Below are 57,671 nucleotides of genomic sequence, written 5' to 3'. Positions count from 1 at the left end.
ACTTACTTTCGTCTGCCGGAGCAGTTCCGTAGCCTTGAACCTGTCGTTCGTGAGCGTATTCGCTCTCGTCTGACGCGCGGTAAAGTGGAATGTACCCTGCGCTATGAACCAGATGTTAGCGCACAAGGTGAGCTGATTCTCAACGAAAAACTGGCTAAACAGCTGGTAACTGCCGCGAACTGGGTGAAAATGCAGAGTGACGAAGGGGAAATTAACCCGGTTGATATTCTGCGCTGGCCAGGTGTAATGGCAGCCCAGGAGCAGGATCTCGACGCCATTGCTGCTGAAATTCTCGCTGCTCTCGATGGTACGCTGGACGACTTTATCGTCGCGCGCGAAACCGAAGGCCAGGCGCTGAAAGCGTTGATTGAACAACGTCTGGAAGGCGTCACCGCCGAAGTGGTCAAAGTGCGCGCCCATATGCCGGAAATCCTGCAATGGCAGCGTGAGCGTCTGGTAGCGAAGCTGGAAGACGCCCAGGTGCAACTGGAAAACAACCGTTTGGAGCAGGAGTTGGTTCTGCTGGCACAACGAATTGACGTTGCCGAAGAGCTGGACCGCCTCGAAGCGCATGTTAAAGAAACGTACAACATTCTGAAGAAAAAAGAAGCGGTTGGCCGTCGTCTGGACTTTATGATGCAGGAATTTAACCGCGAGTCGAACACACTTGCGTCGAAATCTATCAATGCCGAAGTGACAAACTCCGCCATCGAGCTGAAAGTGTTGATCGAGCAGATGCGCGAGCAGATCCAGAACATCGAGTAAGCGACATAGCATTGTAGGCCGTTGTTAATTTCAGCGGCTCTACGTACACCTACCCAAAAAATGTCAAAAATCCCATACTTTTTCTAATGCATTTTTCTTAACACAACATCAGAAAAATGCATTGGATTTACAGAAAATACCCATTTCACATAACTATAAGTTATCAATTACAACTCTCCTTAAAAAATCTCAATCGTGACAATGCGTACAAATCGCTACCCTGCCAGGCAGATTTTTAGGGAGAAAACCATGCTGTTACACATTTTGTATTTGGTTGGCATTACTGCCGAAGCCATGACAGGGGCGCTGGCGGCCGGACGGCGGCGCATGGATACATTTGGCGTAATTATCATTGCTACCGCCACCGCAATTGGTGGAGGCTCAGTACGTGATATTCTGCTGGGCCACTATCCGCTCGGTTGGGTCAAACACCCGGAGTATGTGATTATCGTAGCCACTGCCGCCGTATTCACCACCATCGTTGCTCCCGTGATGCCTTACCTGCGTAAAGTCTTTCTGGTGCTCGATGCACTCGGACTGGTGGTTTTTTCAATCATTGGCGCACAGGTCGCGCTGGATATGGGACATGGCCCGATCATTGCCGTTGTCGCGGCTGTGACGACTGGCGTGTTTGGCGGCGTTTTGCGCGATATGTTCTGTAAACGTATCCCGCTGGTATTCCAGAAAGAGTTGTACGCCGGGGTTTCTTTTGCTTCCGCCGTGCTGTACATCGCACTGCAACACTATGTTTCCAACCATGATGTGGTGATTATCTCCACCCTGGTATTCGGCTTTTTCGCTCGCTTGCTGGCGCTGCGTCTTAAACTGGGATTACCGGTTTTTTATTACAGCCACGAAGGCCACTAAGGCACAAAACCTGTGATCTGCTGGGCAGCCAGCCAGTTGCCCAGCGTCTTGATTTGTGCATTATTCTTCCATTCCAAAACCTGACTTGCGCGACGCAACCCTGTCCCCGGTAGTTGCTGCCAATACTGTTCGCTTCTCTGCAAAAGTTGCTCCCAGGAGCTTAAGTCGTTGGCATTAAGCGCCACTCTGGTTAACGGTATTCCCATTGCCATCACCCAGCGGGTAAAAGGTTGCTTACGTGCCAGGTTAAACTGATGCCATAACTGCTCACTTTTACTTTTCGCGATCCCCGGCGTGTGCTGCAGTTGAGCTGGCGTTAATGAAAGCCAGGAAAAGATATGTTCAAAGCGATGCGTCTGATGTAGCGAGCGCCAGCCAGCTTCACCGATGCCCTCCAGCCCCAAAACCTGTTTTGAGCCCAGCCAGACTAACCGTGAAATGAATTGCTCCTGACAAACATCAGAAGCAAAGTAGCAGGTCAACGCGTTAAAACGGTTTTCTGGCGGCGTCGGTTTTGTGCGTTCAGCACCGCGCCAGACCACTTCATCAATGCGTGGAATCCCCTGACCGGCAAGAGTCACGAGGATTTGATCGCCAGGTGCGATGTCCCACTCCTGCCAACGTCTGACGGAACCAATGTTCACCCGCTGGACTTTTTTATCATCCAGCATGACAGGCGCGAGTGACGCCACCACCGAGATTTTTCCGCTCTTACCGACAGCAAACTGTATCGCGTTCACTTCAGTAACCTGGGCCACAGGCTGATATTTCCACGCTATCAGCCAATCCGCCTGGCCCGGTAGCCAATGACGGGATTCGGGTTCCTTAGCCGCTCGCACAACCACGCCATCGGTGACGAAGGGCAATTTCGTTTTCCACCACTCATTACGTGCTCGCTCAACCTCGTCTGCGCTTTTCACCGCAAGGGTATACTTCTGCGTCAAAGCAAAGCCCGCAGTAGCAAGCTGCTGTAATCGCTCGGCCATTAACTGTGGTCCATCCGGCCACGCCCAGATAAACACGCCCAGTGAATGCAGTGTGTCGCTATTGTCCTGGCGCATCAAAATGCCGGCAACCTTTGAACGGGCATTCATTCCTCCCATTTGTTGTTGGATATGCCCCTCACGCTGGAGAAATATCTCGCCCTGCAGGGTGCTGTTGGCCAAAACTCCGCTAACAGATTGCGGTACAGAAGGAATCAAGCGTATTTTCTGCGTCCAGTCCTCACCTTTAAGCCCATTGCCACGACTGATCGCTTTAATCAGTTTTCCATCACGGTAGACCAGTGTTACCGCAACCCCATCAACTTTTGGCTGTACCCAAAGATCGCTGTGCTCATGCATCCACAGACGTAACGCATTTTTATCCGCTAACTTAGGTACTCCCGTATGCGCAACCGGATGGATCACCGTGCCACTCAACGGCGGCGGCATAGCGTCACCACTTGTCTCTTCACCAAAACAGCGTTGCCACTGTGCAAGGCGGGCGCTTAACTGATCGTAAATCCCATCTTCCACGTCACTTTTCCCTTTTTTCCAGTAATCATCGTCCCACTGTTTTACTTGCTGTTGTAGGCGGGAGATTTCTTCATGCGCTCTGGCTGGCGACCAGGCCGGGCAGACCGCCTTTGCTGATGATTGCCAGCACAAAATACTCATTAACACTGCAATCCATACTTTCATCGTCACCTCCACTGTAGTCAGGCGGGCAGATATACAACGTGATGAATGCAAAACCGAGGGGCAAAAATAAAGTGTGAGATGACGCTTCCAGAGAATCGTCTTTGTTGCAGTAAATGACCGGGAATTGCGGAAACAGGTACGCAAAACGCAACAACTTTGCGCAAAAAGTGTGAGCAAGGGCTACGTCACATGGCCGCGCCGTGTATAATAAGCACGTATGTAGGCTTTATTTCGCTTAATCACATACGAAAGATACTCATGGCTCAAGGCACGCTTTATATTGTTTCTGCCCCCAGTGGCGCGGGTAAATCCAGCCTGATTCAGGCTTTATTAAAAACCCAACCGTTGTACGACACTCAGGTTTCTGTTTCACACACCACGCGCGCACCGCGTCCAGGTGAAGTACATGGCGAACACTACTTCTTTGTTAATCATGATGAATTTAAAGAGATGATTAGCAGAGATGCATTCCTTGAGCACGCGGAAGTGTTCGGTAATTACTATGGCACTTCACGCGAGGCCATTGAGCAAGTACTGGCGAGCGGCGTGGATGTTTTTCTGGATATTGACTGGCAGGGCGCGCAGCAAATTCGCCAGAAAATGCCACATGCGCGGAGTATCTTTATTTTACCGCCGTCCAAAATTGAGTTAGACCGCCGTTTACGGGGTCGAGGTCAGGACAGCGAAGAGGTCATTGCAAAGCGTATGGCGCAAGCAGTTGCAGAAATGAGCCATTACGCCGAATATGATTATTTAATAGTGAATGATGATTTCGACACCGCTCTGGGTGATCTAAAGACTATCATTCGCGCCGAACGCTTGCGCATGAGTCGCCAAAAGCAACGTCATGACGCTTTAATCAGCAAATTGTTGGCAGACTGAACCTTCTTTCAGTATCATGCCCAGTCATTTCTTCACCTGTGGAGCTTTTTAAGTATGGCACGCGTAACTGTTCAGGACGCTGTAGAGAAAATTGGTAACCGTTTTGACCTGGTACTGGTCGCCGCGCGTCGCGCTCGTCAGATGCAGGTAGGCGGAAAGGATCCGCTGGTACCGGAAGAAAACGATAAAACCACAGTAATCGCGCTGCGCGAAATCGAAGAAGGTCTGATCAACAACCAGATCCTCGACGTGCGCGAACGCCAGGAACAGCAAGAGCAGGAAGCCGCTGAATTACAAGCCGTTACCGCTATTGCTGAAGGTCGTCGTTAATCACAAAGCGGGTCGCCCTTGTATCTGTTTGAAAGCCTGAATCAACTGATTCAAAACTACCTGCCGGAAGACCAAATCAAACGTCTGCGGCAGGCGTATCTCGTTGCACGTGATGCTCACGAGGGGCAAACACGTTCAAGCGGTGAACCCTATATCACGCACCCGGTAGCGGTTGCCTGCATTCTGGCCGAGATGAAACTCGACTATGAAACGCTGATGGCAGCACTACTGCATGACGTGATTGAAGATACTCCCGCCACCTACCAGGATATGGAACAGCTTTTTGGTAAAAGCGTCGCCGAACTGGTAGAGGGGGTGTCGAAACTTGATAAACTCAAGTTCCGCGATAAGAAAGAGGCGCAGGCCGAAAACTTTCGCAAGATGATTATGGCGATGGTGCAGGATATCCGCGTCATTCTCATCAAACTTGCCGACCGTACCCACAACATGCGCACGCTGGGCTCACTTCGCCCGGACAAGCGTCGCCGCATCGCTCGTGAAACTCTCGAAATCTACAGCCCGCTGGCACACCGTTTAGGTATCCACCACATTAAAACCGAACTCGAAGAGCTGGGTTTTGAGGCGCTGTATCCCAACCGTTACCGCGTGATTAAAGAAGTGGTGAAAGCCGCGCGCGGCAACCGTAAAGAGATGATCCAAAAAATCCTCTCAGAAATCGAAGGGCGTTTGCAGGAAGCGGGAATACCGTGCCGCGTCAGTGGTCGCGAAAAGCATCTTTATTCGATTTACTGCAAAATGGTGCTCAAAGAGCAGCGTTTTCACTCGATTATGGATATCTACGCCTTCCGTGTGATCGTCCATGATTCCGATACCTGTTATCGCGTGCTCGGCCAGATGCACAGCCTGTACAAGCCGCGTCCGGGGCGTGTGAAAGACTACATCGCCATACCCAAAGCGAACGGCTATCAATCTTTGCACACCTCGATGATTGGTCCGCACGGCGTGCCGGTTGAAGTCCAGATCCGTACTGAAGATATGGATCAAATGGCGGAGATGGGGGTTGCCGCGCACTGGGCTTATAAAGAGCACGGCGAAACCAGTACTACCGCGCAAATCCGCGCCCAGCGCTGGATGCAAAGCCTGCTGGAGCTGCAACAGAGCGCCGGTAGCTCGTTCGAATTTATCGAGAGCGTTAAATCCGATCTCTTCCCGGATGAGATTTACGTTTTCACACCGGAAGGGCGCATTGTCGAACTACCCGCCGGTGCAACGCCTGTCGACTTCGCTTATGCGGTACACACCGATATCGGTCATGCCTGCGTAGGCGCACGCGTCGACCGTCAGCCTTACCCGCTATCGCAGCCGCTCTCCAGCGGCCAGACCGTTGAAATCATTACCGCGCCGGGCGCTCGCCCGAATGCTGCATGGCTGAACTTTGTTGTCAGCTCGAAAGCTCGCGCCAAGATTCGTCAGTTACTGAAAAACCTTAAGCGTGATGATTCTGTAAGCCTGGGCCGTCGCCTGCTCAACCATGCATTAGGTGGCAGCCGTAAGCTCAATGAAATCCCACAGGAAAGTATTCAGCGTGAACTGGATCGTATGAAGCTGGCGACGCTTGACGATCTGCTGGCGGAAATCGGCCTTGGTAACGCAATGAGCGTGGTGGTCGCGAAAAATCTGCAGCATGGTGACGCCTCCATTCCACCAGCGACCCAAAGTCACGGACATCTGCCGATTAAAGGTGCCGATGGCGTGCTGATCACCTTTGCAAAATGCTGCCGTCCCATTCCTGGCGATCCGATTATCGCCCACGTCAGCCCCGGCAAAGGCCTGGTGATCCACCATGAATCCTGCCGTAACATCCGTGGCTACCAGAAAGAGCCAGAGAAATTTATGGCTGTGGAATGGGATAAAGAGACGGCGCAGGAGTTCATCACCGAAATTAAGGTGGAGATGTTTAACCACCAGGGCGCACTGGCAAACCTGACGGCGGCAATTAACACCGCGACATCCAATATCCAAAGTTTGAATACAGAAGAGAAAGATGGTCGCGTCTACAGCGCCTTTATTCGTCTGACTGCCCGTGACCGCGTGCATCTGGCGAATATCATGCGCAAAATCCGCGTGATGCCAGACGTGATTAAAGTCACCCGAAACCGAAATTAATGTTTTATGAATCCAACACGTTATGCACGCATCTGCGAAATGCTCGCCAGGCGGCAGCCTGATCTGACCGTCTGCATGGAGCAGGTCCACAAACCCCATAACGTTTCTGCGATCATTCGTACTGCAGATGCCGTTGGCGTACATGAAGTTCATGCTGTCTGGCCTGGCAGCCGGATGCGTACTATGGCTTCGGCAGCTGCAGGTAGCAACAGCTGGGTACAGGTGAAGACACACCGTACCATTGGCGATGCCGTCGCCCATCTGAAAGGCCAGGGCATGCAGATTCTGGCGACCCATCTTTCTGATAACGCTGTCGATTTCCGCGAAATTGATTACACCCGCCCGACCTGTATTTTGATGGGTCAGGAGAAAACGGGTATCACTCAGGAAGCGCTAGCCCTGGCGGATCGGGACATCATCATTCCGATGATCGGCATGGTACAGTCACTGAACGTCTCTGTTGCTTCCGCTCTCATTCTCTACGAAGCCCAGCGTCAGCGGCAAAACGCAGGCATGTACCTGCGTGAAAACAGCATGTTACCGGAAGCAGAGCAACAACGTCTGCTGTTTGAAGGCGGCTATCCAGTACTGGCGAAAGTCGCGAAGCGCAAAGGTCTGCCCTACCCCCAAGTCAATCAGCAAGGTGAGATTGAAGCTGATGCCGACTGGTGGGCCACTATGCAGGCCGCAGGGTAAGCGCCATGAAAGGTCGCCTGTTAGATGCTGTCCCGCTCAGTTCCCTAACGGGCGTGGGCGCAGCGCAAAGTAACAAACTGGCGAAAATTAACCTGCATACCGTGCAGGACTTGTTATTACACCTTCCCCTGCGCTACGAAGATCGTACCCATCTTTACCCCATCGGTGAGTTGCTGCCAGGCGTTTATGCCACGGTAGAAGGCGAAGTGCTGAACTGCAATATCTCCTTCGGCGGTCGGCGAATGATGACCTGCCAGATTAGCGACGGTTCCGGCATTCTCACTATGCGCTTTTTCAACTTCAGCGCGGCGATGAAAAATAGCCTGGCGACGGGACGACGTGTACTGGCCTACGGCGAAGCAAAGCGCGGTAAATATGGTGCGGAGATGATCCACCCGGAATACCGCGTGCAGGGCGATCTCAGTACGCCAGAGTTGCAGGAAACGCTCACGCCGGTTTACCCAACGACAGAAGGCGTTAAACAGGCAACGCTGCGTAAATTAACCGACCAGGCACTGGATCTGCTCGACACCTGCGCCATTGAAGAGTTATTACCGCCAGAGTTATCAAAAGGAATGATGACGTTACCGGAAGCTTTGCGCACTCTGCATCGCCCGCCGCCGACGCTGCAACTTAGCGATCTGGAAACCGGGCAGCATCCGGCGCAACGTCGTCTGATTCTGGAAGAACTGCTGGCGCACAACCTCAGCATGTTAGCGTTACGCGCCGGAGCGCAACGTTTTCATGCCCAGCCACTGAGCGCTAATGACGCGCTGAAAAATAAACTCCTCGCCGCCTTACCGTTCAAGCCAACGGGCGCACAGGCACGCGTAGTGGCGGAGATCGAGCGCGATATGGCGCTGGATGTGCCGATGATGCGTCTGGTGCAAGGTGATGTAGGTTCCGGTAAAACGCTGGTTGCTGCCCTCGCCGCGCTGCGTGCGATTGCTCATGGGAAACAGGTGGCGCTGATGGCACCAACCGAGTTGCTCGCCGAACAGCATGCCAATAACTTTCGCAACTGGTTTGAGCCGCTGGGTATTGAAGTGGGCTGGCTGGCTGGCAAGCAGAAAGGTAAAGCGCGACTGGCACAGCAAGAAGCCATCGCCAGCGGTCAGGTGCAGATGATTGTCGGCACTCATGCCATCTTCCAGGAACAGGTACAGTTTAACGGTCTGGCGCTGGTGATCATCGACGAACAGCACCGTTTCGGTGTGCATCAGCGTCTGGCATTGTGGGAAAAAGGTCAGCAGCAAGGTTTCCATCCTCATCAGTTGATCATGACCGCCACGCCAATCCCCCGCACTCTGGCGATGACCGCGTATGCCGATCTCGATACCTCGGTGATTGATGAGCTACCGCCTGGCCGTACACCAGTGACTACCGTTGCTATCCCGGATACACGCCGCAACGACATTATTGATCGCGTGCGCCACGCCTGCATGACTGAAGGTCGTCAGGCGTACTGGGTTTGTACGTTGATTGAAGAATCAGAGTTACTGGAAGCGCAGGCAGCTGAAGCCACGTGGGAAGAGTTGAAGCTGGCGTTGCCGGAACTGAACGTCGGCCTGGTACACGGGCGGATGAAACCTGCCGAGAAACAGGCGGTGATGGCGTCGTTTAAACAAGGCGAGCTGCACCTGCTGGTTGCCACTACCGTCATTGAAGTCGGCGTCGATGTACCCAACGCCAGTCTGATGATTATCGAAAACCCGGAGCGTCTGGGTCTGGCGCAGTTGCACCAGTTGCGCGGACGCGTAGGTCGTGGCGCGGTGGCTTCTCACTGTGTTCTGCTCTACAAAACGCCTCTCTCTAAAACGGCACAAATTCGCCTGCAAGTGCTGCGCGACAGCAGCGACGGATTTGTAATTGCACAGAAAGATTTGGAGATTCGCGGTCCTGGTGAACTGTTAGGTACGCGTCAGACGGGTAATGCCGAATTTAAAGTGGCGGATTTACTGCGTGATCAGGCCATGATCCCGGAAGTTCAGCGCCTGGCGCGGCATATTCACGAACGTTATCCACAGCAGGCAAAAGCCCTGATAGAACGCTGGATGCCGGAGACGGAACGCTACTCCAACGCATAAAAGGCGGTAGTGAGAAGGCCGCCGTTTCAGGTTGCTGGCGAAGTGCCGGATGCGGCGCAAACGCCTTATCCGGCCTACGAGATCAATGCAAATTCAATAAATTGCGGCTCATCCGGTAGGCCTGATAAGCGAAGCGCATCAGGCATTTGTCTTTGTTGCGGCGGCACTTACACCGCCGCTTCATCGGTTACCCCGCGAAAATCGGCAACATCAAATACAGCTTGATCACCAGGGCGTTAACGATATCGATAAAGAATGCACCGACCATCGGCACCACCAGGAAGGCCATGTGCGACGGGCCAAAGCGTTCGGTGATCGCCTGCATGTTGGCGATTGCCGTGGGCGTTGCACCAAGGCCAAAACCACAGTGACCCGCAGCAAGCACCGCCGCATCGTAGTTTTTGCCCATCATGCGCCAGGTGACGAAGATGGCGTACAACGCCATGAAGATGGTCTGTACAACAAGAATCGCCAGCATCGGCAGCGCCAGCGAAGCCAGTTCCCACAGCTTCAGGCCCATCAGCGCCATCGCCAGGAACAACGACAGACTCACGTTACCCAGCACCGATACCGCACGCTCAAAGACGCGGTAAAAGCCCATCATGGACAAACCGTTGCTCAGAATCACGCCCACAAACAGCACGCAAACGAAGGTTGGCAATTCAAAAGCTGTGCCAGCCAAAAGTTGCGCAACAATTTTCCCCACCGTCAGACAGATAGCAATCAGCGCGATGGTTTCAATCAGTACCAGTGAGGTGATCATGCGACCCACATCTGGCTTTTCGAATGCCGTCGGGACTTCCTGGTCATCCGGAATACCGTTCGGCGTGGTGGAGTGTTTCACCAGATAGCGCGCCACCGGGCCGCCAATCAAGCCGCCCAGCACCAGGCCAAACGTCGCACAGGCCATCGCCACTTCCGTCGCGTTGGTGAAGCCATAACGTTCAATGAACAATTTGCTCCACGCAGCTCCCGTACCGTGTCCGCCAGAAAGCGTAATAGAACCGGCCAGCAGCCCCATCAGCGGATCAAGCCCTAACAGGCTAGCCATCCCAATGCCGATGGCATTTTGCATCACCAACAGGCCAACAACCACAATGAGGAAAATCCCCACCACACGCCCACCGGCACGCAGGCTGGCAATATTGGCATTCAGACCAATGGTTGCGAAGAATGCCAGCATCAACGGATCGCGCAGGGACATATCAAAGTTGACTTCCCAGCCCATGGTTTTTTTCAGCACCAGCAGCGCCAGCGCCACCAGCAACCCTCCGGCAACCGGTTCAGGTATGGTGTATTTCTTCAGAAAGGAGACGGAATGGACCAACTTGCGCCCAAGCAGCAACGTCAGCGTTGCTGCAACAAGCGTTGCTAAAGTATCGAGATGAAACATAGTTACTCCTTTGTGTCCGCACCACTCTTTCACACTCGTCATACTTCATCGCACATGTGCAGTAGGGCGAAATATGACGAGTATCGAGTCATGCTATCCCGGTTCGAATTCTCAGCTGAAAATAAAAAAATGGCATGGATTTTAAGCAGAAAACAACCAAAAGTTATATAAAAAAGTGCATTTATCGCATTTAAATATTTAGAAGAATGCATGGCAAACGTTTGCTTTTACCTTTCGGTCAGCTAAAATGCCCGCTTTGTCACCACGGGATTGTTTTCGATGTCTGTTTCCACCTTCGAGTCAGAAAATGCGCAACCGGTTGCGCAGACTCAAAACAGCGAACTGATTTATCGTCTTGAAGATCGTCCGCCGCTTGCTCAAACGCTGTTTGCCGCCTGTCAGCATCTGCTGGCGATGTTTGTCGCGGTTATCACCCCTGCGCTTCTCATCTGCCAGGCGCTGGGGTTACCGGCACAGGACACGCAACACATTATTAGTATGTCGCTGTTTGCCTCCGGTGTGGCATCGATTATTCAAATTAAAGCCTGGGGGCCGGTAGGTTCCGGGTTGTTGTCGATTCAGGGTACCAGTTTCAACTTCGTTGCCCCGCTGATTATGGGCGGCACGGCGCTGAAGACCGGCGGTGCTGATGTTCCCACCATGATGGCGGCGCTGTTCGGTACGCTGATGTTGGCAAGTTGCACGGAGATGGTGATCTCCCGTGTTCTGCATCTGGCGCGCCGCATTATTACGCCGCTGGTTTCTGGCGTTGTGGTGATGATTATCGGCCTGTCGCTGATTCAGGTTGGGTTAACATCCATTGGCGGCGGCTATGCGGCCATGAGCGACAACACATTTGGCGCCCCGAAAAACCTGCTACTGGCGGGCGTGGTCTTAGCCTTAATCATCCTGCTTAACCGTCAACGTAACCCTTACTTACGCGTGGCCTCGCTGGTAATTGCGATGGCGGCCGGATACGCGCTGGCGTGGTTTATGGGCATGTTGCCAGAAAGCAACGAGCCGATGACGCAAGAACTGATTATGGTACCAACGCCGCTCTATTACGGTCTTGGTATTGAATGGAGCCTGCTGCTGCCGCTGATGCTGGTCTTTATGATCACCTCGCTGGAAACCATTGGCGATATCACCGCGACCTCTGACGTTTCCGAACAGCCAGTTTCCGGCCCGCTGTACATGAAACGTCTGAAAGGCGGCGTGCTGGCAAACGGCCTGAACTCGTTTGTCTCGGCAGTATTTAACACCTTCCCGAACTCCTGTTTCGGACAAAACAATGGTGTGATCCAGTTAACCGGTGTTGCCAGCCGTTATGTCGGTTTTGTGGTGGCACTGATGTTGATCGTGCTGGGTCTGTTCCCGGCAGTGAGTGGTTTTGTGCAACACATCCCTGAGCCCGTTCTGGGCGGCGCTACGCTGGTGATGTTTGGCACCATCGCCGCATCCGGTGTGCGCATCGTTTCCCGCGAGCCGCTGAACCGTCGGGCAATTCTGATTATTGCGCTGTCGCTGGCCGTCGGTCTGGGCGTTTCTCAGCAGCCGCTGATTTTGCAATTTGCCCCTGACTGGCTGAAAAACCTGCTCTCTTCAGGCATTGCCGCTGGCGGTATTACTGCCATTGTGCTGAACCTGATTTTCCCGCCGGAAAAACCGTAATTCACTTAGCGGCGGTAAGTTTCTTTACCGCCGCAGCGACCCTCTTTCACCATTCCCGCCTTGAGGAATGCGCGTAAATCGTGCATAACTCCCTTATGTGTATTTCGCGGGATGGAAGACTATGAAATTTATTGGGAAGCTGCTTCTCTACATTTTCGTCGCGCTACTCGTAGTGATAACTGGCCTCTATTTTCTTCTGCAAACCCGTTGGGGTGCGGAGCATATCAGCGCATGGATTTCCGAAAATAGCGACTACCATTTGGCCTTCAGGGCAATAGATCACCGCTTTTCCGCGCCATCTCATATCATACTGGAGGACGTCACGTTTGGTCGTGATGGACAGCCTGCAACCCTGGTGGCAAAAAGTGTTGATATCGCCTTGAGTAGTCGGCAACTGACCGAACCGCGCCATGTCGATTCCATTTTGCTGGAAAACGGGACGCTGAATCTCACTGACCAGACCGCGCCGCTACCGTTCAAAGCCGATCGCCTGCAACTGCGCGATATGGCATTTAATAGCCCAAATAGCGAGTGGAAGTTGAGTGCACAGAGGATAAATGGCGGCGTCATTCCGTGGTCGCCAGAAGCCGGTAAAGTGTTGGGAACGAAAGCGCAGATTAAATTCAGTGCTGGCTCCCTGTCGCTCAATGATGTTCCTGCCACCAATGTGTTGGTTGAAGGCAGTATTGATAACGATCGCGTTACGCTGACCAATCTGGGCGCCGATATTGCGCGCGGTACATTAACCGGAAATGCGCAGCGTAACGCCGACGGTAGCTGGCAGGTGGAAAACCTGCGCATGGCGGATATCCGTCTGCAAAGCGAAAAATCGCTGACTGATTTCTTTGCGCCATTGCGCTCTGTGCCTTCGTTACAGATTGGTCGCCTGGAAGTGATAGATGCTCGCCTGCAAGGCCCGGACTGGGCGGTGACCGATCTCGATCTCAGCTTGCGCAACATGACCTTCAGTAAAGATGACTGGCAGACACAGGAAGGCAAGCTGTCGATGAACGCCAGCGAGTTTATTTATGGTTCGCTGCATTTGTTTGACCCGATTATGAACGCAGAATTTTCCCCGCAGGGCGTGGCGCTGCGCCAGTTTACCAGCCGTTGGGAAGGTGGCATGGTGAGAACGTCAGGAAACTGGCAACGCGACGGGAAAACGCTAATCCTCGATGATGCGGCAATTGTCGGGCTGGAATATACCCTACCCAAAAACTGGCAACAGTTATGGATGGAAACGACACCAGGCTGGTTAAACAGTCTGCAACTGAAGAGATTTAGCGCCAGCCGCAACCTGATCATTGATATCGATCCGAACTTCCCGTGGCAGCTCACCGCGCTCGATGGCTATGGCACGAATCTGACGCTGGTAGCCGATCATAAGTGGGGCGTCTGGAGCGGCACGGCGAATCTGAATGCCGCCGCCGCGACGTTCAATCGTGTTGATGTTCGCCGTCCGTCGCTGGCGCTGGCCGCTAACAGCAGCACGGTGAATATCAGCGAACTTAGCGCGTTTACTGAGAAAGGTATTCTGGAAGCCACTGCCAGCGTTTCACAAACGCCGCAGCGCCAGACTCATATCAGCCTGAACGGACGCGGTGTGCCGGTAAATATTCTGCAACAGTGGGGATGGCCAGAACTACCGATTACTGGCGATGGCAATATTCAGCTCACCGCCAACGGCAATATTCAGGCCGATGCACCGCTAAAACCCACGGTTAACGGGCAACTCCATGCCGTGAACGCCGAAAAACAGCAAGTGACCCAGACCATGAATGCTGGCGTCGTTTCCAGCGGTGAAGTCACATCAACAGAACCTGAGCAGTAAAAATCAATCTCTCCGGGTACGACATAGCCGTACCCGGCATTTCTTCAATAGATTACAACGTAATTGTCAGCAAGTTAGCCGCTGGCGTCACCACTACACCTGACTCACTTTCAGCCTGCGAACCGCCTTGCAGCCCGTTTACTTTCGCAATATTGCGCAAGCACAGCGTCCAGTTATTCGCTTCTCCCGCGCCTGTCACGGTAATCATGTTGCCAGTACGCGCCGCTTTCAGGGTGAAAAGAACAGAGCCATCAGCGGCCGGCACTTCACAGACGGCTTCACGCCCGTCTTGCAGATTAAAGAGCTGGAAAGCCGTGCCGTCATGCCATGCGTAGTCGGGACGTTGAACGTTGTTGCCCAGCGCCAGTAAGGTATTATCACGCACGTAAACCGGCAAACTCATAAAATTGTGCTGCTGTTTATGCCAGCGATTACCGTCGATTTCATCGTTGTGCCACAGGTGCGTCCAGCGACCTTCCGGCAGATAAAACTGTACCTCGCCCGCTTCAGAGAACACCGGCGCGACCATCACGCTGTCGCCCAACATATACTGACGGTCAAGGTAATCACAAGCCGGATCGTCCGGGAACTCCATCACCATTGCGCGCATCATCGGCGTACCCAGCGCGTTAGCGCGAGCGGCTTCGCGATACAGATACGGCATCATACGGCATTTCAGCTGCGTAAAGTGGCGCACAACATCGCAGGATTCATCATCATAGGCCCAAGGCACTCGGTAGGATTTGCTGCCATGCAGACGACTATGGCTGGAGAGCAAGCCAAATGCGCACCAGCGTTTGTAAACGTGTGCCGGTGCAGTATTTTCAAAGCCGCCTATATCATGACTCCAGAAGCCAAAACCGGAAAGGCCAATAGATAAACCACCGCGCAGACTTTCCGCCATCGATTCATAATTGGCGTAGCAGTCGCCGCCCCAGTGCACCGGAAATTGCTGCCCGCCGACAGAAGCGGAACGGGCAAACAGTACGGCCTCTTCCTCGCCGACGGTGTCTTTCAACACGTTCCATACCAGTTCGTTGTAGATGTAAGCATAATGGTTATGCATTTTCTGCGGATCGGAACCATCGAACCACTGAACATCAGTCGGAATACGTTCGCCAAAGTCAGTCTTGAAGCAATCAACGCCCATCGCGACCAGACCTTTCAGTTTATCGGCGTACCATTTACAGGCATCCGGATTGGTAAAGTCATAAATCGCCAGACCTGGCTGCCATTTATCCCACTGCCATAGCGAACCGTCCGGGCGTTTGAGTAAATAGCCTTTCTCTTGTAACTCTTTAAAGACGGGTGATTTTTGCCCGATATAGGGGTTAATCCAGACGCAGATTTTCAGCCCTTTCGCTTTCAGGCGGCGGATCATCCCTTCCGGGTCCGGGAAGGTCATCGGATCCCACTCAAAATCGCACCACTGGAAGGCTTTCATCCAGAAACAGTCGAAGTGGAAAACATGCAGCGGCAAATTGCGCTCTGCCATACCGTCGATAAAGCTATTTACCGTGGCTTCGTCGTAGTTGGTGGTAAATGAGGTCGTCAACCACAGACCGAAGGACCATGCGGGCGGCAGCGCCGGACGCCCTGTAAAATGGGTATAGCGATCAAGTACCGCTTTCGGCGTCGGACCGTCGATAACAAAATATTCGAGATATTCACTCTCAACGCTGAACTGCACTTTGGAGACTTTCTCCGATCCCACTTCAAAAGAGACGCATTGGGGATGATTGACCAGCACGCCGTAACCACGATTAGTGATATAGAACGGGATGTTTTTGTATGCCTGTTCGGTGCTGGTGCCGCCGTCGCGGTTCCAGGTTTCTACCGTCTGCCCGTTACGCACCAGCGCGGTGAAACGTTCCCCCAGACCGTAAACAGTTTCACCGACACCGAGATCCAGTCGCTCAAACATGTAGTTACGATGGGTGTTGGTATCCTGCACATAGCCGCTGTTTTTCAACTGGCTACCCGTGATACGCACGCCGTTGCGCAAAAAATCGAGCGACCAGAATTCCCCTTTGGTCACACGAACGCTCAAATTTCCGCTCTTCAGCTCGGCATATTCACTGGTGTTTTGCATCTCCACCGGAACGTCATGCAACACATTAAGCGGGTAATGCGGGCCGTTATCCAGCGCTCCCTGAAAATGCTCAATTCTTACACCAACTATGCCTTCCTGCGGCGAGAAAAAGCGCAGCGTAAACAGTGGAGTATCCAGCTGCCAGGTACGTTCGCGCACATCACGCGGCGCGGCGTAAACCACCATCTCATTTTCCAGTTGCTCAACATCAAAAACCTGGATGGGGTGAATCAAATTAAGACCAGGTTGAATGAGCCAGTTTCCATCGCTGATTTTCATAATTCGTTCCTTTCGCTCTGAAAGTTTTGTTACTTCAGGCATGACAAGAGAAGAAAACACCAGTCAGGCAGCCCGATACCCAGATTTGCTTTGTAAACCATCCGAAAGAGTGGGGATATTGCTATTTTTTGTTATCAACTTACGTTTCTTGTTTTCTGTGATCGTGGTAACACCAAAATGTAACTTATGGATTTGCTGAAGGTTTCTGTGAAGGGGATCATGGCAAGACGAAACGAAGCGGAAAAAAGTGTGATGGGGGATGTGATAAGGCGAGGAACTAGCTATAATGCGCCCCGCCTCCATGTAGCAATCGAGGCGCGGAAGATCGTCGTCTCCGGTGAGGCGGCTGGACTTCAAATCCAGTTGGGGCCGCCAGCGGTCCCGGGCAGGTTCGACTCCTGTGATCTTCCGCCAAAATGCCTCTTCTGATGTTCACCAATCCCTTGTTATACGATTAAAGCCAGACATTTTCTTCTGTTCATGATTCAATCTGCTTTACCGGAGTTGTTCTTAATATTTATTACAACGGAAGCGACATGTCAGACAAACGCTTAACCCAGTCCCCCACAGGCGAATTTAACAAATTAACAGCAGGCAGGAGAGATCGTCCCCGGCATTGATCATATCAATCGCTTTATCCATACGCTGATTGATAACTGGCGAATGCAAGGTTTTCTCGGCAAGGCTCGCCACTATCTTCAGCACCATTGCCTCATCTGGAGTGACTTCCAGCGATATCACACTCAACAAATGCTTTGTGTAGAAATAGTCGAGGATTAAACGGTAAACCTGGCGCATGGCCGTTGAGAAATCAGCCTCCGGAAAATGGCTGTGGTAAATTTTGTAGGTCAGTAAATTGCGCAATACATGCGGGGCGCTGAGGATAGAATCCTGGCAAAGCTGCTGCCATTGCTTGTCCAGAACTGCAAACTTGTCGACCAGAGCTTGCTTATCTGTGCTGGCTGTAATGTTTAAATATGCCGCCATCTTCCGATGCGCCCCTGCGATAATGTTATCCCTGCTGCTTTCATTCGCGATAAGTGCCCCCAATGCCGACAGCGCGCGCACCTTCAATCCAACCGACTCCGTTGACGTTGAGCAATGAATCAAACTTATACCTGCTGCCAGCTCGCCTAATAGCTCCTGATGGTACTGTTCAGCCTGCGCAAAATGGCGATGCAGATCGAACTCAATGCGCTGCAGGTAAACCATAAACTGAGCCAGCGCCATCAAGTTCTCTTCTACGTTCAACGATGGCGCCTGCAGGAGGTGCCAGGCAAAGAGATGCACTATCTGGTGGTTCTGATTAACCGGCTGCTGCCGGGCGATGAGATTATTTTTCGCCTTCGCCAACAGCTCATCTTGTTCATGCACTAACATGCTGTCGGCATCGAACAATACCAGCCGGGCTACTTCTGGACATGAAAGCGTCATCGAATAACGAGTCGTATCCGCGTAGTGTTTTTTACAACGTGGATAAGTAGAACAGGTAGCTGAAAGCGCTTTGTCTCCCAGCTCGCGATGGACCAGGCAGAGTTTATTTTCATCGAGAAACGGACACTGCCCTTGCGCGTCCAGCTTAATTCTCGAATATCTTTGTTTACCTTTTCGCACCAGCATCAAATTCTCTTTCGCCAGCCTGGAGATTTCCGGATGGAGTGCGTTGAGGTAATCATGATGAGTTTTCTTGTCGATGTCTATTTTCCATCCCTGACAGCAGGAAATCAGGCAGTTAGGGCCGACGCAGGCAAACTTCTTCACAAACTCGGGGGTTATTACTTTATGGATTCGCATAACATTCTTCGCGTTTAAAAAGCGAACAGTAGCACGCTGTCAGAACAAAATGATAACGTCATAACCTGACGATTTAACAAGTATTTCACGCGTTTCATAAATGCTCGCCCCATCAAATGACTGGTTAACCGGAAGGGGTCATTCTCACCATTTTTGCTATCATGCCTGCATACATAAACGACAAAACAGTATGCAGAGGGAAAAATGGGGTCCACCAGAAAGGGGATGATGAACGTTCTGATTGCCGCCGTATTATGGGGAAGTTCGGGCGTTTGCGCGCAATACATCATGGAACAAAGTCAGATGTCATCGCAGTTTCTGACTATGACGCGACTGATATTTGCCGGATTTATTCTGCTGACGCTCTCTTTTGTCCACGGCGATAAAGTCTTCTCGATTATTAAGAATCATAAAGATGCCATCAGCCTGCTTATTTTTTCCATTGTTGGCGCTCTGACCGTCCAGCTGACTTTCTTACTGACGATTGAAAAATCTAATGCAGCTACAGCAACGGTGCTGCAATTTTTATCTCCAACGATTATCGTGGCCTGGTTCTCACTGGTACGAAAATCGCGCCCCGGTATTCTGGTATTTACCGCGATTTTGACCTCCCTTATAGGCACCTTTTTGCTGGTCACCCACGGTAATCCAACATCGTTGTCAATCTCTCCTGCTGCGCTGTTCTGGGGAGTTGCTTCAGCCTTTGCTGCCGCATTCTATACGACATACCCGTCAACGCTCATTGCCCGTTACGGCACGCTGCCAGTCGTCGGCTGGAGTATGCTCATTGGTGGGCTAGTTCTGCTGCCCTTTTATGCCGGGCAAGGAACAAATTTCGTGGTTAATGGCAGCCTGATTCTGGCGTTTTTCTATCTGGTGGTAATTGGAACTTCGCTAACCTTTAGTCTGTATCTGAAAGGTGCACAGTTAATTGGCGGGCCGAAAGCCAGTATTTTGAGTTGTGCAGAACCATTAAGTAGCGCGCTGCTCTCTTTGCTGCTGCTGGGGATCACCTTCACATTACCTGACTGGCTGGGAACGCTGCTGATTCTGTCATCGGTGATTTTGATTTCAATGGATTCACGCCGCCGCGCCAGAAAAATGTAATCGTCCGGCGCGGCACGGTTGATCATTACCAGCCTGGCACCGCGCCACCGTTAAAGAGGGTTTCTGCCGCTTTAGCAACTTCTGGTGACTGATAAGATTGCAGAAACTCCTTCACGTTTTCTGCATCCTTATTATCTTCCCGCGCCACCAGAATGTTCACATACGGTGAATTTTTATCTTCAATAAATACGCTATCGTGCACCGGAGAAAGTCCTGTTTGCTGGATGTAAGTGGTGCTGATAATCGCTACATCCACTTTCGGGTCGTCCAGTACACGTGGCAACTGAGCCCCTTCCAGCTCCATTATCTGCAAATGGCGTGGATTCTCAGTAATATCCAACGCCGTTGGCAGTAAACCTTTCCCCTCTTTTAAGGTAATAAGTTTCTCTTTTTGTAGCAGTAACAGCGCACGACCCAGATTGGTCGGATCATTCGGGATCGCGACTGTCGCTCCTTCTTTTAGCTGATCGACTGTTTTAATTTTTTTCGAATAGCCAGCCATGGGAAAGACAAAGGTATTTCCCACTGCCACCAGTTTGTAACCGTGCGCCTGATTATCCTGTTCAAGGAAAGGACGATGCTGGAAGACATTGGCATCCAGTTCACCCTGATTGGTTGCATCGTTTGGCAACAACGAACCACTAAATCCAACCAATTCAACTTCAAGGCCATACTTCTCTTTGGCCACTTTTTTAGCGACTTCTGCCACATCCTGTTCGGCACCGTTAATGACGCCAACTTTAATGTGTTTTGCATCGCTGTTTTGCTGGTCGCAGCCTGCCAGCAGGATCCCCGCCAGAAATAATGCTGCCCCTGTCCGTATATGATGTGTTGTCAGTTTCATTTTTTATCCTTTTATTAATGATTACCTGACTATAGCGGTAAGGTCGCTGCGGTTTAAAAAACGAAACGCTATCGATAAGAATAAAAAGGAATAAAAGTGGAATATAAGGTCTGGCACTTCTTACTGACCGCGCAAGCGCGTTTCGTACAGCATGATGAGAGCGATGAAAGCAAACTACACTTATGCTTCATTCGATACACATTTGTAAAAGGTTGAATCCATGAAACCAACGACACTACTGCTTATTTTCACTTTTTTCGCTATGCCTGGCATCGTATACGCCGAGTCGCCTTTTAGCTCACTGCAGTCCGCAAAAGAGAAAAATACGGTATTAGAGGATTTGCGAAAGATTTGTACCCCGAAGGCATCGTTGTCAGATGAAGCGTGGGAAAAACTAATGTTGTCGGATGAAAACAATAAACAACACATCCGCGAAGCCATCGTGGCGATGGAGCGTAATAATCAGAGCAATTATTGGGAAGCGTTGGGTAAGGTAGAATGCCCGGATATGTAAGAGCGGCAACGACCACTGACCAACGCTTCTTTGCCTGATATCAGGATTTCTTCATTTTCACCTTTGCAGTAACCAACAATGCAGTCAGCAACATCAATGTGCCGGACAATATCAGCGGCGAAGTCAGGCCAATGTTATCCAATGCATAACCGCCGATTGCCGCGCCGCAAGTATTGGCAAGCTGAATAACGGCCACCTGAATAGACCCAGCCTTTTCTGCCTGATCAGCTAATGAGCGAGTGATCCACGTTGACCAGCCAACGGGAATTAAAGCAAAGGTCAGCCCCCAGATAATCGCCACACCGGTAGCAACAATTTTATCGCTTCCCCACAGCGTCAGTACCAGCGCGCTCAGGGCGAGCACAAACGGTGCGCCCGCTAAGGCCAGTTTCACCGAACGTTTGAGAATGAACGACGAAAGCGACGTACCGACAAAGCTGGCGATACCAAAACTCAACAGCACCAGCGTTAAGCCATCAACGCCGAATCCCGCCAGATTCATATACACCGGGCGAATATAAGTGAAAAAAGCAAACTGCCCGGCGAAGGACATAAAGATGGCGATCATCCCGGCTATCACCCCCGGACGCTGCAACAAGCGAAAGGTATTTTGTTTCTGATGTGACGGTTCGCCAGGCAGCGAAGGCAATGATTTGATAATCCAGATAATACACAGTACGCCCATCACCGCCGCCGCATTAAAGACATTGCGCCAACCGATAAGCTCGCCTAAAAAACTGCCCAGTGGTGCGGCAATTACCAGCGCAATGGACACCGCGCCGAAGATCACCGACAGCGCCTTCGGCACCGTACGAGGCGGTACCAGGCGCATGGTGAGCGATGCCGACATCGCCCAGAACCCGCCCAGCGCCAGCCCCAGACAGGCGCGACCAATTAACAACAGACTGAATGAGTTGGCAAAGGAAACCAGCAAGCAGGAGAGCGTCAGCAAAACGGCGAACAGAATGACAACGTAGCGGCGGTCGGTGGCCTGAATGGTCTGGGTAATAAACAAACTGGCAAACATCGCCACAAAAGCGGTAACGGTCACCGATTGCCCGGCAACTCCTTCCGAAATGCCTAAATCCTGCGCCATCGGCGTTAACAAACTGACGGGCAAAAACTCAACGATAATCAGGCAGGCGACGCAAAACGCCACCGAGAAAACGGCTGACCAGTTCGGTCGGGTAATGGCGTCCGCGCCGCGGTTTTCTTCGATATATTCACTCATGGTGTTACCCGTGGCATGTTTCAGGGGAAAAGCCGACCAGTTTAACATTGAAATGTGTGATGCATTTAACGTTTTTGCAACTTTTACGATGTTGCATGGCATGGGGGTAAGATCGAAGCAAAGATTGCCGGATATGGCGTGAACGCCTTATTTGCCCTACAGGTTAGACGTGGGTATGTAGGCATGATAAGACGCGCCAGCGTTGCATCAAGCAAAGCGGTTTTAATGCAACCAGTAAACGCCCTCAGCAGGCTGAAAGAACGCGTTGTAGCGCATCTGGAATGCATTAATCTCCTGCATTTCAGGCTCTATTTCTCGCAGAAAACCCAGCGCCAGCCTGACCTGTGCGTCAGTAATGGGGGCGGCGAGGCGGGCTTTTTGCAAGATCCGATGCCACTGTTGCAGGTTCTGTTCGCTGCCATCGACAATGACAACCTGCCAGATAAGCAACACCTGCGCGGCGTTTTGCAGGTGCGACTCATCAGGGCGATGCAGGTAACGTAAAAATTCGTCACCGGCTGACTTTCCCATTTGATCGACCATCGACTCAACGGGTACAACATCAATATTCAGCCGATCGCTGAGGCGGCGAATCGCTTTTCTGGCCCCGGATGTCAGCACCCGAAAACCAATAACAAATACCACCGCCAGCGTAGCGAGCATTATCCAGATCATGAGTTCTCCTGCGTAACCGGCACTCATGATATCTGGAAACGCTTATCAGATACTAATCCACCAGGATGATTTTCAGCGCAAACAATGCCGCTACAACCACCACGCACAGATTCAGATCGCGCCAGCGACCAGTACACACTTTCATGATGCAGTACGACATAAAGCCGAGTGCAATCCCTTCGGTGATCGAGAAAGTAAAGGGCATCATCACCGTAGTGATAAATGCGGGTACCGATTCGGTAAAATCATCCCAGTTAACGCGCGCCAGGCTTGATGTCATCAATACACCAACGAAGATTAAGGCCCCGGCGGTAGCGTAAGGCGGAACCATCGCCACCAGCGGTGAGAAGAACATAACCAGCAGGAACATAACGCCAACAACAACCGCAGTCAGCCCCGTGCGACCACCGACCGCCACGCCAGAAGTACTTTCAATATAGGCGGTAACAGAGGAAGTTCCGATAAACGCGCCAGCTACCGAACTCACGCTATCAACATATAGCGCCTTATTCATGTTAGGGAATTTACCGTTACTATCTATTAAGCCAGCTTTATCAGTTACACCAATTAATGTCCCTGATGAATCAAATAGGTTGATCAGCATAAAGGAGAAAATGATACCGGCAAGATCAAGCGATAACGCCCCGCTCAAATCAACTTCGCCAATAACACCGCTAATATCAGGTGGAATAGAATAGATTCCGCTGAAATGAACATCTCCGAAAAATAATCCACAGCAGGAAGTGACGATGATGGAAACCAATACCGCTGCATGAAAATTACGTGATGACAACACGGTTATAATAAAAAAACCTAAAATACCTAACAACACGCCGTGAGAACTTAAATCACCAATCATCACCAGCGTGTCTTTATTGGCGACAATAACACCGGTATTTTTTAATCCCATTAAGGCAATAAATAGCCCGATACCACTGGTGATACCAATACGTAAACTTAACGGAATGTTGGAGATCATCCAGTAACGAATACGAAAAAGTGTCAGCAAAAATAGTCCAATTGCGCCCCAGAAAATAGCGCCCATTCCCGTCTGCCAGGAGATACCCATCGCCCCCACCACCACGAAGGCGAAAAACGCATTAAGCCCCATCGCAGGCGCCAGCGCGACGGGAAGATTAGCAAAAACGCCCATCGCTATACTGCCAATGCCCGCAATCAAACAGGTAGTAACAAACACCACCTTCGGGTCCATTTGCGCTGCACCAAGAATTTGTGGGTTAACAAAAACGATGTACACCATGGTTAAAAAAGTGGTCATCCCCGCAATCAATTCTGTGCGAACGGTTGTCCCGTGTTGCGGTAGTTTAAATAATCGCGAAAGCGTCCCTGATTCATTACTCACGTAATCGGTATTGTCATTATTCATTTTTTTGTCCATTGGAGGAGATTTAATCCCTTGCTTTTGTAAAACAAATGACAACAACGGTTCAGTGATAATTATCACATTTCAATTGCACATTAATGGATATTCTTTAATAATCTCGCGACGTTTCTTTATGATAAATAATAATCAAATTGATAAAATCAAAATGAGAAAGAATATGAACGATTCTATTAGCCATAAATTTCATCACATTAGTCGGGTAGAATACCAGGAATTGTTAGCCGTTTCCCGTGGCGAAGCCACGGCCGATTATATTATTGATAATGTCTCTATTCTGGATCTGATCAATGGCGGAGAAATTCCCGGCCCAATCGTGATTAAAGGACGTTACATTGCTGGTGTCGGCGCAGAATACGCCGACGCTCCGGCTTCGCACCGAATTGATGCCCACGGTGCAACAGCAGTACCGGGATTTATTGATGCACACCTGCATATTGAATCCAGCATGATGACCCCAGTCACCTTTGAAACCGCCACCCTGCCGCGCGGCCTGACGACTGTTATTTGCGACCCTCATGAAATCGTCAACGTGATGGGCGAAGCCGGGTTGGCCTGGTTTGCCCGCTGTGCCGAACAGGCAAGGCAAAACCAATATTTGCAGGTCAGCTCTTGCGTACCCGCCCTGGAAGGCTGCGATGTTAACGGTGCCAGTTTTACCCTCGAACAGATGCTCGCCTGGCGCGACCATCCGCAGGTTACCGGCCTTGCCGAAATGATGGACTACCCTGGCGTAATTAGCGGACAAAATGCGCTACTCGATAAACTGGACGCCTTTCGCCATCTGACACTGGATGGTCACTGCCCCGGTTTGGGCGGTAAAGAACTTAACGCCTATATTGCCGCGGGCATTGAAAACTGCCACGAAAGTTATCAGCTGGAAGAAGGACGCCGGAAATTACAACTCGGCATGTCGTTGATGATCCGCGAAGGGTCCGCTGCCCGCAATCTCAACGCGCTGGCACCGTTGATAACCGAATTTAACAGCCCGCAATGCATGCTTTGTACTGATGACCGTAATCCGTGGGAAATCGCTCACGAAGGGCATATCGACGCCTTAATCCGCCGCCTGATTGAACAACATCATGTGCCGCTACATGTGGCATATCGCGTAGCCAGCTGGTCGACGGCGCGCCATTTTGGTCTGAATCATCTCGGTTTACTGGCTCCTGGCAAGCAGGCCGACATTGTCCTGTTAAGTGACGCGCGTAAGGTCACTGTGCAACAGGTACTAGTGAAAGGCGAACCGATTGACGCACAAACCTTGCAAGCAGAAGAGTCGGCGAGACTGGCGCAATCCGCCCCGCCATATGGCAATACCATTGATCGCCAGCCAGTTTCCGCCAGCGACTTTGCCCTGCAACTTACCCCCGGCAAACGCTATCGCGTCATTGACGTCATCCATAACGAATTGATTACGCACTCCCGCTCCAGCGTCTACAGCGAAAACGGTTTTGATCGCGATGATGTGTGTTTTATTGCCGTACTTGAGCGTTACGGACAACGACTGGCTCCGGCCTGTGGTTTGCTCGGCGGCTTTGGCCTGAATGAAGGCGCGCTGGCGGCTACAGTCAGCCATGACAGCCATAATATTGTGGTGATCGGTCGTAGCGCAGAAGAGATGGCTCTGGCGGTGAATCAGGTGATTCAGGACGGTGGTGGACTGTGCGTAGTACGTAATGGTCAGGTTCAAAGTCATCTGCCGTTGCCCATTGCCGGGTTAATGAGCACCGACACGGCGCAGTCGCTGGCAGAGCAAATTGACGCGTTGAAAGTCGCCGCCCGCGAATGTGGTCCGTTACCGGATGAACCATTTATTCAGATGGCATTTCTTTCCCTGCCGGTGATCCCCGCGTTGAAACTGACCAGCCAGGGGCTGTTTGATGGCGATAAGTTTGCCTTCACCACGCTGGAACTTGCTGAATAATAAAAAAAAGCCCGGCGTCATGCCGGGCAAAAGTCACCAGTTACGTTTATGCCACTGTCAACTGCTGAATTTTTTTCTCACGGCGGATTTTTCGTTCTTCCATCACCGCGACTATCGCCATCAGGCAGATACAGCCAATAGCGGCAATATCCAGCGCGGCGAAGGTTCCTGCCCAGCCGGTGAGGCCAAACACTGGCGTACCATCGGCAATCATTCCCAGACCTAATTTGGCAAAGCTGTCACCAATCAGGTAAGCGAAAGTGCCTTTAATCCCATCGGCAGCGCCGATCGCTTTTTTTGGTACGAAGCCAACAGCCGCCACGCCAATCAACAGTTGCGGACCAAATACCAGGAAACCTAATGCAAAGAGAGAAGCCAAATAGATATATTGGTTGCTGGCGTGTTGATACACACCAAGCGTGGCGATAATCAGCGCCAGTGCAATACACGCCACCAGGCCACGGCGCCCATTCGCCAGGTCAGAGAGCCAGCCCCACAGCAGGGTACCGACCAGAGCACCTGCTTCAAACAGCGTAAAGCCCTGAATCGCCACCGCTTTAGAGAGTTTCAACTCCTGAAAAGCGTACACGGTTGACCACTGGTCGATACCAATACGCACCACGTACAGGAAGATGTTGGCGAAGCACAGCAGCCAGATCACTTTGTTTTTCAAAACATATTCGACAAAGATCTGCCACTTGCTCATATCGGTGGATTCCGTCTCTTTGTCCTCTTCGCTGATCTCTTCGCCGAACAGTTCTTCAGCTTTACCAAGACCATACGCTTCAGGGGAGTCGCTGCCGTAACGCAGACCGATAAAACCGACAATCAGCGCGATAATCGACGGGAAGATAAACATGCCGATCACGTGACCGTCGAACAGGTAATTTGCGCCGAACAGCGCCACACCCGCCGCACCCGCGCCGCCGAGGTTGTGGGAAATGTTCCAGAAACCGAGGAACGTCCCGCGCTTACGACGCGGCGTCCATTTGGTAATAGTGGAGTAACTGCATGAACCGCCGGTACTCTGGAAAAAGCCGCTTAAGGCGTAGAAGGCAATCATCAGGAACAGGCTAACCGATCCGCTACCCATACTGGCGCTGAAGCCCAGCATACAAATGGCGGAGAGGATCAGCATGAACGGCAGGAACTGTTTGGTGTTTTTGCCGTCGGCGTAGTAGGAAACCAGCGTTTTACCCACGCCGTAAGTAATGGAGAAGCCCAGGCCAATCATCCCCAGCTGCGTCATGCTCAACCCGTAGGTGGAGATCATGTCGTTCTGCGCAATATTAAAGTTCTTGCGAATCAGATACATCGTCAGGTAGCCAATAAAAACCACCAGGTACGATTGCATGAACGGTTTGAACCACATTTTGCGCCGCACTTCGAGCGGAAGGTCCAGGGTCGGCTTGCGGACCTGGTTTAAGAAAGCCAGCATGGGTTACTCCTGATTTCCCTTCATACTTCAGGCCGCAGGTGCCTTAACTGCACGCATTCCTGCAACTTGAATTATTTTGGGAAAGAATTAACGAATGATGGCATTGTAAAAACCAGCAGCAAATCAGGCTTGAGATAGCGTCCAGGCAAAACCAGGAAAATTTCTTAGTTTTGCCGGATATGAGGTAGAAAAGTGAGATGCATCACGCTTCGCGCGGTGCCTGGGCGTTCAAAAAGGGCAGTAACAACAGTGCCGAAACCCCGGCAGCAATGGCGATAACCACGAAAAAACCACTCCAGTGCCAGGTATCCAGCACTTTCGCCAGCGGCCAACCGGCAAGCGACGCTCCCAGATAAGCAAACAAGCCAACAAACCCCGTCGCCGCACCTGCCGCTTCTTTGTGAGAACACTCTGCTGCTGCCATACCAATTAACATCTGCGGACCAAAAACAAAAAAACCAATAGTGAAAAAGCAGGTCGCCTGCATTACGTAGCTGGCAAATGGCATCAACCACAGCGAGCCGACGGAAAGCAAAATCCCCGCAGCAAAAATCAAATTCATCGGCCCACGGTTGCCGTTAAACAGTTTGTCCGAGCCCCAACCTGCAACCAGCGCACCGATAAATCCGCCCAATTCAAACATCGTCACCGCCGTATTCGCCGTGACCAGATCGACACCCAGCGTCTCGGACATATACAGGTTGCCCCAGTCATTGATCGCCGCGCGAACCACATAGACCAGCACATAACAAAACGAAAGCAGCCAGATATACGGATTCAACAACACATATTTGGTGAGGATCTCTTTACGCGTCAGCCCTGCCCCTTCCTGTTGCTGGGCGATTTCCAGCGCATCGTGCCGCCATTCTCCGACCGCCGGTAAACCTAACGCCTGTGGGCGATCGCGCAGCCGCCAGCAGAGAAAAACCCCCACCATAATGGCTAAACTTCCGGCAATCATCATCCCGATACGCCAGCTGTAATGCAGCGCGACTGCCGCCATCACAATGGGAATCAACGCGCCACCAACGTTGTGCGCCGTGTTCCATAACGCCCACCAACCGCCGCGCTCGGTACGTGAATACCAGGCGGTTAACAAACGCGCACAAACCGGCGAACCCCAGCCCTGGAAAAAGGCGTTCAGCACCCACAGCACGGCAAACGCCCATAGCGACGTCGAGAAACCAAACAGAATGTTGATAATGCCCGTGGCGATAAGCCCAATCCCCATAAAATAACGGGCATTCGAGCGGTCACTGACAATGCCGGAGACAAATTTCGATACGCCGTAGGTAATGTAAAACAGCGTTGCTAACAGGCCGATATCGCTACGGCTGAGTACGCCGTTGGCGAGGATTTCCGGCACGGCGGCATTAAAACTTTTACGGGTGAAGTAAAACAGCGCATAGCCCAGCCAGATGGTCAGCAAAATATGCCGACGCCAGTAGCGGTAGCGGGCATCAATTTCACTTTTATCGCTGATCAGCGGTGCGTCGGCAGGCGCTTTCAGAAAAGGCAACATCATCAAGCCTTAGACATAACGTTGAGGTAGAGAGACACTGACACGCGTACCGTGCAGGCAGGAGATGGTCAAGGTGCCGCCCAGCGCGGTTACGCGTTCGCGCATTCCGGTGAGGCCAAAACCTTGCTGCCCGGAACCTGGCGGCAGACCGCTACCATCGTCTTCAATCACTAGCATTAAACGCTCATCCTGCTGCCAGCCTTGCAGCGTGACCGCACTGGCATCGGCATGTTTCACAATGTTGTTCAGCCCCTCCTGACAGATACGAAACAGGGTTACGCGCTGGTTTTCACTTAATGCTGATTCATCGATCCGCCATTCGAGATGACTGACAATGCCGCGCCCTTCCAGCTCCATTTCCCGCATCAATGAACGGATGGCCTGCTCCAGGGTCAGATCATCCAACTGGCGTGGACGTAACCGCCCTAACAAGCGGCGCACCGCGTCGTAAACGCCAAGCGACAGTTGTTCGATTAGCTGTCCGCTCTGTTTCACACTGGCGTTATCCGCCGCCAGCCGCTGGACAATACCTGCCTGAGTACGAATGGCGGTGATGGTCTGGCCGATATCGTCGTGCAGTTCACGCGCTACGTCGCGACGCACACTCTCTTCGGTTTCAAGCAACCGCTCGGCAAGATGTTGATTACGCGCCAGTTCCTTCTGCAGCGACTGGTTAAGCTCACGCAACCGCTGGATGCCCGCGCCCAGTAACAGGCCTGTGAGGCTTTGCACCAGCAGCGAAAGCAATAAATCGACCGGATGATCGCGCCAGGTCTGACTGGCGATCAGCGCGATGGCGTTCATCAGCGTCGCAATCAGCGCCCCTTGCCAGCCATAGTGCCAGGCCAGGGCGATAATCGGCAGCGCCAGGCAAAACGGAGTAAAGCGCGAGAGTTCGTTCGGCAGCCCCAGTTGCAACCACAGGCTGATAACAAACAACAGCAAATACCAGACCAGATGCCGCCCACGCCAGTTGATCGGCTGGGAAACCAGCGATGGCCCCAGCGGCAGCCAGGTGTTATTCGCCAGATAGTGCCAGAACACCAGGCAAATGGGGGCCAGCGTCAGACCGCCGGTTAAGGTCATCAGCAGGGCGTTCCAGGGCTCGTTTCCGTACCCATGCCAAAGCCAGGGTGACGACTGTAATAATGCCGCCGCCGTCAGTGCCGCCCCCTGTAACAGCAACGTACGCCAGTCGCGCTGGTGGCGATAACGGGAAATCAACGCCACAGGCAGTAACGTCAGTAAACTACCGATCATCAATAACGGATAATGCGTTAACCCAACCGCCTGCGTCAGCCAGTAAATCAGCAGCCATTCTGCGCCCATCAGCACCAGCCAGTATCTGCGCGGGCATTGCAACATCAGCCCCAGTCGCAGACCAAACGGAAACAGCAATACCGCCAGATCCGGTCGTTCAACCAGGTGCAGGCTGATACTCCACAGGCAAAACCATGCGGCAGAGAAAATAAAAAAGCAGGAAATTACAGTATTTAAGCGGGAGAACAATCTCTTCATCACCAGCCATCAAACATGCAGCGCGCCAGTTCAACGTCGTTGCTGACGCCCAGTTTTTCCATCAGATTGGCACGATGTACATGCACCGTTTTCGGCGACAAACCCAGTTCGGCGGCAATCTCTTTCACCGCCATCCCTTGCGCCAGTTTTTCCGCCACCTGGCGTTCGCGTTTGGTTAGCGGGTCCTGACGACCCGATGCCAGTTTAATAGCGATATCCGGGGTCAGATAACAGCCGCCAGTTGCAACCGTATGCACGGCCGCGATCAGCTCGTCCGGACTACAGCGTTTAGAGAGAAAACCGCGCGCCCCCGCGTTAAGCGCCTGTTCAACCAGCGCCGGACTATCGTGAACGGAGAGCATAATTGTCGCCATACCTTTCGGTAGCTGGCTTAACAGCTCCAGCCCAGAAATATCCGGCATTGAGATATCGCAAATACACACCTGCACACCACGCCCAGGCAAGCCAGTCAGCGCCTCACGCCCGGAACCAAACTCGGCAACTACCTGCAAATCAGGTTCCAGCCCCAGCAGCTGCGCAAAGCCGGAGCGGACGATAAGGTGATCGTCTATAAGGGCAACGGTTATCATGGTCTTGTCCTGGCGGGTAAAAAAAACGCGCTTACCTTAACGATAAGCGCGCCGCTGTTCAAGCCTTGAGCGGTTACTGAAAGAACACAGCAATCTTGTTAAACATGGTCGGGTCGGACTGGTTACGCTGCACTTTCACCACATCCTCCAGTTTGTCTATCTGGCTTATCATTTGTTCCAGTCGCTGATCGTCATTGACCAGTAGCCAGATGTGGCTTTTATCACTGTCCTGAATCGGTAGACAAAGAATGCCTTCGACGTTAAAAGCACGGCGGGCAAAAAGCCCACAAACGTGGGTCATTACACCGGGATGGTTGCGAACGGTGAGTTCCAGAATCACGTTGTCATGAGTTGTGTTTTGCATGGCTTATTCCCCCACCATCTCAGTATTTGCCGCGCCTGGCGGCACCATTGGGTACACTTTTTCTTCGGCATCAATGCGTACGTGGATCAGCGCCGGACCAGGGCGGTTGATCATTTCCTGTAATGCCGCCTGCGGATCGGTTTCATTATTCAAATCACAGGTTTCGAGGCCGAATCCGGCGGCAATTTGCATAAAGTTGATTTTTCCTGGATAGGTGGCAGCAAAAACGCCCTGCTTGTAGAACAGGCTCTGTTGCTGATGCACCAGTCCCAGTGCTTCGTTATTCATCAGAATGATTTTGACATCCAGCTGGTTTTCGCTGGCGGTCGCCATCTCCTGAATATTCATCATCAGACTGCCGTCACCGGAAAAACACAACACTTTGCGATCAGGATTCGCCAGTGCCGCGCCAATCGCCGCAGGCAGACCAAAGCCCATCGTTCCCAGCCCGCCAGAGGTCAGCCACTGACGTGGACGATTGAGCGGATAGGCTTGCGCCGTCCACATCTGATGCTGACCCACGTCGGTGGTGATAATCGCGTTGTCATCGACACAGGCGGCAACGGCGTTAATCAGCCCGTAATGTGTTAATGGATCGCACGCTTTCGGGATAGGACACGGGAATTCGCGCTGTAAATCAGCCACCTGTTGGTGCCACTCTGTACGCGGATGGACTTCCACCCGCGGGATCAGTTGCGCCAGCACGTCATCGACATCCGCCTGAATCGCCACGTGCGGTTGCTTAACTTTACCCAGCTCCGCGCGGTCGATATCCACATGGATGATTTTGGCGTTCGGGCAGAACTCCTCAGTTTTGCCAATCGCCCGATCATCAAAACGTGCACCGAGCACAATCAACAGGTCCGCCTCCTGCAAGATAAAGTTGGTGCTGCGCACGCCGTGCATCCCCAGCATACCCAGCGACAACGGATGTGCTTTTGGCAACATGCCCAGCGCCATTAAGGTCATGGTGGTGGGCAGCTGCGCTTTCTCAGCCAGTTCACGCACCCGCGCGGGCGCGTTAATGACGCCGCCGCCCAGATAAAGCACCGGGCGTTTGGCGGCGTTAATCATTGCCGCAGCGTTACGAATGCTTTCTTCGCTAAAGGCAGGCGTTGCGGCTTTTTCTGCCATCACGGGCTGTTCTTCAATCTCAAAAACCGCCGTTTGCACATCCTTAGGAATGTCTATCCATACCGGGCCAGGGCGGCCTGATTGCGCAATGCGGAAGGCATCGCTCATGACCTGCGGGAGTTCTTCGATATGTCTGACCAGATAGTTGTGTTTAGTGATGGGGATAGAAATGCCGTAGGTGTCCACTTCCTGGAAGGCATCTGTGCCAATCATCGAGGCGGGAACCTGACCGGTGATGCAAATCAGCGGGATGGAGTCCAGCCGCGCATCGGCAATGGCAGTCACCAGGTTGGTCGCGCCAGGCCCGCTACAGGCCATGCAAACCGCTGGTTTGCCGTCGGTACGCGCCATCCCCTGGGCGATAAATCCCGCGCCCTGTTCATGACGGGCCAGAATATGGCGGATTTGCGTGCTTTGGCTTAAGGCGTCATAGACAGGGAGAATCGAGCCACCAGGTATCCCCGTCACAATCTTAATGCCCTGCTGTTCCAGGAAATGAACGATAAATTCTGCGCCAGTAAAACGCTTACGTGTCGATGTTGTGCCCGAACTTGCCATGCTCCAGTCCTTTTCTTCTGGGCCGACTTTCCGGGAGGTGCTTAAACGAAAAACCCCGCCCGGTTTGCGCCGGCGGGGTTTTGGAATCGTGTGTTGTTCCAGTCCCTACGGCGCATTGCCGACGACCACCACCACACGCACGACGACCACTGCGGCGGATGGCGCAGTTGGTAGTAGTTTTGCGTTGAGCATGGAAATAGTCATTGGGGACCTTGTTGGTTTTGTGTTTAACAATATTTATACAAGCACAGCTTTACAGGGGAGACAATGGAAAATTTTTCATCAAGGAATAATTGGGGGGTTGATCACGTTTTGTACTGAAACGCAGGTAACAAAAAACCCCGCCGGAGCGAGGTTTCTTCAGCCGCCCACGGCTGGTAACCGCAAAGCACACTGTATTATGTCAACATAGAAAGTATACGTGTTCCGCGCAGAACGCGCAATTTCGGCACGAATTTTGACTTATTTACTGCATAGTTGAGTATCGGTCACAGTTTGCATTTTGTCTAAAAGTTACTGTTTATTTATACAGTAAAGTTCTATAATATCACTGTACGCAATGTGTTATGCGGGGCCGCATCGTTACCCGGCGCACTAAGTCCTGGCTGAAACGGGTGGTGCCGTCAGCGCCTTAACCCCGCGTGAGCACACTGTGTTATGTCAACAAGCACAACGTTTCTTCTGAAGAAGCCGCGTGCGCAACAGCTGGCAACAGGCAGCGGAAAGGTACGTCAGCTGGCAGTGCTCCTGAACCACAGGAGACGCGTATGAGCCTGGTGGATATTGCCATTCTTATCCTCAAACTCATTGTTGCTGCACTGCAACTGCTTGATGCTGTTCTGAAATATCTTAAGTAATTCAGATTCAAGCCGCACTTAAGGGGAGTGGGAAACCGCTCCCCTTTCATATTCTGCTGGCTGACTCGTGTCGGATGCGATGCTGATGCATCTTATCCGACCCACAGAATTTATTTAATCTAAAGTCCCTTCCGGCAACATTTATTGCCGCTGTTGTTTATATATTCTGCCGCTTCGTTATTCATCATTCCGTATATATATCTGGCTAACATTTATCAATGTGATAGATTCCTCTCCCGCATTTATTGAAATGCGTAGCAACTTATTCTAAATATTTTTTTAAAAGCGTCTGTGATAATGAAAAGGCATAGAAACGTCAATTTGTTATTGATGTTGGTATTACTCGTGGCCGTCGGTCAGATGGCACAAACTATTTATATTCCTGCTATTGCCGATATGGCGCGCGATCTCAACGTCCGTGAAGGGGCGGTGCAGAGCGTAATGGGCGCTTATCTGCTGACCTACGGTGTCTCACAACTATTTTATGGCCCAATTTCCGACAGGGTAGGTCGTCGTCCAGTGATCCTCGTCGGAATGTCCATTTTTATGTTAGCGACGCTGGTTGCGGTCACCACCTCCAGCCTGACGGTATTGATTGCTGCCAGCGCGATGCAGGGGATGGGAACCGGTGTCGGCGGCGTAATGGCGCGTACATTGCCGCGTGATTTGTATGAACGGACACAGCTACGTCACGCTAATAGCATGTTAAATATGGGTATTCTCGTCAGCCCTTTGCTCGCACCACTCATTGGCGGCCTGCTGGATACCATGTGGAACTGGCGAGCTTGTTACCTGTTTTTACTCGTGCTTTGTGCCGGTGTGACGTTCAGTATGGCGCGCTGGATGCCAGAAACACGCCCTGTCGATGCGCCGCGTACGCGCCTGCTCACCAGCTATAAAACACTCTTTGGCAATGGCGGCTTTAACTGCTATTTGCTGATGTTAATTGGCGGTCTGGCAGGGATTGCCGCTTTCGAAGCCTGTTCCGGTGTGTTGATGGGGGCTGTGTTAGGGTTAAGCAGCATGACAGTCAGTATTTTGTTTATTCTGCCAATTCCAGCGGCATTCTTCGGCGCATGGTTTGCTGGTCGACCAAATAAACGCTTCTCTACGTTAATGTGGCAGTCGGTTATCTGCTGCCTGTTGGCAGGACTGATGATGTGGATCCCCGGCTGGTTTAGCGTGATGAATGTCTGGACGCTGCTCGTTCCCGCCGCGCTGTTCTTTTTCGGTGCCGGGATGCTGTTTCCGCTGGCAACCAGCGGCGCAATGGAGCCGTTCCCTTTCCTGGCTGGCACGGCTGGCGCGCTGGTCGGCGGCCTGCAAAACATTGGTTCCGGCGTGCTGGCGTCGCTCTCCGCGATGTTGCCGCAAACCGGTCAGGGCAGCCTGGGGTTGTTGATGACCTTAATGGGATTGTTGATCGTGCTGTGCTGGCTACCGCTGGCGACGCGGATGTCGCATCAGGGGCAGCCCGTTTAAGCTCACGTCACCGCAGCATCGTCATCAACTCCATGGGAGAACGATGCTGCTTTATCAAGTCACGCATCACCCGCATGTGCGGCGCAGAGTGGGAATAAAAAGCTTGATAGCCAACACAAAGTACGTTGTCAGGACAATCCGCCAGGGAATGTAGGCACAAGCGATGCCAGCCGCACACCTGACACTCCCGCCGAAGTTGTACGTTTTCGCTCCTGCACCATTTTTGCAGCGTGGCGTCAAAAAGTTCGACTGATATACGACCAATATCTGCACGCACCCAACGCTCGAACAGAGCGATTAAAAATTGCCCCCACAGTTCAGCTGTCACCGAAGAAGCGGTCAGCTCGCCCCGGTCATCAAATTCTATATGGGGAATAAGTTGCACGGAGCGAAGACCCCGCTGTTTGAAATTTTGATAAAAATCGGCAGGTTGTAGCGCATCTTTATACTCTACAACCAGTTTATGTCTGTCCTCTTCAGCATTTACAACCTGACTTCCTGTCATACGACTCTCTCAATCAATACGATTAGTTGATGTATATGCGTTACAGCAAACAGTATTGCAAGAGATAACACCGCGAGAGAGATCATAAATTTGTCACGGATTACGTTAAATTGAGAAAAATCACTATTAGTCACATCCATTAAATTACGATTACGGGTATAGCGCCAAAGTATTAGCGCCACAATGGCGAGGATGCCAATAGAAATCCAGAACAACGCGCCGGCCTGATGCCAGTTGTGTTTAATTGCCAGCGCCATCAGCGCGCCATAGCCCAGCATGGTGCGAAACCACGCCAGCGATGTACGTTCTGGCTGAAGCCCGGGATCAGCAATGCGTCTGGCTTTGCGACTATCCGGCATACAGCACCAGCCCCATGACGATTACCGCCACGATCATCAATATTAAGCTGATGATTAATAAGCTGTTGGTATAGGGTAAGTCTTCTTTCAGACGCATCGCTTTTTCATTGCGTAACCAGCGCAGGTAGCCATACATCGCTAACCCGCCGGAAAACAGGCATAACAATAACGCCAGCAGTTCACGAATGACGGGCGTGGCGAAGTCTGGCGCAAGTTGATCCAGCCCGACGCCCGCTGCCAGAAATCCCAACGCGGTACGGATCCAGGCCAAAAAAGTACGCTCATTAGCCAGCGAGAAGCGGTAATCCGGCGCTTCTCCGAGGCGGGAAATTTTCATTGTTGCTCCTTTGCACTTCCACTAACGCTTTGCCTTAGCGGTTTTTTAAGAATTTCGTCCGTCCATTTCCTGATATGCTTTTGCCATCCGCTACAAGGAGGTCTGATGGGTATCATAGCGCAAAATAAAAGCAGTTCACTGGGCATGCTGTTCGGCGCCATCGCTTTATTGATGGGTATTATCCACTTTTCATTCGGCCCTTTTGCCGCGCCGCCACCAACGCTGGAAAGCATCGTGGCTGACAAAACGGCGGAAATTAAAAGAGGTCTTCTCGCCGGAATTAAAGGTGAAAAAATCACTACGGTGGAAAAAAAAGAGACGGTTGATGTCGATAAAATCCTCGATAAAGGCGGTATCGCACTGGCCATTGCCGCGCTACTCTGCGCGTTTGTTGGCGGTATGCGTAAGGAAAATCGCTGGGGCATTCGCGGCGCACTGGTATTTGGCGGCGGGACGCTGGCTTTCCATACCTTGCTTTTTGGTATCGGCATCGTGTGCAGCATTTTGCTGATATTCCTTATCTTTTCCTTTCTGACCGGCGGTTCACTGGTTTAAGCGGCCTGAATATTGCCCGCCAGGTTTCCGCCAGCGGGCATCATCGTCAGAACTTCTGTTTTTTATCCTCGACTTTCACCCCTTGCGTCGGTAAACCGGTGTCATAGTCGCGTACCACCGGAGAATAACCATCCTGTGGGCGTGGACGGAACGCCCCCATCCAGCGCGGTTGCGCATCTTTGCGCCACGGACGCAGGCTCCATTGATAACTGCGGAACGGATCGCGAATTTTGTCCATATAATCCAGTAAGGCGTCATGCAACTTGCTGCGAACGTCGGCAAAATGGATATCATCAATCACGTTTTGCAATTCATTTGGGTCGTTACGGCGATCGTAAAGTTCATCACTGGTGAAGAGGTTGAGCACCAGTTTATAGTCATCTGTCACCCAACAACGGACCGGGATAAAGCCGCCAAAGCTGTCATGCTCAATCTCATAACGGTTAAATTCCACCATTACGCCACGTGGTTCTTTCGCTGCGAGGATATTTTCCCCTGGCAAAATGTCAGGTTTTTCAATATCCGCCAGCGCCATCATTGTCGGTAGTAAATCAATATGGCTGACTGGCGTATCAACCTGTCGCGACTCCCCTTGCGGCGAACGGATGATCAGCGGAATACGAGTAATGTCGTCGTACATCGCCGCTCCTTTGCTGATGAGCTTATGCGCGCCCATCATTTCACCGTGATCGGAGGTATAAATGACCCACGTATTTTCACGTTGCTCCGGCGTTAACGCGTTGATAAATCGTCCGATCTGGTCATCAACAAAGTCGTTGCAGGCAAAATAGAGCGGATGGTGATAAAGCCCATCATCACCGACTGGCGATGGCATTGCCTGCGACCATAAACGGTGATGTTCCGGTTTGTTCACCAGGTCATCCTGCGCTTTCTCGCCCAGTTCGTAGTAAAAGTCTTCATATTTCTCTAAATACTCCACCGGACAGGTGAACGGGTGATGCGGCTCGTCATACGAAACCACCATCAGAAAAGGTTCCTCGGCGCGCGCGGGCTGTTGCAGAAAATCCACTGCCCGGTTGCTGATGCGATACGCCCAGGTAAAGGTTTCGTCGATATGGTTCGCCTTTAAATCCTCAACGCTATTTAAGCCATTGCGCCATAAGCTGATCTCTCTTTCAGTCAGTTCGCTAAGGTAGTTCGCCCCGTCATACCAGTAATCGGCGTCCCACTCCGGCGGACATTCGCCAGTGCCAAAATAATCATGGCCGTCGAGATGCCATTTGCCGATGTAACAGGTGTGATAGCCCGCATCCTTAAAGTAGCGCCCCATGGTGGAGATGTTTTTGCCCGGCGCGATGTTGTTGGTCCACGGCCCGGACTGGTTAGCGTAGATACCAGTAAACAGTCCGGCGCGTGCTGGCGTACAGACCGGTGAACAGGTGTAGGCGGAATTAAAGCGAATACCTTCCGCCGCCAGACTATCAATATTTTGTGTATTCAGCGGCTTACCGCTATAGCAACCGACCATATTGGTGGCCTGTGTGTCGGTCATAATGAACAGAAAATTGGGGCGTTTCATAGACTATCCTTAGCGTCGGAAGTAAACGTTGTGGCTGCGTCATGGCGATGCCGCCAGCTATCAAAAATCAGGTAGACAATGACCACGGCGGCGATGAAATAACTGACCATCGCTAACCAGCGCGTACTATAGCCACCGAATTCCGCCAGCCCGGCATAGACGCCAATCATCGCGAACAGGATGCCAAATGACGCGATCTTGACGTTTTTCCACGGCTTCATGTCCACGGCGAATGCATCTTTGAAAGTGAATGGCGTAGCGCGAGGTTTAATGAAGCCAATCACCAACATCACCACCACGTTGATACAGAACGTACAGGCCAGCACATAGAGGAAATGGAAATCGAACTTCACCAGATAGTTAATGGTGATGTAGCTGATAATGCCAATCCCCATCGCCACTTTTGCCGCCAGTGCCGGAATACGTGGGAAGAAAAACCCCATAATGATGATGGTGACCAGCGGTACGTTGTAGATGCCGTTGAGTTGCTTCATCCAGCTATATAGCCCTTGCGGCGCATTGGCGATCCACGGCGCGACCAGCACCGAAACGATGGCAATAAAAAAGCCAAATTTACGCCCGACGCTAACCAGTTGTTGTGGCTCGGCATTCTGGTTAATGATGCGCCGGTAAATGCCCATACTGAATAACGTACTGGCGCTATTCAGAAAACCGTTGAAGGTACTGATCACCGCTCCAAACAATACTGCACCGAAGAAACCCACCAACGGTACCGGCAGAACGTTATTTACCAGCGTTGGATAAGCCATATCAGCTTTCGGTAAATCCTGATACAGGTGAAACGCAATCAGCCCAGGCAGCACCAACACCAGCGGGTCGAGCATTTTCAGTACCGCCGTTAACAGCGCCCCTTTCTGCCCTTCCGCCAGACTTTTTGACGCCAGCGTGCGTTGCACGATGCCCTGATTAGTACACCAGTAAAAGGTATTTACCAGAATCAAACCGGTAAATGCGGCACCTATCGGCAAGGGATCGGTCGGGCCGCCTACTGAGTTTAATTTCTCGGCATGGACAGTCGTGAGTTGTTCAATACCTTGCAAAAAGCTACCTTTGCCCATCGCGATCAGGCCGAATATCGGTACCATCAATCCACCGATAACCAGCCCAATACCGTTGATGGAGTCCGCCACCGCCATTGCGCGCAGCCCGCCAATCACCGCATACAGAATCCCCGCCAGACCGAGCAAAATCACCAACAACCAGATAGCCGCGCCATCGGAAAGTTGTAGCGATTCACCCACGTGAAACAAGCTGTTGAGCGCCAACGCGCCGGAGTAGAGAACAATCGGCAGAAAGCAGACACCGGTGGCAATGAGGAAGCAGAAGTCGATGATAATACGCGTAGTTTTATCATAACGTTCCTCAAGGAAATCGGGGATGGTGGCAATTCCGCGCTTCAGGTAGCGCGGCAAAAAGATTAGCGCAAGGAAGATCAGCGTCACCGCAGAAGTGACTTCCCAGCCCATCACAGACATGCCACTTTTGTAGGCCTGCCCGGAAAGGCCGACCAGTTGTTCCGTGGAAAGGTTGGTTAACATTAACGAAGCGGCGATGACCGGCGCTTTTAGTGAACGTCCGGCAAGAAAATAGCCTTGTTGCGATCCAGTATCTGTATTGCGGACCTTCCACCAGGTGATGACCGCCACCAGCAGCGTAAAACCGACAAAACTCAAGATTTGTAACGAATTCATCTCATAGCCCTTATTTATGTTTATGTCCCGGACGCATGAATATAGGGAGAGGTAAAATGCGTCGGGTCAGGCAGTCAGATTCTTAAAATACAAACGTCATATCCCTGAACGGATTCTTTTCTGTTAAGTTCAGGTTGTGAGCATAATTCGCCGGAGGGATATTAAAATGAATGGAAAATTGCAAAGTTCGGATGTAAAAAACGATACTCCATACAATATTCCCTTATTGATTAACGAAAATGTGATCTCCAGCGGAATTTCTCTGATCTCACTCTGGCATACCTATGCCGATGAGCATTACCGCGTAATCTGGCCGCGAGACAAGAAGAAACCGCTTATCGCCAACTCCTGGGTGGCGGTGTATACCGTACAAGGATGTGGAAAAATTCTTTTAAAGAATGGTGAGCAAATAACACTGCATGGCAACTGTATTATATTTTTAAAACCGATGGATATTCACTCTTATCACTGTGAAGGTTTAGTCTGGGAACAGTACTGGATGGAATTTACCCCCACCAGCATGATGGATATTCCTGTCGGTCAACAGAGCGTTATTTATAATGGCGAAGTTTATAATCAAGAACTCACAGAAGTTGCTGAATTAATTACTTCGGTAGAGGCGATAAAAAATAATCTGGCAGTCGCTTTTCTGACGAAAATTATTTATCAGTGGATTTGTCTTATGCACGCAGACGGCAAAAAAGATCCACAACGGCGGCAAATTGAAAAATTAATTGCCACTTTACATGCCAGCCTGCAACAACGCTGGAGTGTTGCCGATATGGCCGCCACCATCCCCTGTAGCGAAACCTGGTTGCGTCGCCTGTTTTTACGCTACACCGGCAAGACACCGAAAGAATATTACCTTGATGCACGTCTGGATCTGGCGCTCTCACTATTAAAGCAAGAAGGGAACTCGGTTGGCGAAGTCGCTGATACGCTCAACTTCTTCGACTCCTTTCATTTTAGCAAAGCCTTTAAGCATAAATTTGGTTATGCGCCGTCAGCCGTACTGAAGAATACAAACCAGTCATAACCAGAATGGCGAGTGTGTAAATGACTCGATGATGTTCAGAAATACCAGGTGGAGTACCATTGACGGTAACTCCACCCAAAAAGGCGTTAACCGATACTCCAGAAAAGCACCGCCAGTAATTGCGGTGTGATAATGCGCAGGAACATGACTAACGGATACACCGTGGCGTAAGAGAGCGCCGCCGCGCCACTGGTAGGATGAAGATTATTGGCAAACGCCAGCGCCGGAGGATCGGTCATTGAACCCGCGAGCATCCCGCACATCGTGAGATAATTCATTTTGACTAACATCCGCGCCAAAATGCCAGCCGTGATCAGCGGAATTGCGGTAATCAATGCACCATAGCCTATCCAGCTTAACCCTTCACCATCCACCAGTGTATGGATAAAATCGCCGCCGGATTTCAGACCAACTACCGAGAGAAACAGTACGATACCCAGTTCGCGCAGCGCCAGGTTGGCACTTGGCGGCATAAACCAGTAAAGCTTACCAATGCTGCCGATACGCCCGAGGATAAGCGCCATAATTAGCGGCCCCCCCGCCAGCCCCAACTTCAATGCAGCCGGGAATCCAGGCACAAACACCGGAATGGAGCCCAACAATACGCCAAGCCCAATACCAATAAACACCGGTAACATCTGCACCTGTTGTAATTTTTGCTGCGCATTACCTAATACATTAGCCACGGCATCAATCGCGGACGGGCGTCCAACCAGGTTGAGAATATCGCCAAATTGCAGGCTAATATCGCTACTTGCAACTAATTCAACTCCAGCACGGTTCAGGCGCGAGATAACGACGTCATAGCGCTCCTTAAAGTGCAGGTCGCGAATACGTTTACCGAGCACATTCTCATTGGTGACCACCACGCGTTCGACGCGTAAATCTGTGCCTTTCGTTGATAGCGAAGTATCCACTTCCTGCCCAATCACCAATTGTGCATTATGCAAATCTGCAGGCTGCCCCACCAGATGCAGCAAATCGCCCAGTTGAATAACGGTCTCTGGCGAAGGCACTTTTAAGGTTTCTTCTCGTTTCAATCGTGAGCAGATAACTTTATCGCCATTGAGAATCGGCACATCTTTAATGGCTAAATTATGCAAATTAGGGTTCTCAACACGGATGTTAATCGTCCTGATTAGCGCACCGCCGTTGGTTCGCGTGGACTCGTGCTGCTGGGCTTCCGTCTCAACATTGACACGGAAAATAACCCGTAGCATCCACATGGTGAACAAAATCCCACAAATCCCAAATGGATACGCCATCGCGTAACTCATCCCCATCTGGTCAACCATCTCCATCGGTGTGCCCAGGTCGCGTAAGATTTGCTGACCTGCCCCCAGTGCTGGCGTATTGGTAACCGCGCCAGAGAAAATCCCCAGCACCACTGGAAGTGGGATATCGAACAGTTTATGTAAGATGGCCGTGACCAGACCACCGAGGATAACAACCAAAACAGCAAACAAATTGAGGCGCAACCCGGAGACACGCAACGAGGCAAAGAAGCCCGGCCCCACCTGAATCCCGATGGTATACACGAAAAGGATAAGACCAAATTCCTGGATAACATGCAGCATATCGCTACTTAATGTCATCCCCGCCTGTGACACAAAATGACCGACGATAATCCCGCCGAACAGTACGCCGCCAATGCCCAATCCAACGCCGCGAAACTTGACGTTGCCGATAAACAAACCGACGACCGCCACCAAAGCCAGAATACTGACTGTTAATGCTATATCACTCATCGTCCATTTCTCTTGAAATAACATTTTAATTACCGGGGATTATGGCTGAATCGGTGAAGCAGATTTGCCTTATGGCGCACATTATCACGGGAAAGAGAGTGCCGGAACCTCTTAAACTGGCGAAAATTAAAACATTGCTGAAGATTGCAGACAAAAAAAGCCCCACCAAACTGGCGGGGCAAAGAGAATAGCTAATTAGCTATTTAACGCGGGACGTTCGCTGATAGCGATACGCTGCGCTGCGATGGGTTCAGGCTCATTACGAATTAAATCAATATGCAGTAAACCATTAACGAAGGTTGCGCCAGAGACTTCCATATTTTCAGCCAGCGTAAAGCTCAGGTTAAACGGCTGATTCATAAGCCCTTGATGCAGCCATTTTTTCTCTTCTTTTGGCTGCTCCGGCGTGCCTTTTACGCTCAGGCGGGTACCTTCCAGTTGAATATCTAAATCTTCCTGACGAAAACCTGCCAGCGCAAGGGTAATGCGGTAGTGGTTATCGTCGCTTTTCTCAATGTTGTACGGCGGGAAGCTCTGGCTTTCACCGGCGTTTTGCAGTGCGTTGGCCAGTTTGTCAAAACCGATCCATTGACGCATCAGTGGGGATAAATCGAAATTACGCATAATCATTTCTCCTTCTAAGAAGCGAGTAAGTACCTGCAAATCCGAAGATTCGCATATGCTCCCTGACGGCGAGCATCAAATGTCAGGCCGCGCACTGCGGCCTTAGAGAATTAGTTGATTTCGATACGGCGCGGTTTTTTCGCTTCTGGAATCACGCGTTCGAGATCGATATACAGCAGGCCGTTCACCAGGTTAGCGCCACGAACATGAATGTTCTCGGCTAACTGGAATTTACGTTCAAAGTTGCGTTCAGCGATGCCCTGGTACAGATAGGTGCGCTCTTTTTGTTCGTCGGCGTGAGCACCTTTCACCACCAGCAGATTGTCCTGGGCGGTAATTTCCAGTTCACTTTCGGCAAAGCCAGCCACCGCGATAGCAATGCGGTAATGGTTTTCGTCTACCAGTTCAACATTGTACGGAGGGTAGCCGCCATTACTCTGGCTCTGGTTGTTTTCTAAGTGGTTAAACAAACGATCAAATCCAATAGCAGAACGGTAAAGCGGGGATAAATCAAAGTTACGCATAATTAATAGCTCCTGAAATCAGCGAGAATGTAAGACCTTCCACAATGGACAGGTCGGATAGCCAGAACACCCATCAGGCGCGTTCTCATTGGCTACGGTATAAAAATGGGTCTGGATATGCACTTTTCAAGTCTTTTCGACGGACTTTTTTTTGCAGTTTGTGGTCTATTGCATAGACTGAGGGGCAGCACGAAACGTTAAAGTGCGATAGCCGCCACAGTGCGACATGATGATGATGTTATTTTCAGCAAGGGATCGCTATAACACATCATGCCAACACCCACGATCAACAGATGAATTTATTATGATAAGAAATGTGTTGTTAGCGCTCATGATATGCAGCGGAATGACATTACTCGGAGGATGCTCCAGCGTAATGTCCCATACCGGGGGGAAGGAGGGAACGTATCCCGGCACCCGCGCCAGTGCCACCATGATTGGCGACAGTGACACCAACTGGGGTACGAAATCGCTGGCAGTTCTCGACATGCCATTTACCGCAGTCGTGGATACGCTACTTCTGCCATGGGATATGTTCCGTAAAGACAGTTCGTTGCGCTCTCGCGTTGAAAAAAGCGAGACCGATACGCAAGCCACCAATGCCGTTATTCCCCCCGCCAGAATGCCCGTGAACTGATTTAGCGGCCAGTTTTGGTGATCCACAGCTGGCCGGCTTCCATCCACGCCAGCCATTGACCATCCGGCGAGAAGACCACCGCGTCCGCCGAAGGTGAGTTGGCGTGATTTTCGGTTAAATATTCAACCTTACCGCTTTGCGCGTGTGCGCAGGCAATCCGATTATCCAGCACAAAGCCCAGCCATTCTCCTGACGGATGCCAGTTAAACGCCGACTGAATATCCGTTTTGTTATTGGTTAACTGGCGCAGTTCGCCGCCCTGTGGCGAGATAAGCCACAGTTGCACAATGCCGTTATCATCCCGCATCAAAAACGCGATTTGCGTTCCTTGAGGGTTACACCGCACCCAATGGCGCGGGGCGTTGACTAAGCCCGGATAAGTACGATGGTGCGTAAAGGTTAATCGTCGCTGCATAACGCCACGCGGCGGCGCGGGCAGAGTTGATTCTGTTCCGCTTAACGGCGCGTCGCCCGGCAATTTCCAGCCGTTTTCATCTTTCGGCAACTCGACAATAAACAGCTCCGGCACTTTCTCACCCTTTTGCGAAAGCGTATCGCCAATAAACGCCAAAGCGTGGTTTCCTACCCATCCTTCTTCATAAGCGCGATTGATTTCATCACTGCCCGGCTGCGGCGTGGGCGTTGTTTTGCTGACCAGCACGCACCAGTGGCTACCGCTGTATTCACGCGGATGCTGCTTTTGCACATTGACCGGACCAAACGGCGCCGCAACCCCGACGTTACGCAAATCCAACGCAGGATCGCGTTCATGCAGCACGTGGTCGTTATAGGTAAAACTCACCATTTCGCCGTTCGGGCTAAAAACATGCACATGGCTGCCGCCACGCAACGCCCCTGATGTGTACGGAATGGTAATATCCATTGCATCGAGATTGCTCATCTTGCCGCCTTCAACAATCACGCCGCGACGGTGATGGAAATCGTAATGCCATGTTTCATCAGGATTTTCAGGTCCGTGGATAAAGACATATTTCTCTGACTTCGGATGAACGGTCACCACGCCGACGTGCGCTCCCTCTGACGCCCGGTAGATAACCTCGACCTCGCCAGTATGGATATTCACGCGCTCAATTGTCTCACCGGTAAACGACGCGCCAGAAGGCCGCACGTCAAACACCAGCCACTGGCTGTCGGGTGTCCAGGTGTTGGTATTGGTGAGCAAGTGATTACGGGGAGCAAAGGTTATCTGTTTCATGGCGCGGTCCTGATACAAAACGATTCCCGCCATCATACTTCACAAGGACTTCACTTTCAGACAATAGTCTTTTGCCATCGTGATGAATGTGAGTGAAAAGATGGAACATTTCGACGTGGCGATTATTGGCCTCGGCCCGGCTGGTTCTGCTCTGGCGCGGCAGTTAGCAGGCAAAATGCAGGTGATCGCGCTGGATAAAAAACACCAGTACGGTACAGAAGGCTTCAGCAAGCCTTGTGGTGGTCTGCTGGCACCGGACGCGCAGCGTTCTTTTATTCGTGATGGGCTGACGCTTCCTGTCGATGTGATCGCCAACCCGCAGATTTTCAGCGTGAAAACCGTTGATGTAGCAGCATCGCTCACACGTAACTACCAGCGAAGTTATATCAATATCAATCGCCATGCCTTCGACTTGTGGATGAAGTCGCTGATCCCCGCGAGCGTTGACGTTTACCACGATAGTCTGTGCCGGAAAATCTGGCGTGAGGATGATAAATGGCATGTCATCTTCCGGGCGGACGGCTGGGAGCAGCACATTACTGCCCGCTATCTGGTTGGTGCTGACGGTGCAAACTCGATGGTGCGGCGACATCTCTACCCGGATCACCAGATACGTAAATATGTCGCTATCCAGCAGTGGTTCGCCGAGAAACATCCGGTACCGTTCTACTCCTGCATCTTTGATAATGAAATAACCGACTGTTATTCATGGAGTATTAGCAAAGACGGTTATTTTATTTTTGGCGGCGCCTATCCGATGAAAGACGGCCAGACGCGTTTCGCAGCGCTGAAAGAGAAAATGACTGCCTTTCAGTTCCAGTTTGGCAAAGCGGTAAAAAGCGAGAAATGCACCGTGTTGTTTCCCTCACGCTGGCAGGATTTTATCTGTGGTAAGGACAATGCCTTTCTTATTGGCGAAGCGGCGGGATTTATCAGCGCCAGCTCGCTGGAGGGGATTAGCTATGCGCTGGATAGCGCAGATATTCTGCGTTCAGTGTTACTGAAGCAGCCAGAGAAGATCAACGCCGCTTACTGGCGCGCCACTCGCAAACTGCGGTTAAAGCTCTACGGCAAGATAGTAAAAAGCCGATGCTTAACTGCACCGGCCTTAAGAAAGTGGATTATGCGCAGTGGCATAGCGCATATTCCACAGATAAAGGATTACCCAACGCGCTTCACATCGCCCACCAGCAGGATGTAAGAAAGTGCGCCAATCAACGCGACGGCGGAGATATAAACCAGTGCAGGTGCGAAACCGTAACCCTGTGCCAGGTAACCGACCACCAAAGGTACAGTAATACCGCCCAAACCACCGGCGAAGTTAAACACGCCGCCGGTTAAACCAATCAGGCGCATCGGTGCTAAAGAAGACACTAGCGACCAGGTAATAGAAGCAAAACCGTTGCCGAAGAAAGCCAGCGCCATCAGGCACATAATCATCATCGGGTCATTGGTGTAGTTAGCGCCCATAATGCAGGTAGAGATCAGCAAACCGCAGATAATTGGTGTTTTACGCGCAAAGCCCAGCGAAAATCCCTTACGCACCAGCAGATCCGCTACCCAGCCGGAGAGCAATACGCCAACAAATGCGGCAAGAAATGGCACCGTGGTCATAAAGCCCGCTTTTAGCGCCGTTATTCCTTTTTCCTGGGTTAAATAGTTCGGGAACCAGGTTAAGAAGAACCACAGTGTAGAAGCCACCGCAAATTGCCCGAGATAGACGCCAATCAGTTTACGATGAAACACCAGCTTCCAGTCTTTTGCTGTTAACGGCTGACGCGCCTCTTTTTTCACCGGCGCATCACCATCCACCAGGCCGCCGCCATCACGAATGTAATCCAGTTCAGCTTTGCTGATGCCTTTGGTCAGGCGCGGCGGCTGATAAACTTTAAACCAAATCAGCGACCAGATAATGCCGATACCACCAGTGACAATGAACACCCAGTGCCAGCTCAACATCTCCTGAATCCAGATCAGCAGCGGGGTCAGAAACGCCAGACCGACAAACTGGCCAGAGGTATAAAAACCAACGGCTGAAGCGCGTTCATGTTCCGGGAACCAACTGGTCACCATACGGTTATTGGTCGGAAAAGCGGGCGCTTCGAAAATACCGGTTATCGCACGCAGCCCAATTAATGACATTAATCCCGTGGCAAAGCCCTGGAATAAAGTCGCCACTGACCAGCCAAATATCGCAATAAAATAAGTCACGCGTGAACCTACGCGATCTAAAAACCAACCACCGGGGATCTGGCATAGTGTATAAAGCCAGGCGAAGGCCGAAAATACATAGCCCATTTGCGCTTTAGTAATACCGAACTCTTCCTGAATATGGGCGGAAGCCACGGCCAGGTTGGCGCGGTCGACATAACAAATGACCACCGTAATAAAGATCATCACCAGCGTCAGATAGCGCCGACGCCCCGGCTTTGCTGCATTAACGGGAATATCCATAGCGAGCTGTCTCCAGATTTTGGGCATAGCGAAGCCGCTCACCATGCCCTGTAATGTACAGAGGGTTATATTTTTGTATTAAAGTTTTATTGCCCGATGAGGGGCTTACGTTGCAGGAATTACCACTCTGCTACGCTGTTATCTTCATGACGCCAGAGCGGATTACGCCAGTCCGGGGCATGTTTACTGAACTCAATGACTTTGGCTTCGTCGATTTCCACGCCTAAGCCCGGTTTCGTCAATGGTTTAAAGAAACCGCCGACCATGTTGAAGTCTTCTTTGTTTTTCACAAAGTCGAGTAACTCCGCGCCTTTGTTGTAGTGAATGCCCATACTTTGCTCCTGAAGTACCGCGTTATAGGAAACAAAGTCGATATGCAGGCAAGCCGCCAGTGCAATCGGCCCGAGTGGGCAGTGCGGCGCAAGAGTTACGTCATAGGCTTCTGCCATTCCGGCAATTTTGTAGCATTCGGTAATACCGCCTGCGTGGGAGAGATCCGGTTGCAGAATCGAAATCCCACCCGCTTCCAGCACGCGCTTAAACTCGAAGCGTGAGAACATTCGTTCGCCCGCCGCCAGTGGAATATGCGTCTGTGCCGCCAGTTTCGGGTAGTATTCGGCTTGTTCTGCTAATACCGGTTCTTCAATAAACAGCGGACGATACGGTTCCAGTTCTTTAATCAGCACTTTCGCCATCGGCGCGCTGACGCGACCGTGGAAATCAAGGCCAAACTCAATCTGATTGCCAAAAGCTTCACGAATTTGTGCCACGGTGTTGACCGCCGCATCCACCGCGCGGGAGTTATCAATCAGCCCCAGTTCTTCGCAACCATTCAACTTGAAGGTATCGAAGCCGATTTCACGCAGCGTTTTAATACCGTCGATAACATCCGCCGGACGATCGCCGCCGACCCAACTGTAGGCTTTAATTTTGTCGCGAACCAGGCCGCCCATCAGTTGCCAGACCGGCGCATTCAGCACTTTGCCTTTGATATCCCATAACGCCTGGTCGATTCCGGCGATAGCGCTCATCAGAATCGGGCCACCGCGATAAAAACCGGCGCGATACATCACTTGCCATAAGTCATTGATGCGCGAAGGGTCCTGACCAATCAGATAGTCGCCCAGCTCATGAACTGCCGCTTCAACCGTGCGCGCGCGGCCTTCAATCACTGGCTCGCCCCAACCGACCACACCTTCATCGGTTTCAATTTTCAGGAACATCCAACGGGGAGGTAAACGATACGTGGTAATTTTGGTGATTTTCATTGCTCTGCCTCTCGATACGCCTTAACAAATGCTGCTGCCTGCTGCGTGATACGTTCTACTGTTTGCCCGGCGCTTGCGCACCGTGCAATTGGCTTTCTTCACCACGCATAACATTGTGGTTATCGTCATGAGAGAGGCACTCGCTGGGGATTATGGAGATATTCCCCGGTCAATTGCGATGTAGCACACTGTCATGTGATTTCCTTTAATCTTCGTGTCGAACTGGCAATCATGCTGAGTGCCGCCTGCTCTGCCGCATCGCCGTCCTGATGCCGTATCGCATCGAACAGCGCCTTATGTTCCTGAAGCGTTTGCGGCATATTGGCTTCATCGCCCATCCAGGTTCGTTCAAAAACCGCCCGCTGCAGCGAACTGATCGCAATGCTAAGTTGCTGTAACACCGGGTTATGCACCGACTGCAGCACCGCTTCGTGGTAGCGAATATCCGCTTCGTTAAACGCCTCGCGATCCTGATTGTTGGCAATCATCTCGTTCAGCGCGGACTCAATCTGCGCCAGATCGCTGGAGGTCGCGCGCTCCGCCGCCCAACGGGCAATCGCTGGTTCCACCAGATTTCGTACTTCGCTCATTGCACTGATAAGCCGTGGGTCGTAGTCGTTTTCCAGAACCCATTGCAGTACGTCAGTGTCGAGGTAATTCCACTGGTTGCGCGGTGCCACAAACGCGCCGCGATAGCGTTTCATTTCAATCAGCCGCTTCGCCATCAGCGAGCGGAATACTTCGCGAATGATGTTGCGCGAGGTTTCAAACTCCTCACAGAGTTCTGCCTCAGCCGGAAGCGGCGAACCGGGTACGTATTTGCCGCTCACAATCTGCTTACCCAGCGTAATGACGATGCGATCGGTTTTATTGAGAGTCATGGAGAGTCCTTGTGCTCTGTATGTTCTTCTCTACTTTACCTTGATCGCTGCACAATACGGCAACTTTGTAGTACCAGCGTGAAACCGTTCGCCATTTCCATAGCCATAATGTAGTACAATTTATTGTTGTTGTACTACAATTTAGATCACAAAAAGAACAACAAGTGAAAAGATGACATGCATCAGGCAGAAATCTGAAAAGGGATGTCAGGCGCTAATAAGGAGGGAAAGAAGAGTATGCTTTCAATGGTTTAGCTACTCGTTTAAAGGATTAATCATGAAGTTGAATTTTAAGGGATTATTTAAATTTTTCGGTTTGTTTTCACTAGCGCTAATGCTTTCGGGGTGTCTATCTTATGCTCTTGTTTCTAATACGGGTAAAAGAACATCCGGAACGTATCAGTATCAGTCCGACACCATCAGAGGGTTATCGCTGGCAAAAGATAGTAATGGGACCAAAGGTTATGTTTTTGTAGGGGAATCTCTGGATTATTTGATAACCGACGGAGGGGACGATGTCGTCGTTATGCTCAATGATCCAGCAATTAATCGGCATAATATTCATACCGCCGATGATGCGATATTTGTCATTGAAAGCGGGGAAAAGAAATTTACCGGCAAGATATCACTCTATTACAACTGGACCACGGAAGAAGAAAAAGCTCTGGCAATACATTATGGATTTGCCTGTGGCGTTCAGAATTGTACCTGGACACTGGAAAACCTGAAAGGAACAATCCATGAGAAAAACAAAAAAATGAATTACTCAAATGTGATGGCGTTTTACCATCCATTTAAAGTGGTTTTTTATAAACGCTATTCGTCAGGCGGTATTCCCAAAGGCGCCGTCAATGCTTTGCTGCCAGTGACTTTGACGTTGGATATCATCACTTCACCGCTGCAATTAATCGTTGCCAGCTCAGTAAGCAAATAATCATAGAAACGGGCAAATGCAACAACACACTTTGCCCGCCCACTAATTAATTCAGCACATACTTTTCAATAGCAAACGCCACGCCATCTTCAAGGTTGGATTTGGTGACAAAGTTCGCCGCTTCTTTCACCGAAGGAATAGCGTTATCCATCGCCACACCGACGCCTGCGTATTCAATCATTGCGATGTCGTTTTCCTGATCGCCAATCGCCATGATTTCTTCCGGGTTAATGCCCAACACGTCAGCCAGCGATTTCACGCCCGTACCTTTATTGACGCGTTTATCGAGAATTTCGAGGAAGTACGGCGCGCTTTTCAGCACGGTGTATTTTTCTTTCACTTCCTGTGGAATGCGCGCGATCGCCTGGTCGAGGATGGCCGGTTCATCAATCATCATCACTTTCAGGAACTGGGTATTGGGGTCCATTTTCTCCGCTTCGCAGAACACCAGCGGAATGGTGGCAACGAAAGATTCATGCACCGTGTAATAGCTGATATCGCGGTTGGCGGTGTACAGCGTGGTGCGATCCAGCGCGTGGAAATGGGAACCGACTTCGCGAGAGAGTTTTTCCAGGAAACGGTAGTCGTCATAGCTCAATGCTGTTTGCGCCACGGTGCCGCCATCGGCGGCCTTCTGCACCAGCGCGCCATTGTAAGTAATGCAGTAGTCGCCAGGTTGTTCCATATGCAGCTCTTTCAGGTAGCTGTGAACGCCTGCATAAGGGCGGCCCGTCGTTAGCACAACATTCACGCCACGGGCGCGAGCTGCGGAAATCGCATTTTTAACGGCGGGTGAAATGGTGTGATCGGGCAGCAGAAGTGTGCCATCCATATCGATAGCAATGAGTTTAATAGCCATGAGTTCCCCAGGTAGATTGGTTCCTGACCCATGCTAACGCGATTCCGCTCAAAAATCAGTACAACACCTGAGGGAAAAGGGGGATGCAACGCGCACGGCGTGCTCCCCTTTTGCTTAACGGAAAAGTTTCCCTTTCAGCAGTTCCATACCTGCGGAAAGCAGATCGTTATTGGCTTGCGGCGAAACTTCGCCCTGTGGCGAGAGAGCATCAATAATCTTCGGCAATTGTTCCGCCAGCATGTTAGAAGCAGCACTGGTATCCACGCCGAGTTTTTGCCCGAGATCGGACACTGCGTTTGTGCCGAGCGCCGACTCCAGTTGCTCGCCGCTAACGGGCTGATTGCCCTGTTGATTACTCAACCAGGTTGAGAGAATGGCACCTAAACCGCCACTTTGCAGTTTTTCCAGCAGCACCTGAATGCCGCCCTGCTCCTCAACCCAACTTAAAATAGCCTGATATTTCCCCGCATCGCCTTTCAGAAAGGCACCTACAACTTCATCAAAAAGCCCCATGATAATCACCTGTAAAGCGTTACGTGTTGACTCAAAAAGTATAGTTCTGCGGGACAATTGTTGGAATTGTGAAAGCAAAAAGGTACAGATGTTCTCCGCCGTTTTTTATTTTATTCATCTTTTCAAGATATTATACTCAATATCATCAGTAATTTTTTGCCAACCAAACGCTGAGTCTGACGTTTTCTTATAGCATCAATATTTTTTATTACTTCAGCTTATATGTTTACACACTAATATTTATGTAAAGTTCTATTTGATAGTTGTAAATTTAATAATGTGAATAATTTTATAATATTTTTAATTGTTTTTCTTTTATGAAATGTCCACAAACAGACTATTAATCATAATGCAAATGTATTATCACATTGCGACTACCAAGAGGTAATAATACTATCAGGATGATTGCCATGAAGAAATTTATTAAAGCACTATGTTCTATAACAATAGTGAGTTGTTTCTCTGGATTTGGTTTAACTGGCTGCGTTACAAAATCTCTTATAAAGAGTATAGATGAAGACCAGAGCGGTACAGTAATCTGGAAAAAAGATGAAATCCGCGGTGTAAGCCAATCAACAACAAATACTGGTGTTAAAACCTGGACACTCATCGGTAAAAACAATAACTATCAACTTAGCGATGAAACCAGCCAAGGCAAAATCAACAGGAACTTTACCACCTTTCTAAACAATCCCGAACTTTCGCCTCAGGCAATAGAAATTTCTTCGTGGATTCAATGTTACAGCCAAAAGAATCATAGCAATGATTTCATGTGCTACGACGTTAATATCTTCTATCGTTATCCAGACGAGGTCACACCACAGCAAAAAAACAGTTTAAAAAAAGCTTTTAATCTAAATAAAAACGATCCTGGTACTAGCGTAATGCTTCTTCTATCAGGTTCGATAAAATCTAATAATGAAGATAATGCTGTCGTTATCCCGTTTAAAAACAAAAGTACTCTTGTAATTAATAAAGATAAATCGTCTTTTTCTGCCAAATATTTACTTGTGCCATTTTCTGTGGTTGCTGATGTTATCACTGCACCATTTCAGGCTATTGGGTATCTTATTATCATTAACTCACTACCGGCAATGCGCTACTAATATAGCGGTGTAACTATATTAGTCATTCTAAAAACAAGATTAAATGCCAAACATGGAAACTCATCAAGGATATCGTATGAAAAAGTTTATAGATATATTGATTTTAATAATATTTATAGTGGCCGTTATATTAGGGATTGGCTACGCCATTTTATTACACTCGCTACCCGCAATGCGTTACTAATAAAAAAACCGTTCCCTTATATAAGGGAACGATCAGGTTGTCGACGAAGTGCGCTTTGTTCATGCCGGATGCGGCGTGAACGCCTTATCCGGCCTACAAAATCGTGCAAATTCAATATATTGCAGGAATTTCGTAGGCCTGATAAGCGTAGCGCATCAGGCAAAAGCGCATTGCTAATGCCATTAAATATCGATATTCGCCGCCTTCAGGGCGTTTTCTTCGATAAACGCACGACGCGGTTCAACGGCGTCGCCCATCAGCGTGGTGAACAGCTGGTCGGCGGCAATCGCATCCTTAACGGTAACGCGCAGCATACGGCGGCTTTCCGGGTCCATGGTGGTTTCCCACAACTGTTCCGGGTTCATCTCGCCCAGACCTTTATAACGCTGGATGGAGAGGCCGCGACGGGACTCTTTCACCAGCCAGTCCAGCGCCTGCTCGAAGCTGGCTACCGGCTGACGACGCTCACCACGTTCGATAAACGCATCTTCTTCCAGCAAACCACGCAGTTTCTCGCCCAGCGTGCAGATACGGCGATATTCGCCGCCGGTGATAAACTCGTGATCCAGCGGATAGTCAGTATCCACACCGTGAGTACGCACGCGAACAATCGGCTCGAACAGGTTTTGTTCGACATTAGCGTGGACATCAAACTTCCACTGGCTGCCGTGCTGTTCTTTGTCGTTCAGTTCGCTGACCAGCGCATTCACCCAACGGGTAACAGTCTGCTCGTTGGAAAGGTCGGCTTCCGTCAGCGTCGGCTGATAGATAAGTTCTTTCAGCATTGCTTTCGGGTAACGACGCTCCATACGCACGATCATTTTCTGCGCCGCATTGTACTCAGACACCAGTTTTTCTAACGCTTCGCCAGCCAGGGCAGGTGCACTAGCGTTGGTGTGTAAAGAAGCACCATCCAGTGCGATGGAGATCTGGTACTGATCCATCGCTTCATCGTCTTTAATGTACTGTTCCTGCTTACCTTTCTTCACTTTGTACAGCGGCGGCTGGGCAATATAGACGTGACCGCGTTCGATGATTTCCGGCATCTGACGATAGAAGAAGGTCAACAGCAACGTACGAATGTGCGAGCCGTCGACGTCCGCATCGGTCATGATGATGATGCTGTGATAACGCAGTTTATCCGGGTTGTATTCGTCACGACCAATCCCGCAGCCAAGCGCGGTGATAAGCGTCGCCACTTCCTGGGAAGCCAGCATCTTATCGAAACGGGCTTTCTCAACGTTGAGGATTTTACCTTTCAACGGCAGAATCGCCTGGTTCTTGCGGTTACGCCCCTGCTTCGCAGAGCCGCCCGCAGAGTCCCCTTCCACAAGGTACAGTTCGGAGAGCGCCGGGTCGCGTTCCTGGCAGTCCGCCAGTTTGCCCGGCAGGCCTGCTAAGTCCAGCGCACCTTTACGACGGGTCATTTCACGGGCACGACGTGCAGCTTCACGCGCACGGGCAGCATCAATAATTTTGCCAACCACGATTTTCGCGTCGGTTGGGTTTTCCAGCAGGTATTCCGCCAGCAGTTCGTTCATCTGCTGTTCAACCGCCGATTTCACCTCAGAAGAAACCAGTTTGTCTTTGGTCTGGGAGGAGAATTTCGGGTCTGGTACTTTCACGGACACAACCGCAATCAGGCCTTCACGCGCATCGTCGCCGGTGGCGCTGACTTTGGCTTTTTTGCTGTAGCCTTCTTTGTCCATGTAGGCGTTCAGAGTACGGGTCATCGCCGCACGGAAGCCTGCCAGGTGAGTACCGCCGTCACGCTGTGGAATGTTGTTGGTAAAGCAGTAGATATTTTCCTGGAAGCCATCGTTCCACTGCAATGCCACTTCGACGCCAATACCGTCTTTTTCGGTGGAGAAATAGAAAATATTCGGGTGAATTGGCGTTTTGTTCTTGTTCAGATACTCAACGAACGCCCTGATACCACCTTCATAGTGGAAGTGGTCTTCTTTGCCGTCACGCTTGTCGCGCAGACGAATGGAAACGCCGGAGTTAAGGAACGACAACTCACGCAGACGTTTCGCCAGAATTTCATATTCGAACTCGGTTACATTGGTGAAGGTTTCGAGGCTTGGCCAGAAACGCACCATGGTGCCTGTTTTTTCAGTCTCGCCGGTAACCGCCAGCGGAGCCTGCGGTACACCGTGTTCGTAGATCTGACGGTGAATTTTACCCTCGCGCTGGATAACCAGCTCCAGTTTTTGCGACAGGGCGTTTACTACCGAAACACCAACGCCGTGCAGACCGCCGGACACTTTATAGGAGTTATCGTCAAATTTACCGCCTGCGTGCAGGACGGTCATGATTACTTCCGCCGCCGATACGCCCTCTTCCGGGTGAATACCGGTCGGAATACCGCGCCCGTCATCCTGTACGGAGACAGAGTTATCGGCATGAATAGTAACGATAATTTCTTTACAGTGACCCGCGAGCGCTTCGTCGATAGCGTTATCTACCACCTCGAATACCATGTGGTGCAGACCGGTGCCGTCATCCGTGTCGCCGATATACATACCCGGGCGCTTACGCACCGCATCCAGCCCTTTCAGGACTTTGATACTGGAGGAGTCATAAGAATTCGACATCAACGTTTCTCGCTCATTTATACTTGGGTTAATCCGTTATTTTACCCTTTTCCACGGTAAACATCTTCGAATTTTCGTCCGACATGTCTATAACGTGTTCAGCACTGATCGCGCTGACAAAGACCTGTGATTGCGTCGCTTTTAAGCGGCTGGCAAGCAGTCCGCGACGTTCATCATCAAGCTCAGAGGCAAAATCATCTATCAGGTAGAGACACCGCCGCCCGCTTTCACGGGTGAGGAACTCTCCTTGCGCCAGACGTAAGGCGCACATCAGCAGCTTTAGCTGCCCACGCGATAAGGTATCTTCCACCGGCGCACCGTCGGCGCGAATGCGTAAGTCCGCTTTATGCGGGCCGTGCGCGGTGTAGGTTAGCTGGCGATCGCGTTCAAAATTACGTTCCAGCACCTCAGCGTACTCTGTCT

General features: G+C 51.1%; 50 protein-coding genes, 1 tRNA gene, 3 pseudogenes and 1 other annotated feature (2 of these 55 cut by a window edge). Of the genes and pseudogenes, 21 read left to right on the top strand and 33 right to left on the bottom strand.

Annotated features, from left to right (window positions below):
• Both A9180_RS03010 and A9180_RS03005 read left to right on the top strand, forming a co-directional pair.
• On the top strand, positions 1-765 hold the 3' portion of the coding sequence (locus A9180_RS03010) for a YicC/YloC family endoribonuclease (protein WP_000621336.1). Its footprint begins 99 nt before the window's first position; only the last 765 of its 864 coding nucleotides appear in the window; the start codon falls outside the window, past its left edge; its stop codon occupies positions 763-765.
• 249 nt (positions 766-1,014) lie between these two features.
• Positions 1,015-1,632: a trimeric intracellular cation channel family protein gene (locus A9180_RS03005; RefSeq protein ID WP_064526048.1), complete on the top strand. Its 618-nt coding sequence runs from the start codon at positions 1,015-1,017 to the stop codon at positions 1,630-1,632.
• Here the strand turns inward: A9180_RS03005 and ligB are convergent.
• Positions 1,629-3,314, bottom strand: coding sequence for an NAD-dependent DNA ligase LigB (gene ligB, locus A9180_RS03000; protein WP_064526046.1), 1,686 nt, complete (start codon positions 3,312-3,314; stop codon positions 1,629-1,631). The two genes, A9180_RS03005 and ligB, sit on opposite strands and share 4 nt — an antisense overlap.
• A gap of 258 nt (positions 3,315-3,572) precedes the next feature.
• Between ligB and gmk the strand changes: the two genes are divergently transcribed.
• From gmk to recG, 5 genes are read left to right on the top strand one after another with little or no spacing between them, the layout of a single operon-like run.
• On the top strand, positions 3,573-4,196 hold the full coding sequence (gene gmk / locus A9180_RS02990; protein WP_010344504.1) for a guanylate kinase: 624 nt from the start codon (positions 3,573-3,575) through the stop codon (positions 4,194-4,196).
• A gap of 54 nt (positions 4,197-4,250) precedes the next feature.
• Positions 4,251-4,526, top strand: coding sequence for a DNA-directed RNA polymerase subunit omega (gene rpoZ / locus A9180_RS02985; protein ID WP_000135058.1), 276 nt, complete (start codon positions 4,251-4,253; stop codon positions 4,524-4,526).
• Positions 4,527-4,544: 18 nt separating this feature from the next.
• Entirely contained in the window at positions 4,545-6,653 is a 2,109-nt protein-coding gene (spoT, locus tag A9180_RS02980) for a bifunctional GTP diphosphokinase/guanosine-3',5'-bis pyrophosphate 3'-pyrophosphohydrolase (RefSeq protein ID WP_064526044.1), read from the top strand.
• A gap of 6 nt (positions 6,654-6,659) precedes the next feature.
• Positions 6,660-7,349: a tRNA (guanosine(18)-2'-O)-methyltransferase TrmH gene (gene trmH / locus A9180_RS02975; RefSeq protein ID WP_064526042.1), complete on the top strand. Its 690-nt coding sequence runs from the start codon at positions 6,660-6,662 to the stop codon at positions 7,347-7,349.
• Between the two features lie 5 nt (positions 7,350-7,354).
• Positions 7,355-9,436 (top strand): ATP-dependent DNA helicase RecG, encoded by a 2,082-nt coding sequence (gene recG, locus A9180_RS02970; RefSeq protein WP_064526040.1) that lies wholly within the window; start codon positions 7,355-7,357, stop codon positions 9,434-9,436.
• 187 nt (positions 9,437-9,623) lie between these two features.
• On the opposite strand, the gene gltS is transcribed toward recG, so the two are convergent.
• A complete protein-coding gene (gltS, locus tag A9180_RS02965; RefSeq protein WP_064526038.1) occupies positions 9,624-10,829 on the bottom strand; it encodes a sodium/glutamate symporter in 1,206 nt (401 codons plus the stop codon).
• 279 nt (positions 10,830-11,108) lie between these two features.
• Here gltS and xanP point away from each other — a divergent pair, with 279 nt between their 5' ends.
• Both xanP and A9180_RS02955 read left to right on the top strand, forming a co-directional pair.
• Entirely contained in the window at positions 11,109-12,500 is a 1,392-nt protein-coding gene (gene xanP / locus A9180_RS02960) for a xanthine/proton symporter XanP (protein WP_064526036.1), read from the top strand.
• A gap of 121 nt (positions 12,501-12,621) precedes the next feature.
• The gene (locus A9180_RS02955) at positions 12,622-14,331 is read left to right on the top strand and encodes an AsmA family protein (RefSeq protein WP_064526034.1); all 1,710 of its coding nucleotides are present in this window, start codon (positions 12,622-12,624) and stop codon (positions 14,329-14,331) included.
• A 52-nt stretch (positions 14,332-14,383) separates the two neighbouring features.
• On the opposite strand, the gene yicI is transcribed toward A9180_RS02955, so the two are convergent.
• A complete protein-coding gene (yicI, locus tag A9180_RS02950) occupies positions 14,384-16,702 on the bottom strand; it encodes an alpha-xylosidase (protein WP_064526032.1) in 2,319 nt (772 codons plus the stop codon).
• Between the two features lie 319 nt (positions 16,703-17,021).
• On the opposite strand from yicI, the gene A9180_RS02945 reads away from it, so the two are divergent.
• Positions 17,022-17,116: transfer RNA gene (locus A9180_RS02945), tRNA-Sec, on the top strand.
• A gap of 162 nt (positions 17,117-17,278) precedes the next feature.
• Here A9180_RS02945 and fliB read toward each other — a convergent pair.
• Positions 17,279-18,496 (bottom strand): flagellin lysine-N-methylase, encoded by a 1,218-nt coding sequence (fliB, locus tag A9180_RS02940; RefSeq protein WP_064526031.1) that lies wholly within the window; start codon positions 18,494-18,496, stop codon positions 17,279-17,281.
• Positions 18,497-18,700: 204 nt separating this feature from the next.
• On the opposite strand from fliB, the pseudogene A9180_RS02935 reads away from it, so the two are divergent.
• Positions 18,701-19,625 (top strand): annotated as a pseudogene (locus A9180_RS02935) (carboxylate/amino acid/amine transporter).
• Between the two features lie 3 nt (positions 19,626-19,628).
• Here the strand turns inward: A9180_RS02935 and nlpA are convergent.
• Complete coding sequence (nlpA, locus tag A9180_RS02930; RefSeq protein WP_064526027.1) at positions 19,629-20,447, bottom strand: lipoprotein NlpA; 819 nt, start codon at positions 20,445-20,447, stop codon at positions 19,629-19,631.
• 220 nt (positions 20,448-20,667) lie between these two features.
• Between nlpA and yicS the strand changes: the two genes are divergently transcribed.
• A complete protein-coding gene (yicS, locus tag A9180_RS02920) occupies positions 20,668-20,961 on the top strand; it encodes a protein YicS (RefSeq protein WP_064526021.1) in 294 nt (97 codons plus the stop codon).
• 40 nt (positions 20,962-21,001) lie between these two features.
• Here yicS and nepI read toward each other — a convergent pair whose 3' ends face one another.
• From nepI to adeQ, 3 genes are all read right to left on the bottom strand, one after another.
• Positions 21,002-22,192, bottom strand: coding sequence for a purine ribonucleoside efflux pump NepI (nepI, locus tag A9180_RS02915; RefSeq protein ID WP_064526108.1), 1,191 nt, complete (start codon positions 22,190-22,192; stop codon positions 21,002-21,004).
• 222 nt (positions 22,193-22,414) lie between these two features.
• Complete coding sequence (locus A9180_RS02910) at positions 22,415-22,867, bottom strand: DUF1198 domain-containing protein (protein ID WP_064526019.1); 453 nt, start codon at positions 22,865-22,867, stop codon at positions 22,415-22,417.
• A 52-nt stretch (positions 22,868-22,919) separates the two neighbouring features.
• Positions 22,920-24,254 (bottom strand): adenine permease AdeQ, encoded by a 1,335-nt coding sequence (gene adeQ / locus A9180_RS02905; protein ID WP_074399422.1) that lies wholly within the window; start codon positions 24,252-24,254, stop codon positions 22,920-22,922.
• Between the two features lie 175 nt (positions 24,255-24,429).
• On the opposite strand from adeQ, the gene adeD reads away from it, so the two are divergent.
• A complete protein-coding gene (gene adeD, locus A9180_RS02900; RefSeq protein ID WP_064526106.1) occupies positions 24,430-26,196 on the top strand; it encodes an adenine deaminase in 1,767 nt (588 codons plus the stop codon).
• Positions 26,197-26,242: 46 nt separating this feature from the next.
• Here the strand turns inward: adeD and uhpT are convergent, their stop codons facing one another.
• The 7 genes from uhpT to ivbL all read right to left on the bottom strand — a co-directional run bounded on the left by uhpT (position 26,243) and on the right by ivbL (position 33,524).
• A complete protein-coding gene (gene uhpT / locus A9180_RS02895) occupies positions 26,243-27,634 on the bottom strand; it encodes a hexose-6-phosphate:phosphate antiporter (protein WP_064526015.1) in 1,392 nt (463 codons plus the stop codon).
• Between the two features lie 202 nt (positions 27,635-27,836).
• Entirely contained in the window at positions 27,837-29,156 is a 1,320-nt protein-coding gene (uhpC, locus tag A9180_RS02890) for an MFS transporter family glucose-6-phosphate receptor UhpC (protein ID WP_064526013.1), read from the bottom strand.
• Between the two features lie 9 nt (positions 29,157-29,165).
• On the bottom strand, positions 29,166-30,674 hold the full coding sequence (gene uhpB / locus A9180_RS02885; RefSeq protein WP_064526011.1) for a signal transduction histidine-protein kinase/phosphatase UhpB: 1,509 nt from the start codon (positions 30,672-30,674) through the stop codon (positions 29,166-29,168).
• The gene (gene uhpA, locus A9180_RS02880; protein WP_064526009.1) at positions 30,674-31,264 is read right to left on the bottom strand and encodes a transcriptional regulator UhpA; all 591 of its coding nucleotides are present in this window, start codon (positions 31,262-31,264) and stop codon (positions 30,674-30,676) included. The genes uhpB and uhpA overlap by 1 nt, the downstream gene beginning before the upstream one ends.
• A 73-nt stretch (positions 31,265-31,337) precedes the next feature.
• Positions 31,338-31,628 (bottom strand): acetolactate synthase small subunit, encoded by a 291-nt coding sequence (ilvN, locus tag A9180_RS02875; RefSeq protein WP_001181706.1) that lies wholly within the window; start codon positions 31,626-31,628, stop codon positions 31,338-31,340.
• Between the two features lie 3 nt (positions 31,629-31,631).
• On the bottom strand, positions 31,632-33,320 hold the full coding sequence (gene ilvB / locus A9180_RS02870) for an acetolactate synthase large subunit (protein ID WP_064526005.1): 1,689 nt from the start codon (positions 33,318-33,320) through the stop codon (positions 31,632-31,634).
• Between the two features lie 105 nt (positions 33,321-33,425).
• The gene (ivbL, locus tag A9180_RS02865; protein WP_016159932.1) at positions 33,426-33,524 is read right to left on the bottom strand and encodes an ilvB operon leader peptide IvbL; all 99 of its coding nucleotides are present in this window, start codon (positions 33,522-33,524) and stop codon (positions 33,426-33,428) included.
• 563 nt (positions 33,525-34,087) lie between these two features.
• Here ivbL and tisB point away from each other — a divergent pair.
• Positions 34,088-34,177, top strand: coding sequence for a type I toxin-antitoxin system toxin TisB (gene tisB / locus A9180_RS02850; RefSeq protein WP_000060506.1), 90 nt, complete (start codon positions 34,088-34,090; stop codon positions 34,175-34,177).
• A 297-nt stretch (positions 34,178-34,474) separates the two neighbouring features.
• Positions 34,475-35,659 carry a multidrug efflux MFS transporter EmrD gene (emrD, locus tag A9180_RS02845; protein WP_064526003.1) on the top strand — a complete coding sequence of 395 codons (1,185 nt, stop codon included), beginning with the start codon at positions 34,475-34,477 and terminating at the stop codon, positions 35,657-35,659.
• Between the two features lie 7 nt (positions 35,660-35,666).
• On the opposite strand, the gene A9180_RS02840 is transcribed toward emrD, so the two are convergent.
• The 3 genes from A9180_RS02840 to A9180_RS02830 are packed head-to-tail and all read right to left on the bottom strand — an operon-like array spanning position 35,667 to position 36,860.
• Entirely contained in the window at positions 35,667-36,164 is a 498-nt protein-coding gene (locus tag A9180_RS02840; RefSeq protein ID WP_064526001.1) for a radical SAM protein, read from the bottom strand.
• Positions 36,161-36,523 (bottom strand): DUF202 domain-containing protein, encoded by a 363-nt coding sequence (locus A9180_RS02835; protein ID WP_064525999.1) that lies wholly within the window; start codon positions 36,521-36,523, stop codon positions 36,161-36,163. Before A9180_RS02835 ends, A9180_RS02840 begins: the two co-directional genes overlap by 4 nt.
• Entirely contained in the window at positions 36,513-36,860 is a 348-nt protein-coding gene (locus A9180_RS02830) for a YidH family protein (RefSeq protein WP_000703955.1), read from the bottom strand. Before A9180_RS02830 ends, A9180_RS02835 begins: the two co-directional genes overlap by 11 nt.
• A 105-nt stretch (positions 36,861-36,965) precedes the next feature.
• Between A9180_RS02830 and yidI the strand changes: the two genes are divergently transcribed.
• Positions 36,966-37,415: a protein YidI gene (gene yidI / locus A9180_RS02825; protein WP_064525997.1), complete on the top strand. Its 450-nt coding sequence runs from the start codon at positions 36,966-36,968 to the stop codon at positions 37,413-37,415.
• 46 nt (positions 37,416-37,461) lie between these two features.
• Here yidI and A9180_RS02820 read toward each other — a convergent pair whose 3' ends face one another.
• Together A9180_RS02820 and A9180_RS02815 are read right to left on the bottom strand one after the other, a co-directional pair.
• Entirely contained in the window at positions 37,462-38,955 is a 1,494-nt protein-coding gene (locus tag A9180_RS02820) for a sulfatase-like hydrolase/transferase (protein ID WP_064525995.1), read from the bottom strand.
• Positions 38,952-40,667 (bottom strand): solute:sodium symporter family transporter, encoded by a 1,716-nt coding sequence (locus A9180_RS02815; protein WP_064525993.1) that lies wholly within the window; start codon positions 40,665-40,667, stop codon positions 38,952-38,954. The genes A9180_RS02820 and A9180_RS02815 overlap by 4 nt, the downstream gene beginning before the upstream one ends.
• Before the next feature lie 166 nt (positions 40,668-40,833).
• On the opposite strand from A9180_RS02815, the gene A9180_RS02810 reads away from it, so the two are divergent.
• Positions 40,834-41,703 carry a helix-turn-helix transcriptional regulator gene (locus tag A9180_RS02810; protein ID WP_064525991.1) on the top strand — a complete coding sequence of 290 codons (870 nt, stop codon included), beginning with the start codon at positions 40,834-40,836 and terminating at the stop codon, positions 41,701-41,703.
• A gap of 86 nt (positions 41,704-41,789) precedes the next feature.
• Here the strand turns inward: A9180_RS02810 and A9180_RS02805 are convergent, their stop codons facing one another.
• The 3 genes from A9180_RS02805 to ibpA form a co-directional block, all read right to left on the bottom strand.
• Positions 41,790-43,451: a putative transporter gene (locus A9180_RS02805; protein ID WP_064526105.1), complete on the bottom strand. Its 1,662-nt coding sequence runs from the start codon at positions 43,449-43,451 to the stop codon at positions 41,790-41,792.
• 195 nt (positions 43,452-43,646) lie between these two features.
• Positions 43,647-44,075 (bottom strand): small heat shock chaperone IbpB, encoded by a 429-nt coding sequence (ibpB, locus tag A9180_RS02800; protein WP_064526102.1) that lies wholly within the window; start codon positions 44,073-44,075, stop codon positions 43,647-43,649.
• 110 nt (positions 44,076-44,185) lie between these two features.
• Entirely contained in the window at positions 44,186-44,599 is a 414-nt protein-coding gene (ibpA, locus tag A9180_RS02795) for a small heat shock chaperone IbpA (protein ID WP_001243437.1), read from the bottom strand.
• Positions 44,593-44,665 (bottom strand) — a sequence feature (ROSE (Repression Of Heat Shock gene Expression) occurs in the 5'-region of heat shock genes and acts as an RNA thermometer to modulate expression.). It overlaps the preceding gene by 7 nt.
• A 238-nt stretch (positions 44,666-44,903) precedes the next feature.
• On the opposite strand from ibpA, the gene A9180_RS02790 reads away from it, so the two are divergent.
• Positions 44,904-45,236: a YceK/YidQ family lipoprotein gene (locus A9180_RS02790; protein ID WP_064525989.1), complete on the top strand. Its 333-nt coding sequence runs from the start codon at positions 44,904-44,906 to the stop codon at positions 45,234-45,236.
• Between the two features lies 1 nt (position 45,237).
• Here A9180_RS02790 and A9180_RS02785 read toward each other — a convergent pair whose 3' ends face one another.
• On the bottom strand, positions 45,238-46,452 hold the full coding sequence (locus A9180_RS02785; protein WP_064525987.1) for a DUF3748 domain-containing protein: 1,215 nt from the start codon (positions 46,450-46,452) through the stop codon (positions 45,238-45,240).
• A gap of 100 nt (positions 46,453-46,552) precedes the next feature.
• On the opposite strand from A9180_RS02785, the gene cbrA reads away from it, so the two are divergent.
• A complete protein-coding gene (gene cbrA / locus A9180_RS02780; protein WP_064526100.1) occupies positions 46,553-47,653 on the top strand; it encodes a colicin M resistance lipid reductase CbrA in 1,101 nt (366 codons plus the stop codon).
• Here cbrA and A9180_RS02775 read toward each other — a convergent pair.
• The 5 genes and pseudogenes from A9180_RS02775 to dgoR form a co-directional block, all read right to left on the bottom strand.
• On the bottom strand, positions 47,614-48,951 hold the full coding sequence (locus A9180_RS02775) for an MFS transporter (RefSeq protein ID WP_165383157.1): 1,338 nt from the start codon (positions 48,949-48,951) through the stop codon (positions 47,614-47,616). The two genes, cbrA and A9180_RS02775, sit on opposite strands and share 40 nt — an antisense overlap.
• Positions 48,952-49,025: 74 nt before the next feature.
• Positions 49,026-50,174 (bottom strand): galactonate dehydratase, encoded by a 1,149-nt coding sequence (dgoD, locus tag A9180_RS02770; RefSeq protein ID WP_064525985.1) that lies wholly within the window; start codon positions 50,172-50,174, stop codon positions 49,026-49,028.
• Positions 50,171-50,245 (bottom strand): annotated as a pseudogene (locus tag A9180_RS22395) (2-dehydro-3-deoxy-6-phosphogalactonate aldolase); the annotation flags it as partial. The pseudogene A9180_RS22395 and the gene dgoD, both read right to left, overlap by 4 nt.
• Positions 50,245-50,337: pseudogene (locus A9180_RS24130) on the bottom strand (2-oxo-3-deoxygalactonate kinase); the annotation flags it as partial. The pseudogenes A9180_RS24130 and A9180_RS22395, both read right to left, overlap by 1 nt.
• A gap of 28 nt (positions 50,338-50,365) precedes the next feature.
• The gene (gene dgoR / locus A9180_RS02765; RefSeq protein WP_064525982.1) at positions 50,366-51,055 is read right to left on the bottom strand and encodes a D-galactonate utilization transcriptional regulator DgoR; all 690 of its coding nucleotides are present in this window, start codon (positions 51,053-51,055) and stop codon (positions 50,366-50,368) included.
• 277 nt (positions 51,056-51,332) lie between these two features.
• On the opposite strand from dgoR, the gene A9180_RS02760 reads away from it, so the two are divergent.
• Positions 51,333-51,989 carry a hypothetical protein gene (locus A9180_RS02760; RefSeq protein ID WP_064525980.1) on the top strand — a complete coding sequence of 219 codons (657 nt, stop codon included), beginning with the start codon at positions 51,333-51,335 and terminating at the stop codon, positions 51,987-51,989.
• Between the two features lie 46 nt (positions 51,990-52,035).
• Here A9180_RS02760 and yidA read toward each other — a convergent pair whose 3' ends face one another.
• On the bottom strand, positions 52,036-52,848 hold the full coding sequence (gene yidA / locus A9180_RS02755; protein WP_064525976.1) for a sugar-phosphatase: 813 nt from the start codon (positions 52,846-52,848) through the stop codon (positions 52,036-52,038).
• A 114-nt stretch (positions 52,849-52,962) separates the two neighbouring features.
• Complete coding sequence (locus A9180_RS02750) at positions 52,963-53,361, bottom strand: YidB family protein (RefSeq protein WP_064525964.1); 399 nt, start codon at positions 53,359-53,361, stop codon at positions 52,963-52,965.
• Between the two features lie 410 nt (positions 53,362-53,771).
• Between A9180_RS02750 and A9180_RS02745 the strand changes: the two genes are divergently transcribed.
• A complete protein-coding gene (locus A9180_RS02745; RefSeq protein WP_064525962.1) occupies positions 53,772-54,467 on the top strand; it encodes a hypothetical protein in 696 nt (231 codons plus the stop codon).
• Positions 54,468-54,833: 366 nt separating this feature from the next.
• On the opposite strand, the gene gyrB is transcribed toward A9180_RS02745, so the two are convergent.
• Together gyrB and recF are read right to left on the bottom strand one after the other, a co-directional pair.
• On the bottom strand, positions 54,834-57,248 hold the full coding sequence (gyrB, locus tag A9180_RS02735; RefSeq protein WP_064525959.1) for a DNA topoisomerase (ATP-hydrolyzing) subunit B: 2,415 nt from the start codon (positions 57,246-57,248) through the stop codon (positions 54,834-54,836).
• 28 nt (positions 57,249-57,276) lie between these two features.
• A protein-coding gene (recF, locus tag A9180_RS02730) for a DNA replication/repair protein RecF (RefSeq protein ID WP_064525957.1) crosses the window boundary here: on the bottom strand, positions 57,277-57,671 show its 3' portion. 679 nt of this gene lie beyond the right edge of the window; 395 of the gene's 1,074 nt are visible here — the last part of the coding sequence; its start codon lies beyond the right edge, outside the window; the stop codon is at positions 57,277-57,279.

Origin of the sequence: Escherichia sp. B1147 (genome assembly GCF_001660175.1) — a bacterium.
GTDB classification, from domain to species: Bacteria; Pseudomonadota; Gammaproteobacteria; order Enterobacterales; family Enterobacteriaceae; genus Escherichia; species Escherichia whittamii.
The sequence above is the reverse complement of the archived record's forward strand: the minus strand, read 5'-3'. Positions and strand labels throughout refer to the sequence as shown.

Excerpts from the sequence above, each read along its gene's own strand:
- A9180_RS02955 (WP_064526034.1), top strand. The coding sequence starts at position 12,622 with ATGAAATTTATTGGGAAGCTGCTTCTCTACATTTTCGTCGCGCTACTC.
- yicI (WP_064526032.1), bottom strand. The coding sequence starts at position 16,702 with ATGAAAATCAGCGATGGAAACTGGCTCATTCAACCTGGTCTTAATTTG.
- emrD (WP_064526003.1), top strand. The coding sequence starts at position 34,475 with ATGAAAAGGCATAGAAACGTCAATTTGTTATTGATGTTGGTATTACTC.
- fliB (WP_064526031.1), bottom strand. The coding sequence starts at position 18,496 with ATGCGAATCCATAAAGTAATAACCCCCGAGTTTGTGAAGAAGTTTGCC.
- dgoD (WP_064525985.1), bottom strand. The coding sequence starts at position 50,174 with ATGAAAATCACCAAAATTACCACGTATCGTTTACCTCCCCGTTGGATG.
- A9180_RS02820 (WP_064525995.1), bottom strand. The coding sequence starts at position 38,955 with ATGAAACGCCCCAATTTTCTGTTCATTATGACCGACACACAGGCCACC.
- xanP (WP_064526036.1), top strand. The coding sequence starts at position 11,109 with ATGTCTGTTTCCACCTTCGAGTCAGAAAATGCGCAACCGGTTGCGCAG.
- nlpA (WP_064526027.1), bottom strand. The coding sequence starts at position 20,447 with ATGAAACTGACAACACATCATATACGGACAGGGGCAGCATTATTTCTG.
- A9180_RS02750 (WP_064525964.1), bottom strand. The coding sequence starts at position 53,361 with ATGGGGCTTTTTGATGAAGTTGTAGGTGCCTTTCTGAAAGGCGATGCG.
- yicS (WP_064526021.1), top strand. The coding sequence starts at position 20,668 with ATGAAACCAACGACACTACTGCTTATTTTCACTTTTTTCGCTATGCCT.
- A9180_RS02835 (WP_064525999.1), bottom strand. The coding sequence starts at position 36,523 with ATGCCGGATAGTCGCAAAGCCAGACGCATTGCTGATCCCGGGCTTCAG.
- A9180_RS02805 (WP_064526105.1), bottom strand. The coding sequence starts at position 43,451 with ATGAGTGATATAGCATTAACAGTCAGTATTCTGGCTTTGGTGGCGGTC.
- rpoZ (WP_000135058.1), top strand. The coding sequence starts at position 4,251 with ATGGCACGCGTAACTGTTCAGGACGCTGTAGAGAAAATTGGTAACCGT.
- yidI (WP_064525997.1), top strand. The coding sequence starts at position 36,966 with ATGGGTATCATAGCGCAAAATAAAAGCAGTTCACTGGGCATGCTGTTC.
- adeQ (WP_074399422.1), bottom strand. The coding sequence starts at position 24,254 with ATGAATAATGACAATACCGATTACGTGAGTAATGAATCAGGGACGCTT.
- gyrB (WP_064525959.1), bottom strand. The coding sequence starts at position 57,248 with ATGTCGAATTCTTATGACTCCTCCAGTATCAAAGTCCTGAAAGGGCTG.
- A9180_RS02910 (WP_064526019.1), bottom strand. The coding sequence starts at position 22,867 with ATGATCTGGATAATGCTCGCTACGCTGGCGGTGGTATTTGTTATTGGT.
- uhpT (WP_064526015.1), bottom strand. The coding sequence starts at position 27,634 with ATGCTGGCTTTCTTAAACCAGGTCCGCAAGCCGACCCTGGACCTTCCG.
- A9180_RS02830 (WP_000703955.1), bottom strand. The coding sequence starts at position 36,860 with ATGAAAATTTCCCGCCTCGGAGAAGCGCCGGATTACCGCTTCTCGCTG.
- A9180_RS02775 (WP_165383157.1), bottom strand. The coding sequence starts at position 48,951 with ATGGTGAGCGGCTTCGCTATGCCCAAAATCTGGAGACAGCTCGCTATG.
- ilvN (WP_001181706.1), bottom strand. The coding sequence starts at position 31,628 with ATGCAAAACACAACTCATGACAACGTGATTCTGGAACTCACCGTTCGC.
- uhpC (WP_064526013.1), bottom strand. The coding sequence starts at position 29,156 with ATGTTGCCTTTTCTGAAAGCGCCTGCCGACGCACCGCTGATCAGCGAT.
- uhpB (WP_064526011.1), bottom strand. The coding sequence starts at position 30,674 with ATGAAGAGATTGTTCTCCCGCTTAAATACTGTAATTTCCTGCTTTTTT.
- gltS (WP_064526038.1), bottom strand. The coding sequence starts at position 10,829 with ATGTTTCATCTCGATACTTTAGCAACGCTTGTTGCAGCAACGCTGACG.
- yidA (WP_064525976.1), bottom strand. The coding sequence starts at position 52,848 with ATGGCTATTAAACTCATTGCTATCGATATGGATGGCACACTTCTGCTG.
- ligB (WP_064526046.1), bottom strand. The coding sequence starts at position 3,314 with ATGAAAGTATGGATTGCAGTGTTAATGAGTATTTTGTGCTGGCAATCA.
- trmH (WP_064526042.1), top strand. The coding sequence starts at position 6,660 with ATGAATCCAACACGTTATGCACGCATCTGCGAAATGCTCGCCAGGCGG.
- A9180_RS02790 (WP_064525989.1), top strand. The coding sequence starts at position 44,904 with ATGATAAGAAATGTGTTGTTAGCGCTCATGATATGCAGCGGAATGACA.
- ivbL (WP_016159932.1), bottom strand. The coding sequence starts at position 33,524 with ATGACTATTTCCATGCTCAACGCAAAACTACTACCAACTGCGCCATCC.
- A9180_RS03005 (WP_064526048.1), top strand. The coding sequence starts at position 1,015 with ATGCTGTTACACATTTTGTATTTGGTTGGCATTACTGCCGAAGCCATG.
- cbrA (WP_064526100.1), top strand. The coding sequence starts at position 46,553 with ATGGAACATTTCGACGTGGCGATTATTGGCCTCGGCCCGGCTGGTTCT.
- ibpB (WP_064526102.1), bottom strand. The coding sequence starts at position 44,075 with ATGCGTAATTTCGATTTATCCCCACTGATGCGTCAATGGATCGGTTTT.
- adeD (WP_064526106.1), top strand. The coding sequence starts at position 24,430 with ATGAACGATTCTATTAGCCATAAATTTCATCACATTAGTCGGGTAGAA.
- gmk (WP_010344504.1), top strand. The coding sequence starts at position 3,573 with ATGGCTCAAGGCACGCTTTATATTGTTTCTGCCCCCAGTGGCGCGGGT.
- uhpA (WP_064526009.1), bottom strand. The coding sequence starts at position 31,264 with ATGATAACCGTTGCCCTTATAGACGATCACCTTATCGTCCGCTCCGGC.
- A9180_RS02760 (WP_064525980.1), top strand. The coding sequence starts at position 51,333 with ATGAAGTTGAATTTTAAGGGATTATTTAAATTTTTCGGTTTGTTTTCA.
- A9180_RS02745 (WP_064525962.1), top strand. The coding sequence starts at position 53,772 with ATGAAGAAATTTATTAAAGCACTATGTTCTATAACAATAGTGAGTTGT.
- recG (WP_064526040.1), top strand. The coding sequence starts at position 7,355 with ATGAAAGGTCGCCTGTTAGATGCTGTCCCGCTCAGTTCCCTAACGGGC.
- nepI (WP_064526108.1), bottom strand. The coding sequence starts at position 22,192 with ATGAGTGAATATATCGAAGAAAACCGCGGCGCGGACGCCATTACCCGA.
- A9180_RS02785 (WP_064525987.1), bottom strand. The coding sequence starts at position 46,452 with ATGAAACAGATAACCTTTGCTCCCCGTAATCACTTGCTCACCAATACC.
- ilvB (WP_064526005.1), bottom strand. The coding sequence starts at position 33,320 with ATGGCAAGTTCGGGCACAACATCGACACGTAAGCGTTTTACTGGCGCA.
- tisB (WP_000060506.1), top strand. The coding sequence starts at position 34,088 with ATGAGCCTGGTGGATATTGCCATTCTTATCCTCAAACTCATTGTTGCT.
- A9180_RS02815 (WP_064525993.1), bottom strand. The coding sequence starts at position 40,667 with ATGAATTCGTTACAAATCTTGAGTTTTGTCGGTTTTACGCTGCTGGTG.
- dgoR (WP_064525982.1), bottom strand. The coding sequence starts at position 51,055 with ATGACTCTCAATAAAACCGATCGCATCGTCATTACGCTGGGTAAGCAG.
- A9180_RS02840 (WP_064526001.1), bottom strand. The coding sequence starts at position 36,164 with ATGACAGGAAGTCAGGTTGTAAATGCTGAAGAGGACAGACATAAACTG.
- A9180_RS02810 (WP_064525991.1), top strand. The coding sequence starts at position 40,834 with ATGAATGGAAAATTGCAAAGTTCGGATGTAAAAAACGATACTCCATAC.
- ibpA (WP_001243437.1), bottom strand. The coding sequence starts at position 44,599 with ATGCGTAACTTTGATTTATCCCCGCTTTACCGTTCTGCTATTGGATTT.